We start from the raw sequence: 57,671 nt of genomic DNA on the forward strand, positions 1-57,671 counted from the left end.
AAGCTGCAGGCATTACCGCAGAGGATTCCGTTGCATTAGTTGCCGGGCGTGACGTTAATCTGACCACGGCAGAAAGCCGGGAATATCAGGAAACCTACGGTAAGCGCAAGAAAGAAATTAATGAATCTGTACGTCAGCAGGGGACGGAAATTGTTGCCGGAAAACAGGTTCAGGTTATTGCCGGACAGGACATTCATGCTCAGGCGGCATCGGTAACGGCAAAAGAGGATATTTATGCCCGGGCCGGTCGGGATATCAACATCACGACGGCAACAGAAAGTGATTATCGCTTCTTTGAGGAAACCAAAAAGAAATCCGGTTTTATGTCGAAAACCGTTACCCATAAAGTGGAACAGGATTACGCGACCAGTGAAAAAGGTTCGCTGTTTAGCGGTGATAATGTGACGTTATTGGCCGGTAATGACCTGAATATTTCCGGCTCATCGGTTATTGGTGATGGCGATTTGAAGCTAACCGCCGGAAATAACATCAATATTCTGGCAGCGGTTGAAGAGCAGTCCACTTACCAGTTGAATGAAAAGAAAAAGAGCGGTGTCTTCAGCGGTGGTGGTCTTGGCTTTACCATCGGTACTACCCATTCGCGCCATCAGATTGATGATGCCAGTACCACTCAAAGCCAGAGTGCCAGCATGATAGGCTCCACCGGTGGCAGCGTGAGTGTTGTTGCCGGTGGGCAGGCACATATTGGTGGTTCAGATGTTATCGCGTCAAAAGACATCAATATTATTGCGGATAACGTGCTGATAGATCCGGGGCATGACCTGCGTCAGCGTGATGAACGCTATGAGCAGAAAACGCAGGGGCTTAATCTGGCGCTTTCTGGTGTGGTGGGTGGAGCGATTAATTCAGGTTTTACTGCGGCTCAACAGGCCAGAGATGAAAGCGACGATCGTCTGGCGGCGCTCAATGGCGTGAAGTCAGCGCTGTATGGGGTTCAGGCGGTACAGGGAGCCGTGCTGGATAGCGTAAAAGATGTGAAAGATAAATCTGACAATCTGATTGGTATCAGTGCCTCGGTGGGTTCTCAGAAATCCTCTTCGCAGCAGCATCTGGATCAGAATACGATTAAAGGCTCGGCGCTGAATGCGGGTAATAACCTGAGCATTATTGCTTATGGTAACGGTGATAGCGTGGCCAGCGGCAATATTGCGATTGGAGGAAGCCAGCTTAAAGCCGGTGGAAACACGACGCTGAGTGCAGAGCAGGATGTGCTGTTACTGGGGGCTGCCAATACCCAGGAAACCACAGGAAAGAACAGCAGTAGCGGCGGGGCTATTGGCGTTAGTGCGGGTATGGGCACTGAAGGTAATATGGGCGTGAGTATCTTCGCTAATGCCAATAAGAGTCGTGGTCATGACAAAGGGAATGGCACTCAGTGGGCTGAAACGACTATTGATACCGGTAATCAACTGACCATCAATAGCCAGCGTGATACGACGCTGATGGGGGCGCTGGTCAGCGGTGAACAGGTAACCCTGAATGTCGGGCGCGATCTGCATCTACAAAGCCAGCAGGACAGCGACAATTACGATGCGAAGCAGCAGAGCGTCAGCGGTGGGATGAGTATCCCGATTTCGGGTTCTAACGCAGGCGGTAATTTCAGCTATAGCCGCGACAGGATGCACAGCACTTATGATAGCGTTCAGGAACAGACCGGGATTTATGCGGGTTCGGGTGGCTTTGATATTAGGGTAGGTGAGCACACTCAGCTTGACGGTGCGGTTATCAGTAGTACCGCCGGTGCGGATAAAAACCGGCTTGATACCGGTACGCTGGGCTTCAGTAATATTGAGAATAAGGCCGAGTTTAAAACCGAGCATCAGGGGGTATCGATTAGTGCCGGTGGGGACGGTGGCGGTAAGTTTATCGGCAACGTGGCAGGCGGTATGATTGCCGTTGGCGGCAATGACGGCAGTGCTTCGGGTATAACACGGGCGGCCATCTCCGAAGGGGAAATTATTATTCGGGATAAGGCAAATCAGCAGCAGGATATTGCTGATTTAAGCCGTGATGTTGAGCATGCCAATGGCAGTATCAGTCCTATTTTTGATAAAGAGAAAGAGCAGAATCGGTTAAAAGAGATCCAACTGATAGGAGAGATAGGCGGTCAGATGATCGATATCGTTGCCACTCAGGGTGCGATTTACGGTGAAAAAGCGAAGAAAGATCCGGCGGCATCAGCACAGGCAGAAGCGGATTTAGTTGCAGAAGGACTGGCAGCCACGCTGACTCAGAAAGCGATAGAAGATCGGGCCTATGAAAACGGGTTACGCACCTTTGGTACCGGTGGTGATGTTCAGCGAGCCACACAGGCGGTGGTAGCAGCGTTACAGGGGCTTGCCGGGGGCGATATGTCACAGGCGCTGGCGGGGGCTTCGGCACCTTATGTAGCGAATGTGATTAAGGACCTGACCAAAGGCCATGATGAAGCAAATATCATGGCGCATGCGGTATTGGGTGCGGTGGTGGCCCATGTCAATGGTAACTCGGCCTTAGCCGGTGCCGCAGGTGCCGCCACGGGAGAGTATATTGCTAAACAGCTGTATCCGGATACCGATCGTGGTATGTTGACAGAAGAGCAGCGGCAGACCATCAGTTTATTAAGTACGCTGGCAGCAGGGCTGGCCGGGGGTATCACAGGGGATAGTACCGCGAATGCGTTTGCGGGGGCGCAGGCGGGGAAGAATGCGGCGGTTAATAACTATCTGAGCAAAGGTGAACCGCAATTACTGGCTGATATGATGAAATCCTGTCTGTCAGGTGGCGGTAGTCAGGCATCTTGTCAGCAACAAGTTCAGAAAGAGGCCATTCGGCGATCTAATGCCAACCTTGAAGAACAAGGTGAGGCAATGGCTTCAAATGATACCGCGAAAGCTCAGGCATTGCTGGATGGAAGAGCCAGCACGGAAGAATATACTTATCTGAGAATGGTGGGTCTGGATCCCGATTTTGTTAATTCACTGGATGGAACCAGTGCTGTTGCAGCAGAATGGATCGGTACCTGTATGGGTATGAGCTGGGGTGAGTGTGCGAATGCTAAAGGTTATGAAAAGATTGGTTATGGTCTGGATTTTCTGGCGTTGGGTGGTGCCGGGAAGATAGCGGTTAAACCGGGTGAGGCGACGACTCAAGCTGGAACATCATCGACAAAAGGAACAACAGAACCTTCTTATAATTGGAAAGCCGGTGAAGGTGAATTTAGTATAAAAGCAAATGGGAAAGTTACTGATGTTGAGTCTCATATTAGTAAATATGATGCTAATTCGTTCCTTTATGATAAACCATTACCTAAAATAGATTATGTTGATATTCTCTCTTCGGAAACCAAAATGCATACGCTTTATGGCGATAAGCCAGGTAGTGGTGGGCATTTATTTCCAGGACAACCAGGAAAGACCTTTTTCCCTAATAACTGGCCCCCTGAAAGAGTTGTTAGTAATGTAGGTGATATAGTTACTTCCCCTAGCACCCAATGGTTTGCTCAATCGGGAGCAGGAGGTATATATACTAACGCTGGTAAAGCAGCAAGATGGGTTGCTTGGGAGGTTAGGGATGGGGTACGTGTTCGAGTGGTATATGAGCCAGCGAATGGTAAAATCGTAACGGCATTCCCAGATGATAAACCAATTCCACCTGCGTTAAAGCCAATTAAGTAAAGAGAAAAAATATCATGGATATAAGTAAGCAAATTAATTTATTAGGTAACGGATTAAAAAATCGACTGGATCCTACGCTTATTGACTTTGCGCTTGAATATATCGAATTCTCAGAAGTTGTATTAGCATTTGAGACGTTATGTGACCATATCGCTGATTATGATGTTGTGATTAGTAAAGATGAATATAGCCAGATAATTAAAATAGCAAATGAACTTGGCTTAGAAATAGATGATAGGTATACGTATATCAATCCCGAAAAATGAAATATATATAATCATTCTATAAAAGCCACTATTGTGTGGCTTTTATATTTTTTATTGATAGTGACATAATGGATTAGTAGCTTAATCTTTTGTTTTCTTCATGGTGAAAATTTATCCTGCCTGTTGATGGTTCTTCTTATATTAATTAAATGCCTGCCTGAACAATCCATATAATATTAAATTGTTATTTATTGGTTAATAAAATGAACATATATTGTTGTATATATTCATTGAATAATTCACAGGTCGTTAACCCTTGGTATCACTGAACTGCTCTGTTTTCTCTTGTATCGTTTAATTTCCCTTTTATATATCGTTCGCACCCAAACTATTAGTTAAAAATTATATCTGCATCAAAAAATAGATGGATCAAACCATATATAGTCGAATAACCATATGGGAGTATAACAGGGGAATTTAATAATTAGATTTTGATATAATTATTAACTTTATAATTTCATATGTTTTGGCAAGGCGCTCATCGTTTGGGATTAGCCTTAATAATGTGATGAAAATCACTGACAAATTAAAAATAACAAAACAATTAAATTTCAGATAACAGATTCACTTTTTTTGATTATTAATTGGTATGTTCGGGGGTATACATGGATTTTGCTATACAACTTATTATCATCTTGATCTGTCTGTTCTATGGGGCACGTAAAGGTGGTATTGCGCTCGGTTTACTGGGCGGTGTGGGTTTAGTTATTCTGGTATTTGTGTTCCATCTTCAGCCGGGTAAACCGCCTGTTGATGTAATGCTGGTAATCATTGCGGTGGTGGCTGCCTCAGCGACATTACAGGCCTCCGGCGGCTTAGATGTAATGCTGCAGATAGCGGAAAAGCTGCTGCGTAAAAATCCAAAGTATGTCTCTATTGTGGCGCCTTTTGTTACCTGTACCTTGACGATTCTCTGCGGTACCGGCCACGTGGTGTACACCATTCTCCCCATTATTTATGACGTTGCGATTAAGAATAATATTCGTCCTGAGCGCCCAATGGCTGCCAGCTCCATCGGTGCCCAAATGGGTATCATTGCCAGCCCGGTATCCGTAGCGGTAGTTTCTCTGGTAGCGATGTTAGGGAATTTTACTTTTAACGGTAAGCATCTGGAATTTTTAGATCTGCTGTCGATTACTATTCCATCAACTCTGATTGGTATTCTGGCGATTGGTATTTTTAGCTGGTTCCGTGGTAAAGATTTGGATAAAGATGAAGACTTCCAGAAATTTATCTCCGTTCCGGAAAACAAACATTATGTTTATGGTGATACTGCAACGCTGTTAGACAAAAAACTGCCAACCAGTAACTGGATTGCAATGTGGATTTTCCTGGCTTCCATCGCCGTTGTTGCGTTGCTGGGTGCTTTCTCTAACCTGCGTCCTTCCTTTGATGGTAAAGCACTGTCGATGGTACTGGTTATTCAGATGTTTATGCTACTGTCCGGGGCATTGATCATCATCATTACCAAAACCAATCCGGCACTAATTTCGAAGAATGAGGTGTTCCGTTCGGGGATGATTGCTATCGTGGCGGTATATGGTATCGCCTGGATGGCAGAAACCATGTTTGGTGCACATATGTCCGAAATCAAATCCGTTCTGGGGGATTTGGTCACCAAGTATCCGTGGGCCTATGCCATTGTATTACTGCTGGTATCGAAGTTTGTTAACTCTCAGGCTGCCGCGCTGGCGGCAATTGTTCCTGTAGCTCTGGCTATTGGCGTTGACCCTGCATACATCGTTGCTTCTGCTCCTGCCTGTTATGGTTACTACATTCTGCCAACTTACCCAAGTGACCTGGCAGCTATCCAGTTTGACCGCTCTGGTACTACCCGTATCGGTCGCTTTGTTATTAACCATAGTTTTATTCTGCCGGGCTTAATCGGTGTGGGTGTCTCTTGCGTATTTGGCTGGATATTTGCCGCTGCGTATGGGTTCCTGTGATGTAATTAGCGTGTGCTATACCTGCAAAAGCAGTGGTAAAAGGGTATAGCGCACCGCTTTCAGATATGTCTACCGGATATTTTATGCTCCTCTCAGTGCGATTCTGTTCATTAAAATCATAATAAAAATAAATAAAACTCTTATAAAATCAGCATAATAAAAAAGCTTTAAATTTATGAGCCTGATGGGTTCACAAACAGTTGTATAAACAGTCTCCTTACTTTATGGTGTCGGCGTCGCTCAGGCATCAGTCACGGTATATCGTGTTGATTTTTTCAAAAAACTTATAAAAGGCTGGAAGCACATGTCAACGATTGAATTTAAATATCAGGAGTCCTTCCCATTAGGAAAAGACGATACAGAATATTATTTACTGACAAAAGATCACGTTTCGGTATCGGAGTTTGATGGAAATGAGATCCTTAAAGTTGAACCTGAAGCACTGACACTGCTGGCACAGCATGCGTTGCATGACACCTCTTTTCTACTGCGTTCTGCACATCAGGCTCAGGTGGCCCAAATTCTGGAAGATCCGGAAGCCAGTGAAAACGATAAGTATGTTGCGCTGACATTCCTGCGCAATGCTGAAATTGCCGCTAAAGGCATTCTGCCTTTCTGTCAGGATACCGGCACCGCCATCATTATGGGGAAAAAGGGTCAGAACGTCTGGACGGGATGTAATGATGAAGAAGCTTTATCCCGCGGTGTGTTCAATACCTTCGTGGAAGATAACCTGCGTTATTCTCAGAATGCGCCGCTGAATATGTACGATGAGGTGAATACCGGCTGTAACCTGCCTGCACAAATCGACCTTTATAGCACCGAGGGCTCTGAGTATAAATTCCTGTGCATTGTTAAAGGTGGTGGTTCTGCGAACAAAACCATGCTGTATCAGGAAACAAAAGCGCTGCTGACGCCAGAAAAACTGGAAAAATACCTGATCGAAAAAATGAAGAGCCTGGGTACGGCGGCTTGTCCTCCTTACCATGTGGCTTTTGTTATTGGCGGTACCTCTGCTGAAACCAACCTGAAAGTGGTGAAGCTGGCTTCAGCTAAATATTATGATGAACTGCCAACCACGGGTAATGAAGGTGGTCAGGCATTCCGTGATTTAGATATGGAAGCAAAACTGCTGAAAGCGGCGCAGAATCTGGGTATTGGCGCGCAGTTTGGTGGTAAATATTTTGCCCATGATATTCGTGTTATCCGCTTACCTCGCCACGGCGCTTCTTGCCCAATTGGCATGGGAGTTTCCTGCTCTGCGGACCGTAATATTAAAGCGAAAATTAACAAAGAAGGTATCTGGATTGAGAAGCTGGAAGACAATCCGGGTAAATATATTCCACAGTCATACCGGGAAGCCGGTGAAGGGGAGGCGGTTCATATTAATCTTAATCGTCCTATGCCTGAGATCCTTGCTGAGCTGTCAAAGTATCCGGTTTCAACCCGCGTTTCTCTGACGGGGACTATCATCGTTGGTCGTGACATCGCTCACGCACGTCTGCAGGCGCTGTTGGATAAAGGTGAAGATCTGCCACAGTACATTAAAGACCACCCAATCTATTATGCAGGTCCGGCGAAGAAGCCAGAGGGTTATGCCTCCGGTTCACTGGGCCCAACGACGGCGGGTCGTATGGACTCCTATGTGGATGCCTTCCAGTTTCGCGGTGGTAGCCTGATTATGCTATCTAAGGGCAACCGTAGCCAACAGGTGACCGATGCCTGTAAGAAACATGGTGGCTTCTATCTGGGTAGTATTGGTGGACCAGCGGCTATCCTGGCGCAAAACAGTATTAAGAGCCTGGAGTGCGTGGCTTATCCTGAACTGGACATGGAAGCTATCTGGAAAATCGAAGTAGAAAACTTCCCGGCATTTATTCTGGTGGATGATAAAGGTAACGATTTCTTCCAGAAGTTTAAATAGGCGCTAAGTCAATAATTAGTTAGCACCAGAGCCCTGAGTATCACTCAGGGCTTTTTTGTATACAGAAAACCCCCAGCCTGGGGTTCTGAATGGAAAGTTGCCGTTCAGGATAGCTATCAGCGGGTGATGAATATCAGTTCATCCGGTTCGGTCATGTCATATCGCGACAGTTATCTGGATCTGGATCCCAACTATACTGATAGTAATGATCAACCGCTGCTACGTATGACTTTTAACTGGCATGACAATGAGATCAAGATGGCACAGTTTACTACTAACAAAGCCGGGGAAATTGCCAAAGCAATGAATCCTGAATCTTATAAAGTGAATGCCAAAAAATTGGGTGCCCGGTATGACACCCGACCTTACCAGACGACCCATAATACCGGGGGCGCCATTATGGGCAGCGATCCTAAAACCAGCGTGGTAAACCGTCATTTGCAAAGCTGGGGTGTACCGAACGTCTTTGTTATGCAGGCTTGTGTATTTCCACAAAACTTTGGTTATAACCCAACCGGGTTGGTGGGTGCATTGGCGTACTGGTCAGCTAATGCAATACGTGAGCAATATCTGAAAAAACCTGGCCCACTGGTGCAGGCATAACAGGAGACGGAAAAATGAAAAAACTGCTTCTTGCCGCCAGTTTAACCATAGGCTTAGTAACCTCAGCCAGGGCTGCGGACAATATCGACTATACCGATGCCAAACTGATTAAGCAGGGTGAATACCTTGCCCGTGCTGGTGACTGTGTGGCATGCCATACGGTATCGGGTGGTCAGCCGTTTGCCGGAGGATTACCGATTGAATCCCCAATCGGAACTATTTTTTCTACCAATATAACGCCGGACAAACAGACCGGTATCGGTGAGTACAGCTTTACCGATTTTGATAATGCAGTACGTCACGGCATTGGTAAGGACCATACACTGTATCCTGCCATGCCTTATCCCTCTTATGCGCGCGTAACTGATGAGGATATGCAAGCGCTGTATGCTTATTTTATGCACGGTGTACAGCCGGTTAATCAGGTAAATAAAGGTACGGATATCACCTGGCCGCTCTCTATGCGTTGGCCACTCTCTGTCTGGCGCTGGACGTTTGCACCGGAAGTTAAAGCGTTTAAAGCGACAGATCATCAGGATCCTGTAGTGGCGCGCGGTGCTTATCTGGTTGAAGGATTGGGGCACTGTGGTGCATGTCATAGCCCTCGTGGTTTTGGTATGCAGGAAAAAGCATTAACCAGTGAAGAGGGGGATCTCTATCTGTCCGGAGGTGAACCGATGGATGGCTGGGTTCCTAAAAATCTACGTGGCGATCGGCTTGATGGCTTAGGCAGTTGGACTGAAGAACAACTGGTTCAATTCCTTAGCACCGGGCGCACCGCTTATACGGCAGTCTTTGGTGGCATGAGCGATGTGGTTGTTCAAAGTATGCAATACATGAGCGATGAGGATTTAACTGCTATTGCTCGCTATTTAAAAACGTTACCACCGAAATCTGCCAATCAGCAGCCGTTTAAGTACGATGAAACGGTATCTAAAGCGCTCTTTAACGGCGATGACAGTATGGTTGGTGGCAGTGTTTATGTTGATAACTGTGCGGCTTGTCACCGAACTGATGGTAAAGGATACGCAGAAGTATTCCCGGCGCTGGCAGGTAATCCGGTACTGGCGAGCAGCGATACAACTTCGCTGATTCATATTGTTCTGAAAGGTGGCGTAGTACCTGCAACAATAAAAGCACCAACCTCTTATGATATGCCAGCTTTTGATACTCGACTGACGGATAAACAAATCGCTGATGTGGTTAATTTTATTCGTAACAGCTGGGGCAATAAGGCTTCTGCCGTTACTGAAAGTGATGTAGCGAAAGTCAGGGAAGGAGTAAAGGCCAAAAAGCATGGCACAGTGGCTAAACCGGAAAACAGCCAGAAATAACCGATGAGAACAGCGTACTCATTATCTGTTTGTATTTAGCTAAAAAGAAAACCCCCGAAGATAATTGCTTTGGGGGTTTTCTTTTTAGATGTTTGGTTGTGCCGGGCGGGTTACTGCAATTGCAAAACCAGCATTGGCCAACGCAGTTCAAATTCTTCTGTCGGGCGATAACGGAATTCTGAGCGAACAAAGCGCGACATCATTCCTTCACAAAAGGCGAGTAACTGGCTGGCAATCAGCCCTTCATCATAGCTAAACGACTGGCCTTCACGCAGCTTTCTCTCGCGTAAAACCTGGCGTAGCTGGGTCTCTATTCGTTCGAATAGCTGGTTAATCCGCCCCTGAAGTCTGTCTTGCTCAAACATTAACGCATGCCCGGTCATTATGCGGGTTAACCCTGGATTTTTTTCTGCAAAACCGAGCACTAACAATATGATTAAGCGAATGCGATTATAGGTATCCTTCTCATCCTGTAAGATTAGGTTAATACGGCTATTGAGGCTATCTTCGATAAACTCAATCAAACTATCGAACATGCGCATTTTGCTGGGGAAATGGCGATACAAAGCCGCCTCTGAAACACCAACAGTGGCAGCAAGTTTTGCCGTAGTAATTCGCTGACTACCGTCACTTGACTCCAGCATTTGAGCCAGCGCTTGCAGTATGTCTTCCTTGCGATTTTTCTTTGTTACTTTTTCGACCATGTCCAGTGACATCCTAATAAGAAGTGGGGGTCAACCCACTTCCAAACAACTAACGATAGTGTTGAGTTACACTATTTTATTATGGCATTCAGAACGGAAATAATTACTGGCGACCGGAGTGGCCAAAACCACCTTCACCACGTTCACTGCTTTCAAAGTCTTCAACAATATTGAATTCGGCCTGTACCACAGGTACGAAAACCATTTGGGCAATACGTTCACCGGGTTCAACAATAAAGGGGATTTGACCACGGTTCCAGACGGAAACCATAAGTTGCCCCTGATAGTCGGAGTCAATTAAGCCAACCAGATTGCCCAGTACCACGCCATGTTTATGGCCAAGACCCGAACGAGGTAAGATCACCGCAGCCAGTGAAGGATCGGCAATATGAATCGCCAGGCCGGTTGGTAATAACTGGGTTTCTCCCGGATTTAATGTCACTGCAGCATCCAGACAGGCGCGCAGGTCTAAGCCGGCAGAGCCAACGGTTGCATAGGTTGGCAGTGGAAAGGTACTGCCAATGCGGGGATCCAGAATTTTTACGTCAATTTTTTTCATCATAACGTTTGACTATCTCGTCCATCAGTTTTTGACCAAGCGAAGATTTGTCGCTCAAAGGCAGACTCATCTCGCCGTTTGACCAGTACAGGTGTAATGCATTGGTATCGCTATTAAAACCTTGACCAGATAGCGATACATTATTCGCACAAATAAGATCAAGATTCTTGCGGGCCAGCTTAAGCCGCGCATATTCTTCCACATTCTGGGTTTCAGCCGCAAACCCTACAACAAAGGGGCGGTTAGTGGTCATTGCCGCTACCCCGGCGACAATGTCGGGGTTTTTTACCATTTTTAATACTAAATCGTCGCCCTGTTTTTTAATTTTCTCATCGGCGATATGCTCTGCACGGTAGTCGGCAACGGCGGCACAGGCAATAAAAATGTTTTGTGATCCCGCTAACTGCATAACGGTATCACGCATTTCCAACGCGCTGGTGACATTAATGCGAGTTACGTTCACAGGAGTGGGTAATTGAACCGGGCCGCTGACCAGCGTAACGGAGGCGCCCCGTTCAGCAGCAGCTTTAGCGATAGCATAACCCATTTTTCCCGAGCTGTGGTTGCTGATAAAACGAACCGGATCCAGAGCCTCCCGGGTCGGGCCCGCCGTAAGCATGATATTGATACCCGCCAGGTCCTGAACGGGGTTAAAAAATTCGACGCAGTGCTTAACAATGCAAAGCGAGTCCAGCATTCTTCCCGGGCCTATATCACCACAGGCTTGAGAACCACTGTCAGGCCCCCATAAAAGGAGATTGCGTGAGGCTAAAACCTGCAAATTATGTTGGGTTGCCTGAGCGCGATACATTTGCTGATTCATGGCGGGAGCCACTGCGACAGGCGCACTGGTAGCCAGACAAATGGTTGTGAGCAGGTCATTTGCCATTCCGGCGGCAATGCGGGCCAGTATATCTGCGGTGGCTGGCGCAATAACCACCAGATCGGCCCATTTGCCCAACTCTATATGGCCCATCGAGGCTTCTGCCGCGGGATCGAGTAAATCATCAGAAACCGGATAGCCAGAAACAGCCTGCAGAGTGAGTGGGGTAATAAACGCTTTTGCTGCCGCTGTCATGACAACGCGGACATCAGCCCCCTGATCTTTCAGGCGACGTACAATTTCCGGGCATTTATAGGCAGCAATGCCACCACTGATGCCCAGTACAATTTTTTTACCATTCAACATTGCCATGATAGCTGCCCTGTAGATTGTCAGGGTCATTACCCTGATGATTAAAAGCGTGTTGTGGATTTTATCATAACCCCGTCGAAGGAGAGTTATCTGTCTGAAGTAACTTTGTTGTCGTTACCGTACAGATTACAGGCTACGTGTTTCTGCTGTATTAATGCCTTATATATTAAGGTCGACGAGATGAACATAAAATAAACATTTTTACTGATTATATATACAGTAATTGTAAGATGCTATAGCAAAAATCATAACCGCTTTTTTGGTCCTGGGTGTCAATCATTGCCCTTTTAATATCGTATTCATTAAGGATTTGTGCGATAGCGCCAGGGTAAAGGGTAACAAAATGCACTCCTCTATTTCATTTTTGGAGGTTTCTTCCAGAAATCACTTTTCAGGTTCGCTTCTCTTTTTCGCCATCATCAGAATGTTGTTAGCGGGAGGATAAGATGGCAAATACAACGATGATGGTCTGGAGCGCTCAGGGGGCGCCCAGAGAGAAACTACTACAAAATGGAGCGGCCTCACTGTCTGATGATGAGCTGTTAGCTATTTTTTTACGTACAGGGGTACCCGGAATTCATGTACTGGATTTTGCCCGACAGTTATTAAAAGAATTTGGTTCTTTATATGGGTTAATGTCTGCAGATTATGTCCGATTTTGCGATGTCAGGGGGTTGGGGCTGGCTAAATATTCTCAGTTGCAGGCATCGGTTGAACTATCCCGACGTTTTTTAGGCCATCAACTGGCAAAGGAGTGTTCAATTAATAATCCGCAGATTACCCGACGTTATTTGCAAAGTTTGCTGACCCAGCGGGATCGTGAAATCTTTATTGTGATGTTTTTGAATAACCAAAACAGGGTGCTTTATCATAAGGAGATGTTCACCGGTACGTTAAACAGCGTTGAGGTACATCCCAGAGAAATTGTGCGTGAGGCGTTAAAATCAAATGCAGCGGCAGTCATATTAGCGCATAATCACCCCTCCGGAATGGCAGAACCCAGTCAGGCGGATCGTTACGTTACTGAAAAAGTGCGCGAAGCCTGTTCGTTACTGGATATCCAAGTGCTTGATCACATTGTTATTGGGCGCGGAGAGTACGTTTCTTTCGCTGAAAGAGGGTGGATTTAAAGTATTTTTTGCGATCTTATGGGATCTTTGTCCGTTCAGGACTTGAGCCCTGCCAGCTAAGGGCGTATACTACGCCACCTTTGAGGATCACGGATGTGGTATGCGAGCCTATCTCAGCAGGTTCCGACCTGACTTAACGTCTCATCTTGGCTGAATTTGCTGAGATTGGCTCTAAAGCCTGACGAGGCAGCCAACATCCTAACGAAGCTCGAGCTGATTTGATTTTTGGAGAATTTTGACATGTCACGAGTCTGCCAAGTTACCGGCAAGCGCCCAATGAGTGGTAATAACCGCTCTCACGCACTGAATGCGACCAAGCGTCGTTTTCTGCCTAACCTGCACTCACATCGTTTTTGGATTGAGAGTGAAAAGCGCTTTTTAACTTTGCGTGTATCTGCTAAAGGTATGCGTGTAATTGATAAGAAGGGTATCGATGCGGTGTTAGCCGATCTTCGTGCCCGCGGTGAGAAGTTTTAAGGAACTGAACCATGGCTAAAGGTATTCGCGAGAAGATCAAGCTGGTTTCTTCAGCTGGTACAGGTCACTACTATACCACCACGAAGAACAAGCGTACTAAGCCGGAAAAATTGGAATTGAAGAAATTCGATCCAGTTGTCCGTCAACACGTTCTGTACAAAGAAGCTAAAATTAAGTAATTTTATTTTCGTTGTATAACGTATATCAAAACCCGACTTCGGTCGGGTTTTTTATTGCCTGAAGATTATCTGCCAATGAAGTCTTGGGTAACTTTATGCCATACCCGCTTATGTGTATGATCGATGCTTTGTGGCATAAAAGTAAAAACAAGAAGGTGGTCAATGCCAGAATTACCGGAAATAGAAACCAGTCGTCGCGGAATAGAACCTTATATGGTTGGACATCATATTGTTAAAGCGGTTGTTCGCCAGCCTAAGCTACGTTGGCCTGTTTCCGGACAAATTATGGCATTAGAAAATACGCCAGTCTTAAGCGTTCAACGACGAGCTAAATACTTGCTGATTGAACTGCCAGGCGGTTGGATTATTGGTCATCTTGGCATGTCGGGTAGCGTCAGAATTCTGCCGGAATTTATTGAGCCGGGTAAGCACGACCATGTGGATTTTATTCTGTCTACGGGACAGGTACTGCGTTATACCGACCCAAGACGCTTTGGTGCCTGGCTATGGGAGGAAGATCTGACGAGCAGTAATGTGCTTAAACATCTGGGGCCGGAACCGCTTAGTGATGAGTTTAGTGGAGAATATCTGTTTACTCGTTCACGGGCCAAAAAGACGCTGACCAAACCGTGGTTAATGGATAATAAACTGGTGGTTGGCGTTGGTAATATCTATGCCAGTGAATCACTGTTTGAAGCGAAAATATTACCGCAGCGTCCGGCGGGCTCATTAACAGAGTCTGAAGCACAGCGGCTGGCTTTAACTATCAAGAAAGTTTTGCAGCGTTCCATTGAACAAGGGGGGACTACCCTGAAAGATTTTTTACAGGCGGATGGTAAACCCGGTTATTTTGCACAGGAACTACAAGTTTATGGTCGAGCCGGAGAACCCTGTAAAACTTGTGGCACATTGATTGAAAGTGAAAAACATGGGCAGCGAACGACTTTTTTCTGTCGTCACTGCCAGCATTAATTAACCCAGTTTTTTCAGCAAGGCCTCTGCAACAACGGGAGGCAAAAATGAGCTTACATCGCCACCGTGACGCGCCACTTCTTTTACCAGAGAAGATGAGACGAATGACCATTTTTCTGAAGGCATCAAAAAAATGCTTTCTAAATCAGCCATAAGGTGGCGGTTCATACTGGCAAGCTGGAGTTCATACTCAAAATCAGATATTGCCCGCAATCCGCGAATCAAGACATTGGCTTTTTGTTTTTGGGCAAAATGGGCCATTAACTCACCAAATCCAATCACTTCAACGCTGGGAAGGTGAGCAGTAACGGCTTTGGCTAATTCAACGCGCTCTTCCAGAGAGAAAAGTGTGTTTTTACCGGGACTGCGGGCAATGGCAAGTACCAAATGGTCAAACATGTTCACACTGCGGGTGATGATATCCAAATGACCGTTGGTCATAGGATCAAAAGTACCCGGATAAATTGCTTTAGTGAATTCAGCTCTGCGTAATGTCATTTGCTGATGTTCTCCTGTTGGTGGATTGCCCAGAGTGCCGCGTATTTATTAAATGTATATTGGGCATTGATACAAGCAAGAAGGAAACCGTGTTTTCCATCCATCAAGCCACGTCGTAACAACCAGGTTTTAAAAAATGCTCCGGAGGCATGAGTGACCGCAGAGAACATCGATGCTCTTTTTCCACGTTGATAACTTTGTTTAGCCCAGCCTTCCGCATAGTTAAACTGCTTTCGCTGAAAGACAAAATAATCCCGACAGGTCAGGTGCAGCAAGTCGCCACTCAAAGGAATAACCTGAGCGTTACCATAATCGACTGATTCATGAACCAGATTATCGTTATAGCGATAAAGGCTATTTTGATAAAGTCGAATAACCCGATCGGGATACCAACCGCTATGGCGCATAAACCGACCTAAAAAGTAGTTACGGCGTGCGCAGCTATAAACTTGTTCAGGACGGGCTTCACTATGAATGATTTGCTCAAGGGATGTCCGAAGTTCTGGCGTTATGCGTTCATCAGCATCGATCATAAAGATGTAATCACCGCTGGCATGGCTTTGAGCTATCTGACGCTGTTTGCCATAGCCCTGCCACTCGGTATGAGAGAAGATTTTGGCGCCATACTGTTGTGCAATTTGCAGGGTGTTGTCTGTGCTACCGCTATCCAGCAAAATAATTTCATCGGCCCATTGGACGGATTGCAGGCAATCAGCCAATAATCCGGCTTCATTTTTTGCAATGATCACCACAGAAAGACGTTTTTTATCCACGAGTTAATGGCTCCGGGCTGGTAAATAGGGTTCTAAAAGCGTCAGAAGTTTTTCTAACGCCCCCTGATTTTGCAGCAGTACATTAACGGCTCTTTGTCCGCGATAGCTGCGGTATTCTTCATCTATCAGTAGTGGTTCAATAGCATCGGCTAAAGAGTCCGCATCTTTAATCGTTACCAAACCTTCAGCTTGTTCCAGCTTGTTACAGATATCTTTAAAGTTGAAGATATGGGGCCCCATTAATACCGGTATGGCATGAGCTGCTGGTTCCAGCGGATTGTGACCACCACGATCTACCAGACTACCACCCACAAAAGCCAGATCGGCAATACCATATAACAGCATAAGTTCTCCCATGGTATCGCCTATTACGACCTGGGTTTCTGCTGTCGGCACATCACCACTGCTGCGGGTAATAAATTTCATTCCGGCCTGGGAAGTCAGCTGTTGAGCAACAGGGAAACGCTCCGGATGGCGTGGAACCAGAATCAGCAGCAGGTCAGGAGAACGTTTGAGAAGGGTGGCATGCGCTGCCAGTAAAATATCCTCTTCTCCATCATGTGTACTGGCCGCTATCCAGACCGGACGGTGAGGAGCCCACTGACGCCTTAAACTTAACGCTCTGGCAGAAAGTTCTGGCGTAACCGAAATATCAAACTTAAGACTACCTGTGATGGCTAAATGTGAACGCTTCAGACCCAATTGAATGAATCTTTCACCATCTTCCTGATTCTGTGCGGCAATCAGTGTGATTTTTTGTAGCATGGTTCGTACTGTATTACCCAGTTTACTGTAACCATTAGCAGAGCGTTCTGACAGCCGGGCATTGGCGATGACCAGAGGAATATGACGTTTATTCAATTGATGGATTAAATTTGGCCAAAGTTCAGTTTCCATAATGATAACTAATTTGGGCCTGACCTGATTCAGGAAACGGTTCACTGAACCCGGTAAATCATAGGGCAGGTAAACATGGTGGACATCATCACCAAATGCCGATAATACGCGCTCTGAGCCGGTTGGGGTCATTGTCGTGACGGTAATCGGTAATGTCGGATAACGGTAGCGTAATGCCCTGACCAGAGGAATTGCCGTTAATGTTTCGCCCACGGAAACAGAATGCAGCATGATGCCATCAGGTTTGACTTTGCCTTTGCAAAATCCATATCGTTCCGCCCAGCGCTTTCGGTAGGCTGGTGCTTTACGTCCACGCAAAAACAGGCGAAGCCATATCAGAGGTTGTAGTAAGTACAGCAGAAATGAGTAAATCAACCGCAACATAATATATCCACAATCACCGGACGCCAGATAGCATCCGGTGATATCTTAAACTAATTAATTGTTCGCGAGAGCGAGGTACTTTGAACTGGTTGGAATAATACCATAGTCCAGAAGCGGTTTTTCTTCTATTGTTGGTGGCTGATGTGTAACCGAAACGATCTTTTTTGCTAAATCATCTTCATTCAATTCAGACAGACCAACGGCTAAATTACCGGTAAGTATACTGGATGGCCCTCCCGGGCAGTTGGTACTGACTACAGGAGTACCGCAGATTAAGGCTTCAACCAACACATTACCAAATCCTTCACTATCTGAACTTAGAATCAGTGTGTTAGCGTGTTTGATATAAGGATAAGGGTTAGGGCAGAAACCCATGAATTTCACTCTGTCTTCAATATTGAGCGTTTTCGCCAGATTTTTTAGTTCATCAGTATAGGCTTTACTGCCTTTGCCAATGAGTACTAAGGGGTACGGAAGCTGAGTTTTAGCATAGGCTTTTAGCAGACGGTCATGGCGTTTATTAGGATGTAAACGGCCCACATGAATTAAATAGTCGGTTCCGGCTAATTCACAAGGCTCTGACGCAAGGGAATGGATAGCATCAATATCAAATGGGTTAGCAATATGCGCTGTTTTCCCCGGAGTGATATCAAATTGTTGAATCAGATCGTCGAGAGCTGCCTGAGAAACACCAACAATATTTTTATGTTGGTAAACACGGCTGATTTTTTGTTTTTTCAGCCAATGGCTGAAACCCTGTTTATTTCCCAGATAGGAAGCAGAAAAAACACCATGAATGCAGAACCAGACCTTTGACCAGTTAAGACTCTGACACTGGCTGACAATACGATCTGTTTTATGCAAATTAGAAAATATCAGATCGAATTGCCCATTGCTGTTCTGACGACTGACGATTTCCCGGTCGAGCAACCTGGCGCGACGTTTAATTTCGGTCAGTTTCCGCCAGAAAACTCGGGTATCATCAGACAGCACAGTATATTCAATGCCTGTCGGGATTGAGTAGTCACAGACGTCACGCAGAGAGATGAGTGAAACCTGGTGCCCTAAATTTTTCATTCCTTCAGCCAGCGTCAGTACCACTTTTTCGGCTCCGCCGCCGGGAAGTCCATCAATAATAAATAGAATTCTCATTTAGTTACTCATCAAGCGTTGATACAGATTCACTAATTGCTGTGAAAGCAGGCTGGCATTTTGATGCAGTACCCTCTCTCTGGCAGCCAGACCCATTGAAGAACCTAACGCATGTTGTGGTAATTCGTTAATAGCTGTTGTTAACGCATTAATATCTAATGCATCACAAACAAAACCGTTAGCTCCCGGCTCAATAAATTCTGAACCACCACAAGTATTGCTTGTGATTACCGGTAGTCCACAGGCCATTGCTTCTAAAATAACGTTAGGAAATGGATCGTATAGTGATGGTAGCAATAAGCCATCAGCTATCTGGTAGTAGGGTAAGACGTTATTTTGTACACCAACAAAATGTACACGATTTTGGCAACCTAAACTGATCGCCAGATGCTTATAACGTTTTTCTTCTTTGTCTTTACCTACAACCATCAAATGGCGTTGGGTGGGCGCAATCGCCCCGATCGCCGCTTCTAATCCTTTACGTTCAAACCCGGAGCCCACATAAATCAGACAAGATACGTTAGCGTCGATATTCAACTGTGTACGGAGTTGATGTCTTTGCTGTTCATCGGCAGGAATAAAACGCTGACTATCAATGGCATTATAGATAACGTTAATTTTATCTTCAGGTACGCCAAAGTCTTCCATGATCTCTTGCTTAATCATATTTGCGTTACAGATAACGGCACGCAGTTCCGGGGCAGAGTACATTTCCTTCTCTGCATTCATAACGTAACGATGATAGCGATCGTTAAACAGGAATTTTTGACGCCAGGCGGGCAGTATTCGTGCTCGCTGTTGCAGCCAGCGTTGATGAACACCGTCACCGGCACGGTAAATATCGCAGCCAGGGATGCGCTCGTGGCTTTGAACTAAATCAAAGTGCTCCCGCTGCCAAATTTGTCTTGCAGCTTGTGCAAATCCTCTTTCTCTGCTGATCCTTCCCCATTTGGTTGGATTACAGTGAAAAATATGCCAGTCAGGATTCTGCTCGCCCTGCCATTCTCGTGTGATGACATTCAGTGAAAGGTTATGATCTTTTAACGCTTCCAGAGCTCGGGAAATAAAGCGTTCAGCACCGCCATCCGGACGGTATTTTTGCCGGACAATAGCAAGACGGATTGGATTCATACCGGTATTCCTTGCGAAAAAGAGGACTTATGGCCATCAATCGCGTCAGTATAACATCACTTTAGCGATCAATCGTGCTAGTCAATATGAGTAAAATTGAGTTACTGAGCAGACTTCATTTGCACCCGCTGAGCAGAGTGAGTAGCATTGGTTTATCTATGGCATAGAAGAGAAGATGTTTGTTATATGGTACAGAAACCTGCTTTCCTGATTTCTATCGATACTGAAGGTGATAATCTTTGGATTAATACCAAAAACATCTCTACCCACAATGCTAACTATTTAGGTCGATTCCAACAGCTGTGTGAGCAATATGGTTTTAAACCCACTTACCTGACAAACTACGAAATGGCGGTTTCGCCTGATTATGTGGCCTTTGCCAAAGAAGTTATTGCTGGTAAGCAAGGGGAAATTGGTATGCATTTGCATGCCTGGAATAGCCCGCCATCGTTCACGTTGACCAATGATGATGATCGTTATAAACCCTATCTGATTGAATATCCTGCTGAGGTTATGCGAGAGAAAGTGATCGCCATGACTCATCTATTGGAAGATGCCTTCAGTATTAAGATGGTAAGCCATCGCGCTGGTCGTTGGGCGTTTAATGAGCAATATGCTCAGTTATTGCATGAGTTTGGCTATCAGGTTGATTGTTCTGTCACTCCTTATGTTGACTGGAGCGGTGTAAAAGGTAATCCGAATGGGGAGGGCGGCACCAATTACAGCCGGTTTCCTGATGGTGCCTATTTCATGGACCTGAATGATATTTCTAAACCAGGAACATCAGGTTTGCTACAAGTTCCGATGAGTACTCGTTTGAAATATGGGTCTTTACAGAATTCCTTTAAGCAATTTTATGATGGTTTACGTGGTAAAAAACGGCCACCGTCGACGCGTTGGCTTCGTCCTAAAGGTAATAATGTTGAAGAGATGAAGCATGTAGCTCAACAATGCCTGAACGAAGGTAAAAATTACGTAGAATTTATGCTTCATTCATCGGAGTTTATGCCAGGGGGGAGCCCTACGTTTAAAGATGAAGCCTCGATAGAGCAGCTGTATCGCGATCTTGAAGAGTTATTTGAATGGTTGAGTGAACGGACGCAGGGAATGACAATGGCGGAGTTTTATCAATCTGAAGTGAAAATTAAAGGTTAGTACTTTCATCAGATCATCATAAGATAGTGTGTAGTATGGCTATTTTTTCGATTTGTACTGTTTATATCTTAACCGGGAAAGTAATTTGTCTACGTGAAGAAATCTCATCCGCAAATAAGTGCGAAGACTAATGTGCCTTCTGTCACAATATGACAGAAATTCTTTGATTTCCTCGATAGTTGTATCGTTATAGTTATAGTAACCGTATATCTTTTTGTACATTTTACGAACTTCCTGCACAAAATTAACGATCATATAGGTGGTTAATTCTTTCAACTGTTCGTCATTTTCCTGATGATTATCTTTGATATAACGAATCATCTTTTTTACAGAAAGAGAGATATCTTGTATATCTCCTGCTCTGATATTGCGTGTGATGCTATTAGGGTTATCTCTGTACAAATAGAGTGAATGATCCAGATGTAATATCTTTTTAGCCTTCAGGTACAGATAAGGTGTATACAACATATCTTCGTAACGTTTCCCTACTTCAAAATATTCTGACGTCGCCAACTCTCTTTTGATTACGCGGGTCCAAACGTGCCAGGCCGATGTTTTAAACGTTTGTGCCAGGTTATATTCAGACGTACTTTGATATGAGTTAGGGTGAGATAAAATTTTAATCTCATTGTTATTTTGATAGAAACGATCGTATTTAAAGTCAATCAGGTCGTATTGCTCAGAAAGAATCAGAGGTTCAATTACCGACCAATAGTTGTTTCTTAGCAGGTCATCGGAATCGATAAAAGTAATATAGTTACCTTCAGCAAGATCCAGTCCGGCATTTCTGGCGGCAGAAACCCCGGCGTTGTTTCGGTATTGATATAAAATATTTTGATTGCTATATGAGGCAAGAAAATCGTTAATAGCGCGATCGGACTGGTCACTGGAACCATCATTAATAATAATTATCTGAACTTTATTAGCAGGAACTTGTTCCGTTATCGATAACAGACACTGTGCAATAAATTCCTCACTGTTATAGCAAGGAATTATAACGCTAAGTATAAAATTATTCTTTTTCATGATTAACGACATTATTTTTAGAATTATCGATCAATATGCTAATGACAAGGCATAAGATAAATGTAGTGGTGAATTCCTTGCTGAAAAATAGAACGTCACTGATTCCATAGACAATAGTGCTTAATATTATGCTTAACGTCATAATATTTAAATTCGAACGAATCGATTTATATAATATTGTAAAATAAACAAATAATAGAAATATAATTCCTAATATTCCTTTAAGAGAAAAGTTATCAATAATTTCATTATGCAAATGAATATTTACATACTGGTTAGCGCCAAACAAGGTTTGATCTGCGGTGACTATCTGTAGAACACTCGCCGCTCTGCTTTCTGCTGATTGTCCTAATGGCGAATCAATTCCAGATTTCAGACCAACATTTGCCATTGCAAATCTGGCTCCAACAGAAGTATCACTATTATTTTTTTGGTATTGAGACCAGTCGTTAGTCATATCATGATAACGGCTGGTTAACTTATCTTTAAAGATAAATCCGGAGGCAACAATAATAATGATAAAAACCCCAATAGATTTTATGACGGCGGCTTTAGATATATTTTTATTAATTACTATGCTTAATAATGAAACTAATGGGAAAAATAGAATAGCAGCCCTAGTCTGAGTTAAGATGATAGCAGAAAAGCCCATCAAAAAGAGGAAAAAAGACATATAAAACTTTAGCTTATGTTTTGTTTCCAGAACAGCAGATAGCCCTAATGAACTAATTATACTGATAATATAAGCAGCAATAGTTGCTTTTTCTGTACCTAACTCAGCTCTGGCATAAACCAGCTTAAAGTGTTGATAATAGACGCAGGCATCCATTACAAGTGAAATTATGACAATGGCACTAATGAGAATTCCGCTCTTTTGTTTACTATTTGAGATAAATAAAAACAAAAATGCAGATAAGATCAGTATCTTACCAATATTCATAAAGATGACATATATTGGGCTATAATTTTCTGCTGGTTTAAAAATCACTACCCACAATATATTTACCAATCCAAATAAGAAAAAGCTTAATGCAACCAGCATATCCTGTTTCTTAAAGGATTGTTTAATATAGAGCCATTTAACAAGTACACCAATGACAGACAGGTAACCACAAGCATAGAAAATTTTGCGGCCAACAGGAATATCCAGCGGGATCATCAATAACGACAATATACAGCCAATAGCAATAATGAATGTAGTAATATCGTTTAACTTACTAATTTTTATGTTAATTTCTTTCATTTTTCGCTATAGACAACAGGGAATTATCTAATTCCTCTCTAAATTTATCATACTGAAATTTATCGTTAACGTACTGAAATGCGTTATTTCTGTATGTTTGATAGTGGTTTTTTACTATGTCTTCGACGGCATCTGCGCATTCAATATGCGATAAAACCACTGCATCAGATAAGCAATCATTTATCGGGTCATAGATTTGATGAGGAAAATTAACATTAATATTAGTCTGATCATAATGTACCTGTGGTGTAATGCAAGGAATTAACCCGGTACCACAATAGCCATGTTTTATCACTTCCGGCTGACCATCAATCATAGGGAATATAACAGGAACACCGTAGTATAAAGCTTCCATACAGGATAAGCCGAACGGTTCAGTTACCGGTGTACTCATATAAACGTGGATATTATTAAAGAAGTCTGAAAGATCCTGTTTGAAGCCCAGAAATTCAATGTGGTTGTCCAGCCCTAGTTGGGATACTAAATTTCTCAGGTTTTGCTCTTCAGGGCCTTTTCCGGCAATATGAAATTTTACATTCATACCACGTTTAACAAGTTCCGCCATCATCAGGATTGAAACACTTACCCCTTTAAGACCAACTAATCGTGAAGCAGTACCAATATGAATACATTCACCGATTGTTTTTGGCATATGGTCGATATTTGAAGGCGTCAAAATTCGGTCGACAACAACATCTATCGGGCAAGGCAAGTTGAATCTGAGCTGCAAAACACGTTTAGAGGCGTGGGAAGCTGATATGCATCCACTTAGCATAGAAAAAAAACGGAGAGTTTTTTCATTATGCTTATATCGCCATGAACAGCCGTGATCGTAATAAATCATCTTACCTTTTGAAGGCTTACCTGGCAGGCTGGGAACCAGATCCCAGACAATAACCAGATCGGCATTGGCCTGTTCAATTTTTCTTTTCAGAATGTATTTTCTGATAAATGAAGGGTATTTCAGTTTTGAACCGGAAAAGCCCGAAGCGATCCGATTGGCAAAATTAATATTTCTATTTTTTAACTGACTAAAGATCTCTTCACCAATATGGTCACCGATGCAGAGAATCTCATCATCTTTTGCATTGTCGCTGTTGATATACTCAATAAAAAGTCGCTCGACACCACCCATTTTACCTAAATTGATAACATGCAGTGTTTTCATCCCATAAACCTTTTTAGTTTTTCTTGTACTGAAGATGCCGTTAGCGATAACAAATTTTTATCAGAGGCGCATATTTCACTCTGATTTTTTCCATACCCCCCAATCAACCCGGGATCTGTTGGTCCATACAGGGTGATATTGGGGCGATCCAGTGCAGCAGTAAGATGGCTCAGCCCGGTATCCACTGAAACAACGGCTTTGGCTCCGGCCAACACATTTGCAATTTCTTCCAAGGGTAGTTTAGGTAAAACTTCAACATGTTGAAAGCCTTTCGCTAAACGTTTTGCTCTTTCGTACTCATGAGGTGCGCCCCAGGGAAATTTAATTTTTAATCCAGAGTCTGCGGTAAGGGCAATTAACTCGCGCCAATGTTGTTCGGGCCAGTGTTTGTTGTCCCGGGTTGTGGCATGAAGAAAAACTAAATAGGTATTTGCATCTGCGGGAGGAGTGGTCAGAAAACGCTGAGCAATACCATAATCCCCTTTTTGAGCAGGTACAGAATAGCCAAGACTGAGAGCAAATAGTTGCCGGGTACGTTCAACCGCGTGTTGATTTTTAGGGATCGGGTGCTTTATATCATAGAACCAACTGGCCAGCGGCTCTCTGGCGCTGTGGCGATCCTGCCCGTGTTTTATCCCCCTGGCCTTTCGGGTAATCAGAAAGGCGCTTTTTATTAATCCTTGCGCGTCAATCACTGCGTCATAGTGATATTTCTGCAGTTGGGCAATAAATGCGGCTCTCTCTTTGCGAGTATCTGCACGAAACCATGATTTTCTCCAACGGCGTATAGCGACAGGAATAACCTGCTCAACTGCGCTATGCCAGCCAGGGATCTGTGCAAATCCTTCTTCGACCACCCAGTCAAACCGAATGCCTGGAATTGCATTTTGTGCATCGGTGAGTGCCGGCAAAGTATGCAAAACATCTCCCATTGAGGAGGTTTTAACTATCAGTACCCTCATTACCGAATCTCCTTACCAGATAACAGTAATTGGAGCTCAGTTAAAACTTGTTCAGGCTGAATATCAATTAAGCTTTGGTGATAACCCTGTTGAGAGTCACCTTTGCGTACTTTATGGTAACCGGTAATCAGGCGGATCACTCTGGCATCACGACTGAGTGGTGGTGTGAAATCCGGGCTGCTTGGGCCATAGAGGGCAACTAAAGGTCTGTTGAGCGCCGCAGCAATATGCATTAATCCAGAGTCATTACTGACCACAGCATTACAGGCGGCTATCAGAATGACAGCTTGCTCCAGCTTAGTGCTGCCTGCCAGATTATGACAGTGGAGCTGTAACCCGATGGGAAGTGCGTGAACAATCTCTTCTCCTGCCTCTCTGTCTTTTTCTGAACCGAACAGTACAATTTGGTACCCCTGCTGGATCAGGCTGTTAGCCAGAGCAGCATAATGGTAATGAGGCCAGCGTTTTGCCGGACCGAATTCAGCGCCGGGGCAAAAACCAATAACAGGCCGACTATTACTCAAATTGAATTCGGCGGTGGTGGTTTCAATCTCGGTTTGGCTAACGTGGAGCTGAGGCCAGAGAATGGGCTGAGGGATATCCTCTGCACGGGAAATACGCTGTTTGTTATAGGCTAAAGCTACATAGCGCTGAAGCATTAATGGAAATGCAGCTTTATTCAATATGCGAAGGTCGTTTAACAGACCATATCTCATCTCTCCACGCCATCCGGTACGAACTGGAATTTGGGCAAAAAACGGAACCAACGCCGATTTAAACGAGTTTGGTAGAACAATGGCTTGTTGATACCGCTCCTTGCGTAGTTGTATACCCAACTGACAACGCTCTCCAATAGCCAGTGCACCATGACCTAAAGGCATGGGTAACGCTTTATTGACTTCGGGCATTCGGGCTAATAACGGACGACACCAGGCCGGAGCCATTACGTCGATTTCCACTGCCGGGTTCTCTGCCTTTAAAGTACGGTAAAGGCTTTGTGACATCATCATATCACCGACCCAGGATGGCCCAATAATCAGCGTTTTCATGCTTAATTCTGCTCCAGTTGTAAAGCGACACGGCTATTGCATAGTTAAAATAAAAGCCCGGGGTCATTAACACAGGGCTTTTATTGAGTGACTGTGCTACTCCAACTTTATAATTTATCCCGATTCAGCCAGGCCATATATTCTGTCACGCCTTCAGCCACCGTTTTGAAAGGTAGATCATAACCCGTTGCCTTCAGCTTAGTAAGGTCGGCTTGTGTATAGGACTGATAACGGCCTTTTAAATGCTCAGGGAAAGGAATGTATTCAACATGCCCTTTTTTATGAAAAGCTAATACGGCATCCGCAACAGCCTGGAAGGATTCGGAACGACCGGTTCCACAGTTAAAGATCCCTGACGCTCCATTTTTCCAGAACCAGAGATTCATATTGGCAACGTCACCCACATAGATAAAGTCGCGCTTAAATTGTTCACTGCCGGAAAATAGCTTTGGATTTTCACCTTTATTAATTTGATTATTCAGATGAAAAGCGACGCTGGCCATACTGCCTTTATGATTTTCTCGCGGACCATACACGTTAAAATAACGGAATCCACAAATCTGAGATTCGGCCTGAGGCAAAATTTGGCGAACATATTGATCAAACAGAAATTTTGAGTAGCCATATACGTTAAGAGGCTGCTCAAATTGGCGATCTTCAACGAAATTGTCGCTGCGTCCACCGTAGGTAGCCGCTGATGATGCATAGAGGAATGGAATATGGCGATCCAGACAGAAGTGAAGCAGATCTTTGGAATATTGATAGTTATTATCCATCATATACTTACCATCCCACTCGGTAGTTGATGAACAGGCTCCCTGGTGGAAAACCGCATCAATATCACCTAAGTCGTCACCGGCAAGAATATGGGCAAGAAAATCTTCTTTATCGATATAATCCGCAATTTCTAAATCGACCAGATTGGCAAATTTGGTGCCATCTTTCAGATTATCGACCACCAGAATATCCTGATATCCGGTATTGTTTAATGCTTTGATAATATTGCTGCCGATAAATCCAGCACCGCCGGTTACGATAATCATGGTTTCACCATTTGTTCCAAGATAAATTTATTGGGATGCTGTCTGTGTTAAACAGCATCCAGCGTTATTTTATGCCGAATGTATCAATATGGCTATCTGGCTGGTAGACACTGAATCTTATCCCCAGTTCCGTTTCGGATAATTAATGCTTCTTATCATCATGTTGGTACCAGGCTTTCAGGTATTTCATAAAGCTGTAAGCGACAGCATATGTACCGGTAACAACACCTACCTTGCCATCTTTCCAACCATTTTTGAAAATGTACCATTTCCAGAAAGAACCAAAAGCGCTAAACACCCCTCTGGCTAAAGAAGGTTTAACCCGCTTATATTTAACCAGGCGGGTGGTATACCCATTGAGTTTATTAAACACTTCATGGATAGAGAAAAAGGTATCATGCTTAACAAAACCCGCGATCACAGCGGTATTTTTGTAACCTTCAGCGGCATCATCAACCGGACGGCTATTAAAGCCAACACATTCACGGTTAAACAATCTGACCGGGTAGTCTGGTGAAGTGACGGGGTAAATATTGTGAACTTCTTTACCTAAAACGAACCAGTGGCGAGAAATACGAAACGCCATATCGGGTGCTGGCATAGTACCGTTTTTAATCTTCTTTATCTCTTCAACGGTCTTTTGGTCGATGATTTCATCACTGTCCATGCAGAGCACCCATTGGTTACTTACCAATGAGATGGCATAGTTCATTTGCTCACCATGAGTGGTATAGGCTCGGTAAACCGGCATCACACCAAACTGCTGGCAGATATCCAGAGTTTCATCACTGCTTCCTGAATCTACAATAATTAACTCATCAGCGATTTCTTTCAGGGGCAAAAGCACATCTTTTAGTAATCGTGCGGAATTAAACGTTAGTACGCACACTGATAAAGGAAACATAACCTGACCGCCATTGGACTTAAATGATAAATGGTAACGTAGCCGCTATTTTTGTTCAATTAAGGATATTCATATGCTTAGGAGCCGTTCTCTTTGGGGCCTTTGGTAATAAGGAAGCGGCAATTTGTGGAGCGACGCTGCAATAGGTCAGATAAGAGTAGATTGACCATATTGCGGGCGATGTTCCGAAAACATTCTTGATAGTACTATAAGTGGCTTGTGGATTGATTTTTTCAATTGACTCAGGTGCCGGGCAGCGGTGAGTCAGATCGACAGGGATCGCTACGGGTTTCTCTGGCGTTTCCACGCCTGCCGGTTTAGGGTCATGAGTTGGGTAGGTCCGGTGTGGTGCAGATGGCAATAAGTGACTGACAGGTACTAATACCACATCCGCTGGTAACTGCGGGAGCATTTGTTGCAACACGCTAATGGTAGAAGGATGAGGATGGCCAATAGCAATCGCTGAGCCATTTTTTTGTGCCATCTTTACCGCCAGATTAAATTGCTTTTTCACAACCGCTTCACTTTGATCATCATCCAGAAACACTTTTCTTTTGACCACCTGAACGGAAGTGCCTTCCGCAGCCTGTGTTGATTTGGTACTGCCAATGGTTACACTATCGAGAAAGTAGAGCTGATAATGGCTTAGGGTCTTCATTACCAGTTGCATGGCGGCTAAGTCAGACGTCATTGCACTACCCATATGATTATTCATTCCTTTGGCATGGGGAACATTGCGTATTGCCTGAGCAATAATGCGCCGAATCTCTTCCACATTCATACTCGGGCGTAGTGTATCCCGCTCCAGAGGCTGCTTACTTATTGGCGCCATAGGCATATGGATAAGGATTTCATGCCCGGATTGATAGGCCTTTTGCGCCATTTCCTGAGATAACGGTGCATTGGGTAATATGGCAACGGAAATGGCCGCTGGCATTTTCAGGATCTGCTCTTCATTATGTTTACGATAACCAAAGTCATCGATAACAATCGCCAGTCGGGCGGGGGCGGCAGAAAGTGTAAAACTCAGGCAGAGTAATGCTAACAGAGGGTGGATAAGATGTTTTAATGAAGTCACTACTATTTTCCAAGCCATGGTTGTGGGTTAACTGCCTGTCCCTGACGACGAATTTCAAAGTACAACGAAGGTTCTCCCTGACCGCCACTGGTGCCAACCAGCGCAATCGGTTGACCCGCTTTGACCTGACTACCAACACTAACCAGCGCACTCTGGTTATAGCCATACAGGCTCATGTCACTTTTACCATGTTCGATAACCACCACCAGACCATAGCCTTGCAGCCAATCGGCCAGTAGAACCCGACCATCAGCAATGGCCCGAACTTCACTACCTTCAGGAGCGCTGATAACCATACCTTTCCAGCGGAGCTCGCCTTGCAGTGCTTCACCAAATCGATGGCTTATTTGTCCTCTTACTGGCCACAGAGCCTGAGCTGTCGGGCGACCAAGCCCGCCGGTACGAGCCATCAGAGAACGCTCTTCTTCCGTTGGTTTATACACTGAGCCAGATTTTTGAGCTTGCTGTTGGCGGGCCCTTAGTTTTTCAGCTTCCCGCTGTTCACGAGCGGCACGGGCTTTGGCTTCCCGTTCCGCTTTGGCTATTTGGTCTCTCAGACGAGATTCGTTTTTCTTTAGTTCAGCCAGTTTTTGCTGGTCGGCCTGAATGGAGACATCCAGTTCACTTAAGGTTTTCTTGCGGGCCTCACGAGCGGATTCCAGCTTTGTCTGTTCATCTTTTTGTTGACCAAGCAGGGTTTTCTGTTCGGTCTGCTTGGTCTGTAGCTTGGTTTTTTCCTGCTTCAGATCGGTCTGTGTCTCTTTGAGCCCATCAATGGTTTTTTGGCGGGCCTGATTCAGATAGCCGTAATAGGCGAGAATTCTTTCGCTGCGTTGGCTCTCTTCACTTTCCAGAATGAGCTGAAGCTCGGAGCTTTTTCCCAGGCGAAAAGCAGCATCCAGTTGTTTAGCCAGATACTCTTGCTGGGCATTTTGCTGTTTTTGCAGTCGTTTTATATTGCTGTTAAGAGTACCAATTTCGCTGCCTAAGGTATTCAGCGCTCCCTGGGTTTTTCGCAATATCAGACTGGATTGAGCAATGGATTTCTCCTGCTCTTTAAGCTGCACATTAAGGTCTTCTCGCTGTTTTTGCTGTAGTTTGACGTTTTTTTCTTTTTCAGCAATGTCCTGCAAAACGGAATTGAGTTGTTGCTTATTATCTTCGTTAGCATAGACGGGAGAAGAACAGAGAAGTGCGCCAGCACAAAACAGGCTGGCGCAAATAGCACTCAAGCTAAAACGGTGGGTCGATACAACGGGTGCAGAGTCCTGTTTTGGTATCTGCACAATCGACCCCCTGATAGCTTGTGAATAGTGAAAAAAAATCGCTTCCTTCATGGAAGGCGATTATTTCACGATGAACAGCGGCTTACCAGTCATCTCTTGTGGAATTTCCATTCCCATCAGGCTGAGCATGGTTGGCGCCAGGTCAGACAGTTTGCCACCTTCAATCACCTGTGCTGATTTTCCTATATAAATCAATGGTACCGGCAGGCTGGTATGTGCAGTGTGGGCCTGACCCGTTGCAGGATCGCGCATTTGTTCCGCATTGCCATGATCGGCAGTAACCAGTAGTTGACCACCCACTTTTTCAACGGCGGCAACAACTTGACCTACACAGGCATCCAGTGTTTCCACCGCTTTAATCGCAGCCTCATATACACCAGTATGACCCACCATATCACCGTTAGGATAGTTACAGATAATGGCGTCATATTTACCGCTTTCGATAGCCGCTACCAGCTTCTCGGTGAGCTCGGCAGAACTCATTTCTGGCTGTAAATCATAGGTAGCAACTTTCGGTGAATTTACCAGAATGCGTTCTTCACCGGTGAAGGGCTCTTCCACGCCACCATTATAGAAAAAGGTTACGTGAGCATATTTTTCAGTTTCAGAGATACGTAATTGAGTCTTATCGTGCTTCATCAGCCACTCACCAAAGGTATTGTTGAGTGAATCTGGTGGGTAGGCACAAGCTGCTTTAATGTCAGCGGCGTATTCAGTCAGCATCACAAACTCGCTGAACTTCACTACTTTATTACGTTTAAAACCGTCAAAATCAGGATTGATAAAAGTACGAGTGATTTGGCGGGCACGGTCAGCGCGGAAATTCATAAAGATCAACGCATCACCATCCTGCATCGCGGCAGATGGTTCACCTGATTTTTGGATAACCGTTGGTTTAACAAATTCATCGTTTTCATCACGATTGTATGCAGCCTGTAGCCCAGAAACCGCATCTTCTGTGGTGAACTCGCCTTTGGCGTCAGTCATCAGGTCATAGGCAAGCTGTACACGATCCCAGCGGTTATCACGATCCATTGCATAGTAGCGGCCTACAATGGAGGCAATACGACCACAGCCCAATTTTTCAAACTCTTGGGTGAATCGTTTCAGTGTTGATTGCGCACTACGGGGTGGGGTGTCGCGACCATCCAGGAAAGCGTGCAGATAGACGGCTTTTGCCCCACGCTTTGCGGCTAACTCAATCATTGCCAGAATATGGTCTTCATGGCTGTGAACGCCACCCGGGGACATCAATCCCATAATGTGAACGGCTTTATTAGCGGCAACTGCTTTATCAACGGCAGAGGTCAATACTGCATTGGTAAAGAAATCACCGTCTTTAATCTCTTTGTCCAGACGAGTGAGATCCTGATAAACGATGCGTCCGGCCCCCAGATTCACGTGACCAACTTCGGAGTTACCCATTTGACCATCAGGTAAACCGACATCCAGACCGGAAGCGGCAATCAGCGTATGGGGGTAGTTCTTCCACAGATTGTCCATCACCGGTTTTTTAGCATTAATGATGGCATTATCCTGTTGCTCTTCCCGATAGCCATAACCATCAAGAATCACCAGAACCATGGGTTTTTTTGTGCTCGACATTCAAATAACCTCGTAAATAACATTGAAATTTGCAGTATTCATTTCATACCAATGTGCTTTTTATACCACATTGAGAACTTAGAGGTAACGATAGGTACAACCGGCATCGTCATTTGGTGGAGAATTTTACTACAGTCAGAAAAAATAAGCGGAAAAATCAGACTTTGATACCTGTTTTTACTCTTTTTCAATATGTTTCGCTGCAGACTCTTGATAAAATTTTTAGAGATATGCCGTATTTTCTGCATTGCTAACCGTATTTTGGCTGTATTTGATGCAGTGCAAAGGTATACTCCATAACCTTGATTATTTAATCCCAAACAGCGGGAGTTGTTATCCTCCATGGAACAAGTTATGCAATTTGTTAGTAACCATCCGGTATTGAGCATTGCCTGGGTTGGCTTACTGGTCGCTGTCATTTTTATGACGCTAAAAACAGCAACATCTAAAGTTAAAGATATCAGCAATTCGGATTTGACCCGGCTGATCAATTCAGAAGATGCGGTTGTTGTTGATACCCGTACTATTGATGAGTTCCGTAAAGGGCACATTGTTGGTGCTATTAACTTAACGCCAACAGACATTAAAAATGGCACCCTTGCCGTTTTGGACAAACACAAAGAGCGTCCGGTGATTGTACTTTGTGCTAATGGCACCAGTTCAAAAGAACCGGCAGAAGCGTTGGTTAAAGAGGGCTTCACACAGGTATTCACTCTGAAAAACGGATTGTCTGGCTGGAGTGGTGAAAACCTGCCATTGGTTCGCGGTAAGTAATAGTCGGTAAAAAGGGATGAGCCCCACTTTACTGTTTATCTCAAAAATCCCGATTATTGCTTTATTTCAGCATGAGAAGGACATTTAACTTAAAGGTAATTTTTTATGTCAGAGCAAAGCAACCCAGAAATGGCGTTTCAGATTCAACGCATTTATACCAAAGACGTCTCTTTTGAAGCACCTGCGGCACCGCTGATTTTTCAACAGGAGTGGGATCCTCAGGTTAAACTGGATTTAGATACGGCTTCCAGCCAACTGGGTGATGGTGTATTTGAAGTTGTTTTACGCGTTACAGCAACTGCTATGCTGGGTGAAGATACTGCATTCTTATGTGAAGTTCAGCAGGCGGGTATCTTTAGCATCACTGGTCTGGATGATTCTCAGATGGCTCACTGTTTGGGTGCGTACTGCCCAAATATTCTGTTCCCTTATGCTCGTGAATGTGTTTCTGCACTGGTTTCCCGCGGTAGTTTCCCGCAACTGAATTTGGCGCCAGTAAACTTTGATGCGCTGTTTATGAACTATCTGCAGCAGCAAGCTGAAGCTGAACAAGGCGCAGCGCCACATCAGGACGCGTAATGAATCAGGTCGATATGACTGTTATCGGTGCCGGATCGTACGGCACCGCTTTAGCTATTACGCTGGCGCGTAATGGTCACTCGGTGGTGCTGTGGGGCCACGACCCTCAACATATTGCACAACTGCAACAGGATAGAAAAAATCAGGCGTTTCTTCCGGATGTTCCATTTCCGGATACGTTACAGTTGCAGGCCGATCTCCAGCAGGCTATCAGCATTAGCCGGGATATTCTGGTGGTTGTACCCAGTCATGTTTTTGGCGATGTTCTTCGCCAGATAAAACCGTATTTACAGCCAAATGCTCGTATTGTTTGGGCAACCAAAGGGTTAGAGGCTGAAACCGGACGTTTGCTGGCTGACGTTGCCAGAGAAGCGTTAGGCGAGGATATTCCACTGGCGGTTATCTCCGGGCCGACATTTGCTAAAGAACTTGCTGCGGGTTTACCAACGGCCATTGCGGTGGCTTCATCGGACCCTCAGTTTACTGACGATTTGCAAAAGTTACTGCACTGCGGAAAAAGTTTTAGGGTCTACAGTAACCCGGATTTTATAGGCGTTCAGTTAGGCGGCGCAGTTAAAAACGTTATTGCTATTGGTGCAGGTATGTCCGACGGTATTGGTTTTGGCGCCAATGCCAGAACGGCATTAATAACCCGCGGGCTGGCAGAAATGAGCCGTCTGGGGGCCGCTTTAGGCGCAGATCCTGCCACCTTTATGGGTATGGCTGGATTAGGAGATTTGGTATTGAGCTGTACGGACAACCAATCCCGTAACCGTCGCTTTGGCATTATGCTGGGCGAGGGGAAAAATGTTGAAGAAGCCCAAAACCTGATTGGTCAGGTGGTTGAAGGTTATCGCAATACTAAAGAAGTTTGGGTACTGGCCCAGCGCCATGGCGTGGAGATGCCAATTACTGAACAGATTTACCAGGTACTTTATGCCGGTAAAGATGCCCGGGAAGCGGCTATCACGCTACTTAGCCGAACCAGCAAAGATGAGAAAATAAAAATCTAATTACCATCAGTATCCACGGTTTTTTATTGGTACCAGAGGTGTAAGCAGGAGCCGGAAAATGTCATCAGAGTCAATGCAGGTCTGGAATGAGATAAAAGTAGAAGCGCGAAAACTGGTTGATTGTGAGCCTATCCTTGCCAGTTTCTTTCATTCGACCCTGTTGAACCATGAGTTTCTGGGAAATGCCCTGAGCTATATTTTGGCCAATAAACTGGCCAGCGCTACTATGCCAGCCATTTCCGTAAGGGAAATTATCGAAGCGGCAATTCAGTCTGACAACTCTATTGTTGAATCAGCCGCCCGTGATATTTTGGCGGTACGTCAGCGTGACCCGGCGGTTGATAAGTATTCAACTCCACTGCTTTACCTTAAAGGTTTTCATGCGCTACAGGCCTATCGCGTAGGCCATTGGCTATGGCAGCAGAATCGTAAAGCGCTGGCGATTTATCTGCAAAATCAGGTCTCTGTGGTATTTGGGGTTGATATTCATCCGGCGGCTCGTATTGGTCACGGTATTATGTTGGACCATGCTACAGGTATTGTGATTGGCGAAACCGCCGTTGTAGATAATGATGTCTCTATTCTTCAATCTGTTACGCTGGGCGGTACCGGCAAAGAAGGCGGAGATCGTCATCCTAAGATCCGTGAAGGCGTGATGATTGGTGCGGGTGCTAAAATCCTCGGCAATATTGAAGTGGGAAGAGGTGCCAAAATTGGTGCCGGTTCCGTGGTGCTACAGGCGGTGCCACCTTATACCACTGTAGCGGGTGTTCCGGCCCGTATTGTTGGGCGTTCCGGTTGCGATAAACCTTCCATGGAAATGGATCAAAGTTTTAATGGCCTGAAGGGTGACATTGACCTCTCAGTGGATGATTAATCTTTGTTTATCAGAATAGTTTATTTGGGCTGACCGGGCTTTCCGGTCAGTTTCTACTCCCGATGCAGTGCTCCCTGATAGCCTAATTGTCTCCAAGCCTCATACACTACCACCGATACGGCATTTGACAGGTTCATACTGCGGCTGTCTGGCTGCATAGGAATGCGAATTTTTTGCTCTTTTGGCAGACTATCCAGAACTTCCGTGGGTAGGCCACGGGTTTCCGGGCCAAAGAGTAAGTAATCACCAGGCTGGTAGGAAACCGCGCTGTGGGCCAGCGTTCCTTTGGTCGTCAGGGCAAATAGCCGGACAGGGTTTTCGTTAGCAACAAACGCCTGATAGTTCTTATGGCGTTTGATAGCGGTAAATTCATGGTAATCCAGACCGGCGCGGCGCAGGCGTTTATCATCCCAGGTAAAACCCAGTGGTTCTATCAGATGTAACTGGAATCCGGTATTTGCACACAGACGGATAATGTTGCCGGTGTTTGGTGGTATTTCTGGTTCGAATAAAACAATATTTAACATGCGCCCCCCAATTCAGAGAGGCGCAGAATAGCAGATATTGAATCTCGCTAGAACTAGCGAACGTAAAGAGGTAGCCAAATTATCAGGCGTAGTCCGCCTAATGGGCTTTTCTCTGCTTTAGCCCAGCCGCCATGTTGACTAATGGCTGACTCCACAATAGCCAGACCAAGGCCGGAACCACCAGAGTTTCGATCCCGGGCTTCATCAGTACGATAAAACGGTCGAAAAATTTGTTCACGATCTTCTTCTGCTACGCCGGGGCCATCGTCGTCAACATGAATTTCAACGCCCTGTTCATTACAATTGAAGGTCACAACGATATGATTGTTGGAGTAACGGAAAGCGTTACGAATCACGTTTTCTAATGCGCTGTCCAGTGCGGCGCGGTTACCAAAAATTGGCCAGGGACCCGGAGGAACGGCAATTTCCAGCTTTTTATCCGTATGTTCAGCTTCAAATTTGGCATTATCAAGAACATCAGCCCAAAGTTCATTTGCCAACAGGCGTTCTCTGGCGATTTCGCTTTTATATTGATTGCGTGACAGGTCCAGCAGATGGTTAATCATATGGTCCAGTCGCTGTGCTTCCGTCTCTATTCGAACTAATTCTCTGGATTCGCCATGACGGCGTCTCATTAATGCCGTTGCTAATTGCAGGCGAGTCAGCGGCGTTCTCAATTCATGGGAGATATCGGAAATTAATCTTTGCTGCGCTTTTACCATGCGATCAAGCCCGCTTACCATTTGGTTAAAGCTGGCACCTGCTGCACGGAACTCCAGTGGACCAAACTCAAGCTCGGGGGATTCTTTCAGGTTACCCCGCGCGACTTCATCGGCGGCTCGTTTTAACTTACGGGCCGGTTTAGCCAGACTCCAGGCCAGCCAGAGCAACAGCGGTATACTGATAACCATAGTCACGGCGAGTAATAGCAGCGGACGGTCAAACAACAGGTTGATAAAGTCTGATTGTGGGCTGGTTGCCGGGCGCATTAAATACAGTTGATAGTGCTCTTCTCTATCGCGAACTGAAAATGGGCCAACCATTTCCAGCAGACCATATTTTTTCTTCATCGGGTAGTCAGCATTATCAGCCTGTCCGATAAAGTTACGCACCATCTGCATTTCATTACGTTTCAGGATGCCAACAATTCGCCCTTCACTGGTGACCAGCAACATACGTTGACCAGGAGGGGACCACTTTTCAATAGCCTGCAATAACCTACGCCACCACATCAGATCGCTGTTAGGTGTACTGGCCAGCTCAGCTTCAACGTGCTGTTCCAGCATAGTTCCCTGGCGCCGTTCACTATCCAGCAGCGCGGCCAGCTGACGGGAGTCAAGTTTAGGAACCATCAGTACCACCATGACGACTAACGTCAGAGTTAGCCAGAATATGGCGAAAATGCGGGTTGTCAGGCTATTGAAAGTAATCATGTAGCGGTAACCATCAGGTAGCCACGGCCACGCAGGGTCTTGAACCAGGGCAAACCATCATGACGTTCCGGTAATTTACGTCTGAGGTTAGAGATATGCATATCGATAGCACGATCGAATGGTGTTAAGCGCTTCCCCAATACTTCCTGACTTAAATATTCACGGGAAACAACCTGGCCTAAACGCTGGGCTAATAAATAAAGCAGAGTGAACTCAGTACCGGTCAGATCGAGGGTTTGCCCGTCGAAACTGGCTTCCTGACGACCAGGGTTTAAGCGTAGCTTATCCACCTGTAGCGTATTGGAATTCACTTCAGGTTCTTGCTGTTGTTCGCTCCAGTTGGAACGTCTTAAAATAGCGCGAATACGGGCTATCAGCTCGCGATCGTTAAACGGTTTAGGCAGATAGTCATCTGCACCTAATTCCAGTCCTAAAACTCTATCCAGCTCGCTACCACGGGCGGTGAGCATAATCACCGGTGTTTGATAATTCTGACGTAGCTCTTTTAATGTATCGATACCATTTTTCTTTGGCATCATGATGTCCAGCAGAAGCAGGTCAATAGTGTCATCCATCATGTTTATTGCTTGTTCGCCATCATAAGCAATAACAACGTCAAACCCTTCCAACTCCAGTAACTCTTCCAGCAATGACGTGATTTCACGATCGTCATCAACAAGCAATATTTTACTCATAATGTTTCCTCCGGAAGCAAAATTACTCGAATAGGTGGCGCTAATCCATGACTTTACACACATTTACAAGCACTGACGCTAGTTTTCATCCGCTTGGGTAGACTTCTCTACATCGGTTCAATACGGTGGAGTTTGCGGAGAAGGTGATGCATAAAGCTAATTTATTAATTATGGCATCAATGTTAGCACTGAGTACATCAACAGTGTTGGCCGCAGACACAAAAAATGCTGAATCTCCAATTGAACCAGTAAATTGTACCGAGACAGAAGCTTGTTTTAGTTCAGTTGTTCCCGCGAATAGCGGTGAAGTGATGAAATCTGAGGTTATGCGCCAGCACGGTTTGTTTGAAGGGTTGAAGTTAACCGCCAAACAGCGCCAGCAGATGCGGGACCTGATCAGACAAAATTACCATGATGTTATGCCACAGATGTACCGGGATAACATGGAAGCAATGCATAAGTTAATCATTGCTGACATATTTGATGAAGATGTAGCGCGTGCACAGGCTGAAGTTATCGCTAAAGCGCAGGTTGAGAGACAGGTTGCTTTAGCCAGAGTTAACCACCAGTTTTATAGCTTGTTAACGCCGGAGCAGCAAAAGATTTTCAATCATAACCATTCTGAAAGGATGGAGATGATGCAGCATCACTTAGACCTGATGCGCAAATATGATGAGCCGGATCCCCAGTAGTAAGAGTATGTAGTTGTAAGTAGTTGTATGTAGTTGTATGTAGTAAATCCTATGATGTATGTTTTTCCTTGCCTTAGACACCATCCATGTCTTCCCCGCCATAGACGGCGGGGTTTTTTTTGCCCAAAAATCGTTATACTAACCGCTTTGACTGACAATATTCAGGAGCAATAGAAGGTGAGCGATCAGTACGGACGACTAGTTAAAACAGCAGCGATCTGCGCAGCAAGTATGGCAACAGTATTATTGTTGGTAAAAATTGCTGCCTGGTGGCTTACCGGTTCCGTTAGTTTGCTGGCTGCGCTGGTTGATTCTATGGTGGATATTGCCGCTTCGGTTACTAATCTGTTGGTTGTGCGTTATGCTTTACAGCCCGCTGACCATCAACACACATTTGGTCATGGTAAAGCAGAATCTCTGGCGGCATTAGCGCAGAGTATGTTTATTAGTGGCTCGGCTATTTTCCTGTTTTTAACCGGTTTCCAACATCTGGCGAATCCTCAACCCATTAAATCTGCTGGTATTGGTATTATTGTTACCGTTATTTCGTTAATCAGCACCATTGGTTTGGTGACTTTTCAGCGTTGGGTAGTCAGAAAAACGCAAAGTCAGGCTATTCGTGCAGATATGCTGCATTATCAGTCAGATATCTTTATGAATGGTGCTATTTTGGCAGCATTAGGCCTGAGCCTTTATGGTTTTCTGCATGCGGACGCCATTTTCGCTTTAGGCATTGGTTGCTACATTTTATATAGCGCATTAACGATGGCCTATGATGCGGTGCAAACCCTGCTGGACAGAGCATTACCGGATGAAGAGCGACAGGAGATTATGGATATTGCACTGTCGAAGCCGGGCATTATGGGAGCGCACGATCTCCGTACCCGTCAATCAGGTCCCACACGTTTTATTCAGCTACATGTGGAAATGACCGACGAGCTGCCGCTGATTGAAGCGCATAAAATTGCTGATGAGGTAGAGCAGGATATATTAAAACGTTTTCCCAACTCAGAGGTTATCATTCATCAGGACCCTTGTTCCGTGGTGGTATCCTGAAGACAATATCTGCTTGTGAATGAGTCAGATTACCTATTAGCAGAAACTTATTTCGGGACGATAAAAAAATAATTCTTTTATCTATATTAATTATTACTGTTTTTAACTTAAACTGAATCAATTCAGCAAATAATGTTTGCTATACTGAAACATTAAAGTCAGCAGACATTAGTCTGGAATGTAGTCAACAGGATTAAAAGCCCGGGGATTACCCTACATAATGTGCCCGGTGCATTTAACTGATAACCGCGAGCCTGGTGGCTCACTATGTTTCATCAGCCATGCTGTGCATGGCATTTCGTGGAACGATATCTAAAATAACATCTGTCAGTTTAGAGGTGGTCATGATCAAAAGAATCGGCGTTTTAACGAGTGGTGGTGATGCACCGGGAATGAATGCGGCAATTCGTGGTGTTGTGCGCGCTGCACTTTCTCAAGGATTGGACGTTTTTGGTATTTATGATGGCTATCAGGGTCTGTGTGAAGACCGCATGGAACAGTTAGATCGCTATAGCGTATCTGATGTTATTAACCGTGGCGGTACTTTTTTGGGCTCTGTTCGTTATCCGGAATTCAGAGATCCTGCGGTTCGTGAAATAGCGATAGAGAACCTGAGACGCAGAAATATTGATGCACTGGTGGTTATCGGCGGTGATGGTTCTTACATGGGAGCAAAATTGCTGACAGAACGTGGTTTCCCATGCATTGGTTTACCGGGAACTATCGATAATGATGTAGCCGGTACCGATTATACTATTGGTTTTTTTACCGCTCTGGGTACTGTGGTTGAAGCAATTGACCGTTTGCGTGATACCTCTTCATCTCACCAACGTATCTCTATTGTGGAGGTCATGGGGCGCTATTGTGGTGACTTGACTCTGGCTGCTGCCATTGCTGGCGGTTGTGAATTTATCGTTCTGCCAGAGATCGAGTTCGATCGCGATGAGCTGGTAAAAGAGATCATGGCGGGTATTGATAAAGGTAAGAAACATGCGATTGTGGCCATCACTGAACACATTTGTGATATCGATGAGCTGGCCAGATATATTCAGGAAAAAACCCACCGGGATACGCGTGCAACTGTGTTAGGCCACATTCAACGGGGTGGCTCGCCGGTGCCTTACGATCGTATTTTAGCTTCCCGTATGGGCGCTTATGCCATTGATTTGCTGTTAGAGGGCCACGGCGGTCGCTGCGTGGGTATTCAGAATGAGAAGATGGTTCATCACGATATCATCGATGCTATCGAGAATATGAAGCGTCCGTTTAAGAGCGACTGGTTAAAAACGGCAAAAGAGCTGTTCTGATCCCGTTTAAGCATATTTATTGAGATAAAAAAACCCGGAGATATTTTCCGGGTTTTTATTGGTCATAAAAAACGATTACGCTTTTTTAGCTTCTGCTGCTGCTTTAACAATAACGGCAAAAGCATCTGCTTTTAATGATGCGCCACCAACCAGTGCACCATCGATATCTGGTTGAGAGAATAATTCTGCTGCGTTGCCAGCATTCACGGAGCCGCCGTACTGGATAATCACCTGAGCAGCGACTTTGGCATCATGTTTAGCAATATGATCACGGATAAATTTGTGAACTGCCTGAGCCTGAGCTGGTGTTGCTGATTTGCCGGTACCAATAGCCCAAACGGGTTCATAAGCGATTACGCTATTTTCAAATGCCGGAGCACCCATGGTTTTTAATACGGCATCCAGTTGTCTTGCACAAACGGCTTCGGTCTGACCCGCTTCGTTTTCTGCTTCAGTTTCACCAATGCACAGCACAGGAATTAAGCCCGCTTCTTTCAGAATGGCAAATTTCTCTGCAATCAGCTCATCACTCTCTTTATGGTAAGTACGACGCTCTGAATGGCCGATGATGACGTATTTCATACCAATATCTTTTAACATATTGGCTGAAGTTTCACCGGTGAATGCACCTGAAAGATTGATATCAACGTTTTGAGCACCCAGCATAATACGGCTACCAGAAGCCTGATGCTTGGCCTGATCCAGATAAATAAATGGTGGGGCAATTGCAATATCACAACCATCTACACTGCTGACTTCTTTACGCAGGCCATCGATCAGTTCGTTGACCATATGTCTGCTGCCGTTGAGTTTCCAGTTTCCCATAACTAATGGATGACGCATGTTTTTTCTCCAATCAGATTATACGGTAATAACTTTCATTACAGTGAGTTAGTGACTTAAAGCATTTGATGGCGGCTTAGTGCCTGTATCAATTTGTTCCCTAGTATAGAACGACTTAATGCTCAGGGTTTAGCTTTTATTGATTGTTAGCGGGCGTATCTGATTTTTATCATTTACTTGTCAGATAGCGACAGCTTAATCGGTTCAATAGCGAATGTTATACCTTTTTCACGATGATCGGCTATAACAAAACGCAATGTCCCTTCAGTTTGTTGATAGAAAGGCGTTCCTTTGCCTTTTTCCAGTAATTCGATAGATTTCTTTTGGCACTTCTCTGTTGACAATGTGGGTTCAAACAGATTGATAAATGCACTCATATAATTGATTAACACAGCTTTGTTTGCTTTTTCCGCTTTGGCGATTTCTTCCGGTTTTTCGGTTTTTTCTTCTGATGGAGTAGGGGGCAGATAAGTAAGCTGTAAGCTTTTGATTGTGCGCTGGCTTTTATCAATAGCTACCGAAGAGTATAGGGTACTGTTAATTCGGCTGGCGGCACGAAGCAGTGGAGATTTAACCTCCAGCGTTTTGATGGTCTTATATTCCCTTAATGGCAGAGCAGGGTTGGCAGCCAGGAATTTTTCCCTGAACTGAGCGATAGTCAGACTAAATGATGGCGCATCTTCTCTCAGATAAGGCGCAATAGCGGGTTCACTGGTGGTCGATGGAGAAGGGTTATTTTCCTGAGCTGCAAATGACACAGAACCCAACATCAGCGCTAAAAAGAGCGTGCTGGAAATCCCTGATTTTATCAATGTTGTGTGTTCTGATTGAGTGTCATTCATATATATCACTAATCTATAAGAGATAATGTCTGATTAAAACCTGTTGTGTCTGGCTTGTCAAAAGCATGTCTCAAAATTTATTGCGTTGCCTGTGATTTATCAGACAACGCGATCTGGCTGATATTCGGTCTTTTACTGATTTTACCAATATTGTTCACTGGTGATATGCCCCGGCTTTCTGCGTAAGTGTTTGACCATATTGCGTTGTTGTTTGAGCAGTTGCTGGGTGTCTTTCGTCATCTCCGGATTACCGCAAAGCATGACGTGGCTTTGTTCTGCACTGATTGCCAGCCCAACAGCGGATTCCAGTTCACCACTCTCAATTAATGCCGGAATGCGGCCAAACAGAGAATCACCGCTTTTTTCCCGGCTGACAACGGTTTGAATGCGTAGTTTTCCCTGATAGCGTTTTTCCAGTTCACGCATTAAAGGCAGATAGCTAAGGTCCTGACTGTAGCGAGCGGCATGAACCAAAACGATATGGTTAAAGCGCTCCAGATCTTTCCCCGCCTGAAGAATTGAGAGAAATGGCCCAATAGCGGTACCGGTTGATAGCATCCAGAGGGTATCAACGGCAGGAACTTCTTCCAGGACAAAAAAGCCTGCGGCATCCAGAGTGACCATAACTGAATCGCCCGCTTTTAACTGATGAAGATGGGGGCTGAGTTTACCTTCCGGTACGGTCACCAGATAAAATTCAAGTTCCGGATTATTGGGGGCATTGACATAAGAGTAAGCACGCTGAACCCGCTCTCCTCCAATGTCCAGAGCCAGTTTTGCAAACTGTCCGGCAGTAAATGGTCGTATGGGGGCATGAATACGCAGGCTGAATAAGCTGTCTGTCCAATTATCTACCTGTGTTACCTTGCCTGAAACCCAATCAGCCATGAGTTTTCCCCTCAGTATGTTGTATGTTATATAACCAGAAAGGTGTCTGGAACCAGAAGTCTGGAGAGTTAATTAGAATATCACTTCTTGTTAACAATTATGAGTAAATTAACCGAAGAAAAACACGCTTATCTGTTTGATGTGGGGGATTTATCCCCGGTTTGCTGCATTTATCTCCGGTCAGTTACGGGATGGCGGAAAGCAGTTGACCTTAGATTGTGGCGGCAGTAACATGCGCCTCAATTCGACGGCGAGTAGCGCAGCTTGGTAGCGCAACTGGTTTGGGACCAGTGGGTCGGAGGTTCGAATCCTCTCTCGCCGACCAAATTAAAACCCCCTGATGGTGAAAGCCATCAGGGGGTTTTGCGTTTTCTCCGGGTTGAATCTGCGGCTTACTGAGGATAAGGCACCCAGTCGGCGTTATTCAACCTGATATAGGTCTTATCCTGATACTTCATTACCACTGTACCTGATGTTTCTGAGATTGCCGGTGTTTGCGGTAGATTTTCCGTTAGTTTCTGCCAGTCAATACTGTCCTGAGTGAACAGCTTACCGTCCAGCGTGCGACTAACCAGCTCGGAAATGGCCAGATAGCTGCTTGGGGAATCAATATGCAGCGCCTGTTGCTGCGCTGGCGCTTTTGCGCCAATAATCCGAATACCTACAGGAACATGAGTGATACTTGGGCTGGGAATATCACGCAGACCAGAAACCTGCATTTTATCACCAACCAGAGCGGCACCGTGTTCCGGCACTACCATCACCATCACTTTCCGTCCTGATTTATCCAGCTCATCAAGGAAACTGTCCAGATCGTCAAACAAATCCTGCAGGCGCTTTTTGTATTCCACCGGTTTGTTAGTTGCCAGACTACGGTTACCATCATGCAGCTCAATGGTATTGTAGAATGTGACGGCTCGAGGTGAATCGTCCTTTTGTCTGGCCGCCAGCCATTCGGTTAACATGCTGTGGTCTCGATAGAGCGGTTCACCGTCAAAGGAGATCAATTCTGCTTTGGCATTGCCAAAAGGCAATGGCGTAGCCTGAATACCTGCATATTCACGCAGTTCTTTCAGGTAGTTGCCAAAAGCACCTGAGTGATCCATTACCAGATCGTTTTTAAATCCTAACTGTGCCAAATTGTTGAGCAGATAACAGCGCTGGTCTGCGGTTTTATACAATGCAGTATGAGATGACTGACCGCAGCTAGCGCGGGATATACGAATGGCTGCTGGCCCACTGTATGACGTGGCCGAGTTGAAATTATCAAACACCACATTCATCTTTTTCCAGACAGGATGGTCCGCCAGACCAACAGCCTGCATATCTGACCAGGAAAGCGAGCAGATATTAATGATTAACAGATCAAACAGTTGGGCATCCGCAGGTAATGATGCTGGAAATTCGGTGTGCAGATTTTGCTGAGCCTGAATAAATTTATCGTAATAAGCGGTAAGATTTTGTGAAGTTGGTGGCCCCAGCGCTTCCGATTGAGTATTGTCTGCGCTACCTGACTGAGCGGGCGTAGCATTAGTTGATGGCGTACTGGTAGCCGCTGTTGCGGGCATTAAGTTAAATGATGGCTCACCAATGGTAATAGCGTTTAGCCATATTAAAGCGGCGACCACAAAAGGCGTGATACGCACCCATTGGGAAATAAACAGATAACCTACCAACAGCGCGAATCCTGCACCTACCCAGCTCCAGTTAATAAAGCGCTGTATGAACTCCACAATATAATCAAAACTAAGAGCGGTTGCCTGACCGCGCAAACTGATAATACTTTGAATACCCGGAAGCCAGGTATCATAGTAAAACAGCGCAATACCTACCGGAATAGCGATCCAGTTGCGAATTTTTCTAAACCAGCCCACAGGCAGGGGGAATAATACAAAGGCAGCAAAAACCAGATTCTCCAGAGGATGAAAATTAAGATACCCACCCCATAGCAGCGCAAACTTTACCAGAAAGTAGTAATTCCAACCGCTTAACCCCTGCCAGTTTTTCCACAGGTTGTTATTCGAAGAGGCGGACTGAGAGGATATTTTCTCGTTATTCATAATATCTGTTTATGTTATCCACAATAATGATGTTGGCAGATTTTTTACCTGTTTTCACTGACAGAGATTAATCCAATAATATACGCCGACGAGCATAAATAGGGTTTCAGGCGGATGGATTAGTCGCATGAAATAACATCCTGTTGTTTTTATCACTATGAATAAAACAGAAATTCCATTTTTTTGTGCCCACGACTCTGTTATTATTTTAACCGAATTCTGTGGGAAAACCTGTTTATTTATTTTTTAATTTAACACAGAAAAATTCATGTTGCGTATTCATAGAAAAACTATCAGGTTATGCCAAGTTTTTTAGCCTCTGGTGCCAGCACAATGATTTTTATCAGCTAAAATTAACTACATAGCCTGCATTACTGAGTTATTAAAATGAACGATGATGTCACAGGAATCCAATGGAACCTGAGGCAAGGACGCAAAGCAGAAATAGAAAATCAGCTACCCGGACAGGCGGTGGCAAAAGAGTATCAGAATGATATTGCTGCGGTGATGACGGCTTATCATCTCACTTCGCTGGAATATCAGGACCTTTCCCATCAAGGTGTGCTGCGGGAAGCATTTTTGCGTTGGCCATTGCTGACAGAAATGTCATCTGAATCAAACTCAGATAAGGTTGGTTTGTGACGATTCTGGCAATACAGGGGATCCGTGGTGGCTGTGGTGCTACATCAGTTTGTGCTGCGCTGGCCTGGGATCTTGCCCAAGCCGGGCAATCAGTGCTGGTCGTTGATTTCAGTATCAATAATTTATTGCGCCTTCATTTTAACCATGACTGGAAAAGTAAAGAGGGCTGGGTCTCAACGCTTAAACAGCAACAATCATCGCCATCCATTATTTCTTATTCACCGGGAATTGATTATCTGCCCTTTGGTTATTCTGGAAAAGAAATATATTCCCTAATTAATGACGGGTTATTTTATCAAAAAGAACATCAACCAGATAAATTACCCGGTTTTTTAGAGTTTCTTTCATTTGATGATTATCAATGGGTAATTATTGATTGTTCTTCTACGCTTTCATCTTTAAATGATTTATCCAATTCGTTGGCAGATATTAATCTTATTTTATTAAATCCGGATGTGGGTAGCCACGTTTTACTGGAGCAAAATTCATTTCCAGTGAATAGTTATTTTCTGATTAATGGTTTTTCACCAACAAGTTTAATACAGCAAGATATCAGCCATATCTGGCAACAGAACTTATTCGGTCTGATTCCTGTCATATTGCATCGCGATGAGGCCATGGCAGAGTCGCTGGCGGTCAAGAAAACGCTGGGTGAATACCAGCCCGGTAGTTTGATTGCTCAGGATATTCACCAACTGGCATTGTGGTGCCAGAATGTTGATAAGCAGGGTTCCTGACCATGCATCTATTCAGGTCTCTGTTTAGCGTATTTATACCCACGGCGCCGATGAGTCGTTTGGTCGCCCGGTATAATGGCTATCGCCAGCAGAAGAGTTCCGCGATTACGGCATTTTTGTACTGTGTTGGTTATGCCGCTTTATGGGCGGTATTCTGCCTGGAATCACCAGTCTGGCAACGGGTCAGAGAGCAGCATAGTCGGCTATTTCCTCAGGTTTCTGAGGCGCGTCCTCGTTTGGCAGATATTTTGCGCTATTCAGTGCAGAGCTTGTGGTTGATTGTTATTCGTCAGGAGACCTCACCTTCGTTTTTATTTCTACGTTGGGGATGGCGGAGGTTCAGACAATGGTTGAGAGTCAGACACCAGCAGGTAAACAACTGGCTGCATAGCTTACCGGAATATATCAGAGCGAATCAGCTGGAACATCGTTCAGAGCAACGTTTAAAAAATTTGAGTCCGGTATTGAGACTTACGGTATTTATCATTTGCAGCCTGCTGGCAGGCATACTGGCGATTATTTGTATCTCTCAGCCGTTTGATTTGTTTGCTCAATTTATCTTTGTTCTGTTGCTGTGGGGCATTGCCATGGTGATGCGCCGTATTCCGGGCCGTTTCGCCTCTCTGATGATGATTGTGTTGTCGTTGACTATCTCATCTCGCTATATCTGGTGGCGATATACCTCGACCCTTAACTGGGATGATCCGGTGAGTCTGGTTTGTGGGCTGTTGTTACTGGTGGCAGAAACCTATGCCTGGGTTGTGCTGGTACTTGGCTTCTTTCAGGCGGTATGGCCATTGCATCGTAAACCGGTACCGTTGCCGGAAGATCTCTCCTCCTGGCCCAGCGTCGATATTATGGTTCCTACTTATAACGAAGGGCTAAACGTGGTGAAACCCACGATTTATGCCGCGCTGGGAATTGACTGGCCGGAAGATAAGCGAACCATCTACATTCTGGACGACGGTAACCGACCAGAATTTCGTGCATTTGCCGAAGAGATTGGGGTTAAATATATCGCTCGCCCAACCCATGAACATGCTAAAGCCGGTAATATTAACCATGCACTGAAGCAGGCTACCAGCGAGTTTGTTGCCATTTTTGACTGTGATCATGTGCCAACCCGCTCTTTTCTACAGCTGACAATGGGCTGGTTTTTTAAAGACAAAAAACTGGGAATGATACAAACCCCCCACCACTTTTTCTCACCGGACCCTTTTGAACGTAATCTGGGCTCTTTTCGTAAAATGCCAAATGAAGGCACGCTGTTTTATGGTTTGCTTCAGGATGGTAATGACACCTGGGATGCGACCTTCTTCTGTGGTTCCTGTGCCATTATGCGCAGAACTGCGCTGGATGAAGTGGGTGGTATCGCGGTAGAAACGGTGACGGAAGATGCCCACACTTCGCTGCGCTTGCATCGTGCTGGCTATACCTCTGCCTATATTCGTATTCCTCTGGCGGCCGGGCTGGCAACGGAAACGCTGTCCGCCCACATCAGCCAGCGTATTCGCTGGGCGCGGGGAATGGTACAAATTTTCAGGCTGGATAACCCACTGTTGGGTAAAGGGCTGAAACTGGCACAGCGCCTGTGTTATGCCAATGCGATGCTGCATTTCCTGTCGGGTATACCACGGCTGATATTTTTAACGGCACCGTTGGCATTCCTCTATTTCCACGCCTATATCATTTATGCTCCGGCGTTAGCGATAACGTTGTATGTTTTACCCCATATGATTCATGCCAGCCTGACTAATTCCCGCATTCAGGGACGGTTTCGTCACTCATTCTGGAGTGAAATTTATGAGACAGTGCTGGCCTGGTATATCGCCCGTCCAACGACGGTAGCGTTACTGAACCCCCATAAAGGTAAATTTAACGTCACTGCCAAAGGGGGGCTGGTAGAAGAGAACCATTTGGACTGGGTTATCTCTCGCCCCTATTTCTTACTGGTGATACTCAACGTAGTAGGGCTGCTGGCCGCCGGATGGCGCATGTATTACGGGCCAACCAATGAGATCCCAACGGTATTAGTCAGTTCAATATGGGTTATCTATAACCTGATCATTTTAGGTGGCGCTATTGCAGTTTCTATTGAAGCCAGGCAAATCAGGAATTCACCCCGCATTCAAATTGCCATGCCGGCAGCAATTGCCCGTGAAGACGGGCATCTGTTTCCTTGTACGCTGAGGGATTATTCCGATGCCGGGGTCGGTATTGAAACGAATGTGCCGGAGCTGGTCGCGAAGGGCGACAAACTTACCCTGATCTTAACCCGGGGAGATCGCGAGTATGCCTTCCCTTGTCAGGTAATGCGCTCAATCAAAGAGACCGTTGGTGTTCAGCTTCAGTTAACCACCACACAGCAACATATTGATTTTATGCAATGTACTTTTGCCCGGGCAGATACCTGGGCGTTATGGCAAGAAAGCGTACCGGAAGATAAACCGATGAGCAGTATGCGTGATGTACTGATGCTGGGCTTACACGGTTATCAACGGATGCTGGAATATTTACCTCCATTTTTATATTCCATTTTGGGGCGTATGGCGTCGGTTATTGTTTGGTTAATTTCGTTTTTACCCCGGCGGGTTAATCAGCCCAAAACAGAAGTGGCAACAATATGAAGAAAATGAAATCTGAAGTGATGTTTACCGGTGTAGCGAAACGTCGCTGGCTGGGAATTGTTCTGCTGAGTCTGGCGGGGGCTGCCTATGCGCAGACCACGGATACACCACCAGCCGTTGGTGCTGATGTACAAAACAGTGCGGTACCCGCAGTCCCAGCGGTGGAGCCAATGCCGATTGTACCGGGTGCACCGGTACGCAATGACTCGCTCTCTTTTAAAACGCTGGCACCGGAAGGTAGTCTGGTTTTAAGAGGCGTGCAGAGCGTAGCGCAGATGACGTTCACCGTGCGCAGTGATGAAGTGGTATCTCAGGCCGCGCTGAATCTGGACTATACCGTTTCACCTGCGTTGTTACCGCTGCTTTCCCACATTAAAGTCTATCTGAATGATGAGCTGATGGGCATTGTGCCGGTAAATCAGGACTCACCGGGGAAAAAGGGAACCATCAATCTGCCGCTGGATGCACGCTATATCAGTGACTTTAACCGCATTCGCCTTGAGTTGGTGGGGCACTATAAAGATGTTTGTGAAGACCCAACCCACAGCAGTATCTGGATTGACGTCAGTAAAAGCAGTTCGGTGGCGCTGACCTATCAGGGGCTGGAGGTGAATAACGATCTTTCTCGTTTTCCTGAGCCTTTCTATGACAGTCGCGATTTCCGACCGCTAAATTTACCCGTGATTTTTAATTCAGCCCCGGACAGTGAACAGCAAAAAGCAGCCGCGATTCTGGCCTCTTGGTTTGGGGTAAAAGCACAATGGCGGGGGCAGAATTTCCCGGTACTGTATAACCAACTGCCAGAGAGTAATGGTGTGGTTTTCGCCACTAACGACTGGCGTCCGGATTTTCTGAAGGATTACCCAAAAGTTGATGCTCCAACGGTTGAGATCATATCGCATCCGACCAACCCGTATATCAAACTGTTACTGGTGCTGGGGCGTGATAACAAAGATTTGCTGACCGCAGTACAGGGTATTGCTCAGGGGGAACCGCTATTCCGTGGTCAGAGCGTGACCATCGATAGTGTGAAACAGCTTGTGCCTCGCCAACCTTATGATGCGCCTAATTGGGTAAGAACCGATCGTCCGGTACGATTAGCTGAACTGACCACCTACCCGGAACAGCTTAGTGTTTCCGGCGGGCGTTTACCGCCCATCGATCTGGATATGAAGTTACCGCCAGACCTGTTCTTACTGCGCAGCCAGGGTATAGCACTAAACCTGAAATATAGTTATACACCACCTCCTTATGTTGATGATTCTCGCCTAAACGTTAGTCTGAACAATCGCTTTTTACAGGCGTTTCCATTAAGGCCTTATGAGTCGAATAAACTGCAAGAGCTGCATATTCCGTTGATTCAGGGATTGAGCAGTACCGATGAAGAAGTGATGATTCCGGCTTTCCAACTGGACGGAAATAACAAACTGCGTTTCGATTTTGATTTTGTCTCTAATATCGGTGCCAGTACCACAGACGTATGCCGCACCATGACGCCGGTAAAACATGAGGCGGTAGTGGGTGGTGATTCAACCATCGATTTCTCTGGCTATCGTCATTATTTAGCGATGCCAGCATTGAAAACTTTTGCTCAGTCAGGCTTCCCGTTCAGCCGTATGGCTGACCTATCGGAAACGCTGGTGGTGATGCCAGAAAAACCAACGGCAGAACAATTAACGCTGCTGTTTAACGTGCTGGGCCAGATGGGTGCCAATATTGGCTACCCGGCGTTAGGAGTTGAACTGAGCAATAAACCCGATGCAAAACATTATGCAGATAAAGATCTACTGGTGTTAAACAATATTCCGGAAGATTTGGATATCAGAAATAAGCCAGAAATATTGATTGAGCAGGCAAAGAGTCAGCTTAATCGTCCGGAAAAAAATAATCTGGAGTTACGAACCGTTGATTTCGATAAGCCGAGTACAGAACCAACGCCACAGACTAGTGCCGTAGTCTCATCGGATGGGCCCATTGGTGCCATCACCGGCTTCCAGTCCCCTTATAACCAGCAGCGCAGCGTTGTTGCCCTAATGGCCAGCGGTGATAGTGGTTATCAGTTATTGGATGAAGCCTGGCGCGACAGCGGCAAGCGGGCGGCAATGGCTGGTTCGGTTTCTATTGTGCGTAATTCCGGAGTGAATAGCATTCGGGTTGGGGATACCTACTATGTTGGTTACCTGCCATGGTGGGATAAGCTTTGGTTTAAGCTATCTGAACATCCGGTATGGCTGGCAATATTTGCCGTTTTCAGCGTGATTCTGGTGGCGTTAATGCTCTGGCGTGGGCTGCGTGCGGTAAGTCGTCGTCGTTTAAATCCGGATGAAGATAAATGATATGAAGCGTTTGATGATGATGTTCTGCTGCTGCCTTATTGCCGGTCAGGCTTGGGCTGATACCTGTCACTGGCCGGAGTGGCAGCGCTTTTCTCAGCAATATATCAGCCGCGAGGGGCGGGTTATCGACCCCTCGGATGGCAAGAATATCACCACATCAGAAGGGCAGAGCTACGGGCTATTTTTTGCATTAGTGGCCAACGATCGCAATCGATTCGATCAACTGCTGAACTGGACGGAAAATAATCTGGCCGCTGGCGATCTGACAGCCCGTTTGCCCGGCTGGCTATGGGGTAAAAAAACGGATGATAGTTGGGGAATTCTGGATACAAACTCTGCGTCCGATTCCGATCTGTGGATCGCCTACACCCTGCTGGAAGCGGGGCGGCTCTGGCGCTCCCGTGGCTATCAGGTCATGGGTACTTTGTTATTACAGCGTATTGCCAGAGAAGAAGTGGTGAAGATTCCAGGATTAGGAACCATGCTGATGCCCGGAAAAATTGGTTTTAGCGAATCTGATAGCTGGCGGTTGAACCCCAGCTATCAGCCGCCACAGTTGCTCTCTCGTTTCGGCCAAACCGAAAAGGTTTGGAGTGAAGTCGCACAGAGCAATCGTAAACTGTTGCTTGAAGCGGCACCGGCCGGGGTTGCTGCCGATTGGGTGGTCTGGCAAAAAGAGAAAGGCTGGCAAACGGACGATAAAACCGGGCCTACGGGTGATTATGATGCCATTCGGGTCTATTTATGGCTCGGAATGTTGGCAGAAGATGCGCCGGGGAAAGCCGAACTGATAGCCCACTACCAGCCAATGGCTAAACTGACGCAGGATGCAGGCCTGCCGCCAGAAACGGTAGATACTCAAACCGGGAAAGCCACCGGTACCGGGCCGGTTGGTTTTTCTGCCGCACTCTTGCCATTTTTGGCCGGATCTCCTGCTCAGTCAGCCCAGCGTGAACGGGTCGTGAATAATCTTCCCGGCAGCGATGCTTACTACAATAGTGTGTTAACCCTTTTCGGTCTCGGTTGGGATCGGCAATATTACAGTTTTAATCAACAGGGAGAGTTGCAGGTCTCTTGGGAGAAAGATACATGCAAAAATACCCATTGATTTCAAATTACAGTATGAAACTTTATCATCGGCTTTTTCCCAGGGTGGCTGCTGCACATCATTTTGCGCCGGTACTCTCCTTTACCCTGCTGTCTTTTACTTTTTCTCCTGCCGGTGCATTAGCCGCGGATAGCATCTCTCCGGAAGCATGGCTACAGGAACAGATCCGTATTGGCGAATCAACCCATCGGGATGATTTGGTTAAAGAATCGCTTTACCGACTGGAGAAGATTAGCCCCAATGCGCCTGAAACATTAGCTGCCCAAATTCGCTATGCGTTACGTCAGGGGGATATGGCTACCGCGACTCGCCAGTTAGAACAATTAAGAAAGTTGCAGCCAGATTCGGATGCCTATTTAAGCACTAAACTGGAAATTGCGCTGGCGCAACCGGAAGGAAAAAACAAGCTACAGCAGGCCAGGTTGCTGGCAACCGGCGGTCAACTACCCCAGGCTAAAACGGCTTATGATGAATTGTTTGAGGGCAAACCGCCCACGCTGGATCTGGCTCTTGAATACTGGAATGTGGTGTTAAAAATTCCCGGTCAGCGGGACTATGCATTACAGCAAATGCAGGCGCTGCAAAAGCGCTTTCCTGCTTCAGATGCATTAAGTATGTCCATTGTACCGCTTCTGTTTGATGAAGGGAAAGATCAGCAGGCCTATCAGGTTCTGGAAAAGCTGGCAGCCAGCCCCGGAGGTATCGGTAGTGCCGCTGAACTGTGGTACAGCAAATTAAAAGGTATGCCGGTTTCCGATCGGAGTGTTGCTCAGTTACAGCACTTTGTTACTACCTTTGAAGGGCAGCCGGAGGCCGCTGAGGCTAAACAAGAGCTGGTTCGCCAGCAGACATTGTTACAGGACCCACGTTATCGCGCCCGAGCCCGCGGTCTTGAACAAGTGGACAGCGGCGGTGGTCGCAATGCTATTCCTGCACTGAAACAGGCGCTAAGTGCTTCACCAAATGATGCTGAACTGCTCACCGCGTTAGGACAAGCCTATGCCCGGGCCGGAAATCGCCAGCAGGCTTTGGCCCAGTTTGAGAAAGCTAAAGCAAGCGATACGGCAGGCAGTTACGCTGCCAAACTGGATAGTTTGATCAAAACTAATCGTTACTGGTTAGCCATCGATCGGGCAGATAATGTTCTGAAAAATAAACAGTTAGATCAGGCAGAAACCCTGTATCGTCAGGCCAGCGCCATTGATAGCACCGATGCACAAGGGCTGATTGGATTAGGGGATATTGAGATGGCCCGCAATAATGCGGCGGTGGCAGAGTCTTATTATAAACAGGCACTGCGTCGGGAACCGGACAGCCGTAGCGCCGTTAGTTCACTGATTTCATTATATAAAAAGCAGTCGCCGGAAAAAGCACTGAGCTATATTCAGAGTCTGCCGGGCTATATGAAAAACCGTATGCGTAGCTCACTTAATGAGTTAACTGCGGGTAGCCTGAAGCAACAGGCCGAAGATCTTGCCGCAGCCGGTAAACTCGCTGAAGCGGAGGCGAAATATCTTCAGGCACAGAAAATTACCCCTGATGACGTTTGGCTAACTTATCGTCTGGCCGGCGTGATGCGGACACAGGGCAAAAATGCTCAAGCCGATACGTTGTTCAGTCGGGCTATGCAGCCTCATCAACAGGAGGCTGACTGGATATATGCTCATTCCCTCTATTTGTCCGGCAGTGGTCGTGAAACACAGGCATTAGCCCAGTTACAAACATTGAATCAGGCGAAGTGGGACGACAACATCCGTGAGCTTGATACCCGCCTGAAAATTTCGCAAATCCTGCAACAGGCACAGCAAATTCGCGAAACAGAAGGGGAACCCGCAGCCATTGCTTGGCTAAAGCAGCAGCCAGCTAGCACCCGTATCGATCTTACACTGGCTGGCTGGGCGGTAGAGCGGGAAGATGGTCAACAGGCTCAGGAGCAATATCAAAAAATTCTGGCAAGGGAACCGGGTAATCAGGATGCTCTGCTGGGTGTCATTGAAGCGCAAATTACCGGAGGCGACTTAAATGCCGCTAAAGCTTCCCTTAGTGCGTTATCTATTCAACCTCAGGCCAGTGATATTAGCACCGGGCGTCGTTTAGCCAATGCCTGGTCATTAGTGGGGGATGATGAACGTGCCGGAGCTATACTGGCCCAGTTAAAACCAACCGCACTGCAATCTTCTGTTGAACCATCAATGGATAATGCGCGTCTGTTACGGGATGCTGCCGCGTTTGAAGAAAGAACCGGACATCCTGATGAAGCATTAAATGATTACCGCCATGCAATGGCAGCCTATGGTATTACCCCTTCAGCAGAGATGGATGATGAGGCTTTCACTAAAGCCATGCGTAATAGCCAACAGGATGACTGGTTAAAACGGGGTATCAAATCAGATGCTGAATCGCTGTATAAGCAGCAGTCAACCACGGTGACGCTGGATCATGATTATTGGGGGTCCAGCGGTACCAAAGGGATCTCCGATTTAACCGCCCATACCACCATGTTGCATATTGCCTTTCCTCTACAGCGGGGAACGGCGTTTTTACGTGGTGATTCGGTAATGATGAATGCCGGACGCTTTAGCACCGACAGCAGTGGCGTATATAACGAAACATTTGGCACCTGCCGGGAAGTGGGTTGTAGCAACGATCGTAGTCAAAAGAGCAATGGTGTTAGCGTTGCGACTGGCTGGCAGGATGATAACTGGCAGGTTGATATCGGTACTACGCCGATGGGATTTGAAGTTGTTGACTGGGTAGGCGGCGTTGGCTACAGCAATGACTGGAATCATCTGGGATGGACGGTTACCGCTTCCCGTCGGCCAATGTCCAGTTCATTGTTATCCTTTGGCGGCGCCGTGGATCCTTATACCGGAACTAAATGGGGTGGTGTACGTAAAAATGGTGCTCAACTGGACTTAAGTTACGACCGTGGCGGACCACACGGCGTGTGGGGCAATGTTGCTTATCATCAACTGACTGGTAAAAATGTTGCAGATAACCAACGGATGCAGGCTATGGCTGGTTACTACTATAAAGTGATCAATGAAAACGATCGTCAGGTTAGAGTAGGTTTAAATACCATGTGGTGGCACTACCAGAAAGATTTAAGCGACTACAGCCTGGGGCAGGGAGGATATTACAGCCCTCAACAATATTTATCTTTCTCCTTACCGTTGTTATATCGTGAACGCACAGAAAACTGGTCATGGGAATTGGGTGGTTCAGTATCCCTTTCTCATTCTTCAACCGATAGCAGTAAGCGCTACCCATTACAGGGGCTGATTCCGGATAGTTTACCCGATAAATATGCCACAACGGACAGCAGCAGTAGCAGTGGCACCGGTTATACCGTGCGGGCATTAGTGGAGCGTCGAATAACTTCCCACTGGAGTGTGGGGGCCGGTATCGATATTCAGCAAGCCAAGGACTATACCCCAAGCCATGCGTTGATTTATGTTCGTTATGCCCTTGAACTCTGGTTGGGAAATATGGATTTACCGCCTCAACCGCTAACACCGTATGCAGATTTTAAATGATAAAGGACCCGATTCCCGAGCATTGGAGAATACTTTTGCCATAATGTGAGGAGTGGACGTTATAATATTTTACTTATTGTCAGGCATGTAAATATATTATTCAGTCACATGGCTATTTGGAGATAGAAATTTGCAGGTAAAGCGTTCGCTAACAATCAAGCAGATGTCGCTAGTAACGGTAGTTGCTCTGGCGACAATTTGTATTTTCATTGTAATACAAATGTTTGATTTTATTCAGCAACGCAAAGAGGTTTACCACATTCAACTCGATAATATTGGCTATTCTGTTTCTCAGCCTCTGGAGAGGGCGTTGTGGGATAGAAACATGCACGAGATCCAACGGGCGTTGGATAATTTGATGGAGCTGGATTTTTTAACCAAAGCCAATTTAATTGTGAATGCTGAACTGATTTCGGTTCATAGTCAGCGCGGGCCCAATGGTAAAGTTCCCCGGCTGGCAGAAAAGCTGTTGTCTCTGCCGATTGTTTCGCTGATTCCTCTCTACTCCCCGGATTACAATGCCATCGACCCTCAGCCAATGGGTTACCTGATACTGGAAGCGGATTCCTACAAGCTTTATCAATATACCCTGAAGCGATTTTCTACTCTGCTGGTAGCCTATTTGCTGCTGGCTTTTATGCTCTCTATTGCTATTAGCTGGTGTCTTAATCGTTTGCTGGTTTATCCACTGCGCGCGATTGCTGACGATCTACGCACCCTACCGGTAGAGAGTATTCAGTATCATCAACTAACCCTTCCCCGGCACCATCAGGATGATG

49 protein-coding genes, 1 tRNA gene and 1 pseudogene (1 of these 51 running past the window's edge) are annotated in these 57,671 nt (G+C 45.7%); 26 read left to right on the forward strand and 25 right to left on the reverse strand.

The genetic code is table 11. The features are described 5' to 3' along the window. The 6 genes and pseudogenes from LPW36_RS10330 to LPW36_RS10355 form a co-directional block, all read left to right on the forward strand. Positions 1-3,677, forward strand: a 3,677-nt coding sequence (locus LPW36_RS10330; RefSeq protein WP_230609584.1) for a hemagglutinin repeat-containing protein, incomplete at its 5' end; no start/stop codon positions are given. 14 nt (positions 3,678-3,691) lie between these two features. Next, positions 3,692-3,943, forward strand: coding sequence for a MafI family immunity protein (locus tag LPW36_RS10335; RefSeq protein ID WP_108899891.1), 252 nt, complete (start codon positions 3,692-3,694; stop codon positions 3,941-3,943). Positions 3,944-4,548: 605 nt separating this feature from the next. Then, positions 4,549-5,889, forward strand: a complete 1,341-nt coding sequence (locus LPW36_RS10340; protein WP_230609585.1) for an anaerobic C4-dicarboxylate transporter — start codon at positions 4,549-4,551, stop codon at positions 5,887-5,889. A gap of 304 nt (positions 5,890-6,193) precedes the next feature. Next, on the forward strand, positions 6,194-7,813 hold the full coding sequence (locus LPW36_RS10345; RefSeq protein ID WP_230609586.1) for a fumarate hydratase: 1,620 nt from the start codon (positions 6,194-6,196) through the stop codon (positions 7,811-7,813). A gap of 72 nt (positions 7,814-7,885) precedes the next feature. Further along, positions 7,886-8,416: pseudogene (locus tag LPW36_RS10350) on the forward strand (GMC oxidoreductase); the annotation flags it as partial. Between the two features lie 14 nt (positions 8,417-8,430). Further along, positions 8,431-9,750: a cytochrome c gene (locus LPW36_RS10355; protein ID WP_230609587.1), complete on the forward strand. Its 1,320-nt coding sequence runs from the start codon at positions 8,431-8,433 to the stop codon at positions 9,748-9,750. Between the two features lie 110 nt (positions 9,751-9,860). Here the strand turns inward: LPW36_RS10355 and slmA are convergent, their stop codons facing one another. From slmA to coaBC, 3 genes are all read right to left on the reverse strand, one after another. Beyond that, positions 9,861-10,454, reverse strand: a complete 594-nt coding sequence (slmA, locus tag LPW36_RS10360) for a nucleoid occlusion factor SlmA (RefSeq protein ID WP_130593311.1) — start codon at positions 10,452-10,454, stop codon at positions 9,861-9,863. Positions 10,455-10,557: 103 nt separating this feature from the next. Further along, a complete protein-coding gene (gene dut / locus LPW36_RS10365) occupies positions 10,558-11,016 on the reverse strand; it encodes a dUTP diphosphatase (protein ID WP_230609588.1) in 459 nt (152 codons plus the stop codon). Continuing rightward, entirely contained in the window at positions 11,000-12,208 is a 1,209-nt protein-coding gene (gene coaBC, locus LPW36_RS10370; protein ID WP_230609589.1) for a bifunctional phosphopantothenoylcysteine decarboxylase/phosphopantothenate--cysteine ligase CoaBC, read from the reverse strand. The genes dut and coaBC overlap by 17 nt, the downstream gene beginning before the upstream one ends. 461 nt (positions 12,209-12,669) lie before the next feature. On the opposite strand from coaBC, the gene radC reads away from it, so the two are divergent. The 4 genes from radC (at position 12,670) to mutM (ending at position 14,966) form a co-directional block, all read left to right on the forward strand. After that, positions 12,670-13,338, forward strand: a complete 669-nt coding sequence (gene radC / locus LPW36_RS10375; protein ID WP_420844766.1) for a RadC family protein — start codon at positions 12,670-12,672, stop codon at positions 13,336-13,338. A gap of 240 nt (positions 13,339-13,578) precedes the next feature. Then, positions 13,579-13,815 carry a 50S ribosomal protein L28 gene (rpmB, locus tag LPW36_RS10380; RefSeq protein WP_230609591.1) on the forward strand — a complete coding sequence of 79 codons (237 nt, stop codon included), beginning with the start codon at positions 13,579-13,581 and terminating at the stop codon, positions 13,813-13,815. An 11-nt stretch (positions 13,816-13,826) separates the two neighbouring features. Further along, entirely contained in the window at positions 13,827-13,994 is a 168-nt protein-coding gene (gene rpmG / locus LPW36_RS10385) for a 50S ribosomal protein L33 (protein ID WP_029093261.1), read from the forward strand. Between the two features lie 162 nt (positions 13,995-14,156). After that, a complete protein-coding gene (gene mutM, locus LPW36_RS10390; RefSeq protein ID WP_230609592.1) occupies positions 14,157-14,966 on the forward strand; it encodes a bifunctional DNA-formamidopyrimidine glycosylase/DNA-(apurinic or apyrimidinic site) lyase in 810 nt (269 codons plus the stop codon). Here mutM and coaD read toward each other — a convergent pair whose 3' ends face one another. From coaD to LPW36_RS10415, 5 genes are read right to left on the reverse strand one after another with little or no spacing between them, the layout of a single operon-like run. After that, positions 14,967-15,464 (reverse strand): pantetheine-phosphate adenylyltransferase, encoded by a 498-nt coding sequence (gene coaD, locus LPW36_RS10395; protein ID WP_108900749.1) that lies wholly within the window; start codon positions 15,462-15,464, stop codon positions 14,967-14,969. Further along, positions 15,461-16,237, reverse strand: coding sequence for a glycosyltransferase family 2 protein (locus LPW36_RS10400; RefSeq protein WP_230609593.1), 777 nt, complete (start codon positions 16,235-16,237; stop codon positions 15,461-15,463). Before LPW36_RS10400 ends, coaD begins: the two co-directional genes overlap by 4 nt. 3 nt (positions 16,238-16,240) lie before the next feature. Next, entirely contained in the window at positions 16,241-17,518 is a 1,278-nt protein-coding gene (gene waaA, locus LPW36_RS10405; RefSeq protein WP_420844764.1) for a lipid IV(A) 3-deoxy-D-manno-octulosonic acid transferase, read from the reverse strand. Positions 17,519-17,572: 54 nt separating this feature from the next. Then, positions 17,573-18,670: a glycosyltransferase gene (locus LPW36_RS10410; RefSeq protein WP_230609594.1), complete on the reverse strand. Its 1,098-nt coding sequence runs from the start codon at positions 18,668-18,670 to the stop codon at positions 17,573-17,575. Continuing rightward, the gene (locus LPW36_RS10415; protein WP_230609595.1) at positions 18,671-19,801 is read right to left on the reverse strand and encodes a glycosyltransferase family 4 protein; all 1,131 of its coding nucleotides are present in this window, start codon (positions 19,799-19,801) and stop codon (positions 18,671-18,673) included. A gap of 186 nt (positions 19,802-19,987) precedes the next feature. Between LPW36_RS10415 and LPW36_RS10420 the strand changes: the two genes are divergently transcribed. Continuing rightward, on the forward strand, positions 19,988-20,956 hold the full coding sequence (locus LPW36_RS10420) for a polysaccharide deacetylase family protein (protein WP_230609596.1): 969 nt from the start codon (positions 19,988-19,990) through the stop codon (positions 20,954-20,956). Positions 20,957-20,995: 39 nt separating this feature from the next. Here the strand turns inward: LPW36_RS10420 and LPW36_RS10425 are convergent, their stop codons facing one another. The 10 genes from LPW36_RS10425 to gpmM form a co-directional block, all read right to left on the reverse strand. After that, positions 20,996-21,982 (reverse strand): glycosyltransferase, encoded by a 987-nt coding sequence (locus tag LPW36_RS10425; RefSeq protein ID WP_230609597.1) that lies wholly within the window; start codon positions 21,980-21,982, stop codon positions 20,996-20,998. After that, complete coding sequence (locus LPW36_RS10430) at positions 21,969-23,225, reverse strand: O-antigen ligase family protein (RefSeq protein WP_230609598.1); 1,257 nt, start codon at positions 23,223-23,225, stop codon at positions 21,969-21,971. The genes LPW36_RS10425 and LPW36_RS10430 overlap by 14 nt, the downstream gene beginning before the upstream one ends. Then, positions 23,212-24,393 carry a glycosyltransferase gene (locus LPW36_RS10435; RefSeq protein ID WP_230609599.1) on the reverse strand — a complete coding sequence of 394 codons (1,182 nt, stop codon included), beginning with the start codon at positions 24,391-24,393 and terminating at the stop codon, positions 23,212-23,214. Before LPW36_RS10435 ends, LPW36_RS10430 begins: the two co-directional genes overlap by 14 nt. Next, the gene (rfaC, locus tag LPW36_RS10440; RefSeq protein WP_230609600.1) at positions 24,390-25,355 is read right to left on the reverse strand and encodes a lipopolysaccharide heptosyltransferase RfaC; all 966 of its coding nucleotides are present in this window, start codon (positions 25,353-25,355) and stop codon (positions 24,390-24,392) included. Before rfaC ends, LPW36_RS10435 begins: the two co-directional genes overlap by 4 nt. Next, on the reverse strand, positions 25,355-26,404 hold the full coding sequence (rfaF, locus tag LPW36_RS10445; RefSeq protein WP_230609601.1) for an ADP-heptose--LPS heptosyltransferase RfaF: 1,050 nt from the start codon (positions 26,402-26,404) through the stop codon (positions 25,355-25,357). Before rfaF ends, rfaC begins: the two co-directional genes overlap by 1 nt. A gap of 107 nt (positions 26,405-26,511) precedes the next feature. Further along, the gene (gene rfaD, locus LPW36_RS10450; RefSeq protein ID WP_230609602.1) at positions 26,512-27,447 is read right to left on the reverse strand and encodes an ADP-glyceromanno-heptose 6-epimerase; all 936 of its coding nucleotides are present in this window, start codon (positions 27,445-27,447) and stop codon (positions 26,512-26,514) included. A gap of 142 nt (positions 27,448-27,589) precedes the next feature. Beyond that, positions 27,590-28,351 (reverse strand): glycosyltransferase family 2 protein, encoded by a 762-nt coding sequence (locus tag LPW36_RS10455; RefSeq protein ID WP_230609603.1) that lies wholly within the window; start codon positions 28,349-28,351, stop codon positions 27,590-27,592. Positions 28,352-28,406: 55 nt separating this feature from the next. Then, a complete protein-coding gene (locus LPW36_RS10460) occupies positions 28,407-29,447 on the reverse strand; it encodes a divergent polysaccharide deacetylase family protein (RefSeq protein WP_230609604.1) in 1,041 nt (346 codons plus the stop codon). Further along, a complete protein-coding gene (envC, locus tag LPW36_RS10465; protein ID WP_230609605.1) occupies positions 29,432-30,766 on the reverse strand; it encodes a murein hydrolase activator EnvC in 1,335 nt (444 codons plus the stop codon). The genes LPW36_RS10460 and envC overlap by 16 nt, the downstream gene beginning before the upstream one ends. 9 nt (positions 30,767-30,775) lie before the next feature. After that, the gene (gene gpmM, locus LPW36_RS10470; RefSeq protein ID WP_230609606.1) at positions 30,776-32,320 is read right to left on the reverse strand and encodes a 2,3-bisphosphoglycerate-independent phosphoglycerate mutase; all 1,545 of its coding nucleotides are present in this window, start codon (positions 32,318-32,320) and stop codon (positions 30,776-30,778) included. 342 nt (positions 32,321-32,662) lie between these two features. On the opposite strand from gpmM, the gene LPW36_RS10475 reads away from it, so the two are divergent. From LPW36_RS10475 to cysE, 4 genes are all read left to right on the forward strand, one after another. Next, a complete protein-coding gene (locus LPW36_RS10475; RefSeq protein ID WP_140918976.1) occupies positions 32,663-33,094 on the forward strand; it encodes a rhodanese-like domain-containing protein in 432 nt (143 codons plus the stop codon). A gap of 105 nt (positions 33,095-33,199) precedes the next feature. Further along, a complete protein-coding gene (gene secB, locus LPW36_RS10480; protein WP_130593289.1) occupies positions 33,200-33,673 on the forward strand; it encodes a protein-export chaperone SecB in 474 nt (157 codons plus the stop codon). Further along, positions 33,673-34,686, forward strand: a complete 1,014-nt coding sequence (gene gpsA, locus LPW36_RS10485; protein ID WP_230609607.1) for an NAD(P)H-dependent glycerol-3-phosphate dehydrogenase — start codon at positions 33,673-33,675, stop codon at positions 34,684-34,686. Before secB ends, gpsA begins: the two co-directional genes overlap by 1 nt. A 58-nt stretch (positions 34,687-34,744) precedes the next feature. Further along, on the forward strand, positions 34,745-35,563 hold the full coding sequence (gene cysE, locus LPW36_RS10490; protein WP_108900730.1) for a serine O-acetyltransferase: 819 nt from the start codon (positions 34,745-34,747) through the stop codon (positions 35,561-35,563). Positions 35,564-35,616: 53 nt separating this feature from the next. Here cysE and trmL read toward each other — a convergent pair whose 3' ends face one another. The 3 genes from trmL to cpxR are packed head-to-tail and all read right to left on the reverse strand — an operon-like array spanning position 35,617 to position 38,218. Continuing rightward, a complete protein-coding gene (gene trmL, locus LPW36_RS10495) occupies positions 35,617-36,090 on the reverse strand; it encodes a tRNA (uridine(34)/cytosine(34)/5-carboxymethylaminomethyluridine(34)-2'-O)-methyltransferase TrmL (protein WP_230609608.1) in 474 nt (157 codons plus the stop codon). Positions 36,091-36,143: 53 nt separating this feature from the next. Continuing rightward, positions 36,144-37,523, reverse strand: a complete 1,380-nt coding sequence (cpxA, locus tag LPW36_RS10500) for an envelope stress sensor histidine kinase CpxA (protein WP_230609609.1) — start codon at positions 37,521-37,523, stop codon at positions 36,144-36,146. Next, complete coding sequence (gene cpxR, locus LPW36_RS10505) at positions 37,520-38,218, reverse strand: envelope stress response regulator transcription factor CpxR (protein WP_230609610.1); 699 nt, start codon at positions 38,216-38,218, stop codon at positions 37,520-37,522. Before cpxR ends, cpxA begins: the two co-directional genes overlap by 4 nt. Positions 38,219-38,364: 146 nt before the next feature. Between cpxR and cpxP the strand changes: the two genes are divergently transcribed. The 3 genes from cpxP to pfkA all read left to right on the forward strand — a co-directional run bounded on the left by cpxP (position 38,365) and on the right by pfkA (position 41,273). Then, positions 38,365-38,910 carry a cell-envelope stress modulator CpxP gene (gene cpxP, locus LPW36_RS10510; protein ID WP_230609611.1) on the forward strand — a complete coding sequence of 182 codons (546 nt, stop codon included), beginning with the start codon at positions 38,365-38,367 and terminating at the stop codon, positions 38,908-38,910. Between the two features lie 177 nt (positions 38,911-39,087). Beyond that, positions 39,088-39,966, forward strand: coding sequence for a CDF family cation-efflux transporter FieF (fieF, locus tag LPW36_RS10515; RefSeq protein WP_230609612.1), 879 nt, complete (start codon positions 39,088-39,090; stop codon positions 39,964-39,966). 344 nt (positions 39,967-40,310) lie between these two features. Then, positions 40,311-41,273: a 6-phosphofructokinase gene (gene pfkA, locus LPW36_RS10520; RefSeq protein WP_230609613.1), complete on the forward strand. Its 963-nt coding sequence runs from the start codon at positions 40,311-40,313 to the stop codon at positions 41,271-41,273. A gap of 75 nt (positions 41,274-41,348) precedes the next feature. Here the strand turns inward: pfkA and tpiA are convergent, their stop codons facing one another. The 3 genes from tpiA to fpr all read right to left on the reverse strand — a co-directional run bounded on the left by tpiA (position 41,349) and on the right by fpr (position 43,846). Then, positions 41,349-42,116 (reverse strand): triose-phosphate isomerase, encoded by a 768-nt coding sequence (tpiA, locus tag LPW36_RS10525; protein WP_230609614.1) that lies wholly within the window; start codon positions 42,114-42,116, stop codon positions 41,349-41,351. A gap of 173 nt (positions 42,117-42,289) precedes the next feature. Continuing rightward, on the reverse strand, positions 42,290-42,958 hold the full coding sequence (locus tag LPW36_RS10530) for a DUF1454 family protein (RefSeq protein WP_230609615.1): 669 nt from the start codon (positions 42,956-42,958) through the stop codon (positions 42,290-42,292). A gap of 141 nt (positions 42,959-43,099) precedes the next feature. Next, positions 43,100-43,846, reverse strand: coding sequence for a ferredoxin--NADP(+) reductase (gene fpr / locus LPW36_RS10535; protein WP_230609616.1), 747 nt, complete (start codon positions 43,844-43,846; stop codon positions 43,100-43,102). Between the two features lie 248 nt (positions 43,847-44,094). Here fpr and LPW36_RS10540 point away from each other — a divergent pair. Beyond that, positions 44,095-44,171: transfer RNA gene (locus LPW36_RS10540), tRNA-Pro, on the forward strand. A 67-nt stretch (positions 44,172-44,238) separates the two neighbouring features. On the opposite strand, the gene bcsG is transcribed toward LPW36_RS10540, so the two are convergent. After that, positions 44,239-45,906, reverse strand: a complete 1,668-nt coding sequence (bcsG, locus tag LPW36_RS10545) for a cellulose biosynthesis protein BcsG (protein WP_230609617.1) — start codon at positions 45,904-45,906, stop codon at positions 44,239-44,241. A 387-nt stretch (positions 45,907-46,293) separates the two neighbouring features. Here bcsG and bcsR point away from each other — a divergent pair, with 387 nt between their 5' ends. The 7 genes from bcsR to hmsP form a co-directional block, all read left to right on the forward strand. Beyond that, positions 46,294-46,548: a cellulose biosynthesis protein BcsR gene (bcsR, locus tag LPW36_RS10550; protein ID WP_230609618.1), complete on the forward strand. Its 255-nt coding sequence runs from the start codon at positions 46,294-46,296 to the stop codon at positions 46,546-46,548. After that, entirely contained in the window at positions 46,545-47,285 is a 741-nt protein-coding gene (gene bcsQ / locus LPW36_RS10555) for a cellulose biosynthesis protein BcsQ (protein WP_230609619.1), read from the forward strand. The genes bcsR and bcsQ overlap by 4 nt, the downstream gene beginning before the upstream one ends. A 2-nt stretch (positions 47,286-47,287) precedes the next feature. Then, a complete protein-coding gene (bcsA, locus tag LPW36_RS10560) occupies positions 47,288-49,912 on the forward strand; it encodes a UDP-forming cellulose synthase catalytic subunit (protein ID WP_268991638.1) in 2,625 nt (874 codons plus the stop codon). Continuing rightward, positions 49,909-52,248, forward strand: coding sequence for a cellulose biosynthesis cyclic di-GMP-binding regulatory protein BcsB (gene bcsB, locus LPW36_RS10565; RefSeq protein WP_230609620.1), 2,340 nt, complete (start codon positions 49,909-49,911; stop codon positions 52,246-52,248). Before bcsA ends, bcsB begins: the two co-directional genes overlap by 4 nt. A 10-nt stretch (positions 52,249-52,258) precedes the next feature. Then, the gene (gene bcsZ, locus LPW36_RS10570) at positions 52,259-53,356 is read left to right on the forward strand and encodes a cellulose synthase complex periplasmic endoglucanase BcsZ (protein ID WP_420844767.1); all 1,098 of its coding nucleotides are present in this window, start codon (positions 52,259-52,261) and stop codon (positions 53,354-53,356) included. Positions 53,357-53,400: 44 nt separating this feature from the next. Further along, positions 53,401-56,892, forward strand: a complete 3,492-nt coding sequence (bcsC, locus tag LPW36_RS10575; RefSeq protein ID WP_230609621.1) for a cellulose synthase complex outer membrane protein BcsC — start codon at positions 53,401-53,403, stop codon at positions 56,890-56,892. A 130-nt stretch (positions 56,893-57,022) separates the two neighbouring features. Then, on the forward strand, positions 57,023-57,671 hold the start of the coding sequence (gene hmsP / locus LPW36_RS10580; RefSeq protein WP_268991639.1) for a biofilm formation regulator HmsP. 1,352 nt of this gene lie beyond the right edge of the window; 649 of the gene's 2,001 nt are visible here — the first part of the coding sequence; the start codon lies at positions 57,023-57,025; its stop codon lies off the right edge, out of view.

Origin of the sequence: Limnobaculum eriocheiris (assembly GCF_021010575.1) — a bacterium.
Classification (GTDB): Bacteria; Pseudomonadota; Gammaproteobacteria; order Enterobacterales; family Enterobacteriaceae; genus Limnobaculum; species Limnobaculum eriocheiris.

Coding starts and splice junctions, on each gene's coding strand:
- LPW36_RS10335 (WP_108899891.1), top strand. CDS start 3,692: ATGGATATAAGTAAGCAAATTAATTTATTAGGTAACGGATTAAAAAAT.
- LPW36_RS10340 (WP_230609585.1), top strand. CDS start 4,549: ATGGATTTTGCTATACAACTTATTATCATCTTGATCTGTCTGTTCTAT.
- LPW36_RS10345 (WP_230609586.1), top strand. CDS start 6,194: ATGTCAACGATTGAATTTAAATATCAGGAGTCCTTCCCATTAGGAAAA.
- LPW36_RS10355 (WP_230609587.1), top strand. CDS start 8,431: ATGAAAAAACTGCTTCTTGCCGCCAGTTTAACCATAGGCTTAGTAACC.
- slmA (WP_130593311.1), bottom strand. CDS start 10,454: ATGGTCGAAAAAGTAACAAAGAAAAATCGCAAGGAAGACATACTGCAA.
- dut (WP_230609588.1), bottom strand. CDS start 11,016: ATGATGAAAAAAATTGACGTAAAAATTCTGGATCCCCGCATTGGCAGT.
- coaBC (WP_230609589.1), bottom strand. CDS start 12,208: ATGGCAATGTTGAATGGTAAAAAAATTGTACTGGGCATCAGTGGTGGC.
- radC (WP_420844766.1), top strand. CDS start 12,670: ATGATGGTCTGGAGCGCTCAGGGGGCGCCCAGAGAGAAACTACTACAA.
- rpmB (WP_230609591.1), top strand. CDS start 13,579: ATGTCACGAGTCTGCCAAGTTACCGGCAAGCGCCCAATGAGTGGTAAT.
- rpmG (WP_029093261.1), top strand. CDS start 13,827: ATGGCTAAAGGTATTCGCGAGAAGATCAAGCTGGTTTCTTCAGCTGGT.
- mutM (WP_230609592.1), top strand. CDS start 14,157: ATGCCAGAATTACCGGAAATAGAAACCAGTCGTCGCGGAATAGAACCT.
- coaD (WP_108900749.1), bottom strand. CDS start 15,464: ATGACATTACGCAGAGCTGAATTCACTAAAGCAATTTATCCGGGTACT.
- waaA (WP_420844764.1), bottom strand. CDS start 17,518: ATGTTGCGGTTGATTTACTCATTTCTGCTGTACTTACTACAACCTCTG.
- LPW36_RS10410 (WP_230609594.1), bottom strand. CDS start 18,670: ATGAGAATTCTATTTATTATTGATGGACTTCCCGGCGGCGGAGCCGAA.
- LPW36_RS10415 (WP_230609595.1), bottom strand. CDS start 19,801: ATGAATCCAATCCGTCTTGCTATTGTCCGGCAAAAATACCGTCCGGAT.
- LPW36_RS10420 (WP_230609596.1), top strand. CDS start 19,988: ATGGTACAGAAACCTGCTTTCCTGATTTCTATCGATACTGAAGGTGAT.
- LPW36_RS10425 (WP_230609597.1), bottom strand. CDS start 21,982: ATGAAAAAGAATAATTTTATACTTAGCGTTATAATTCCTTGCTATAAC.
- LPW36_RS10430 (WP_230609598.1), bottom strand. CDS start 23,225: ATGAAAGAAATTAACATAAAAATTAGTAAGTTAAACGATATTACTACA.
- LPW36_RS10435 (WP_230609599.1), bottom strand. CDS start 24,393: ATGAAAACACTGCATGTTATCAATTTAGGTAAAATGGGTGGTGTCGAG.
- rfaC (WP_230609600.1), bottom strand. CDS start 25,355: ATGAGGGTACTGATAGTTAAAACCTCCTCAATGGGAGATGTTTTGCAT.
- rfaF (WP_230609601.1), bottom strand. CDS start 26,404: ATGAAAACGCTGATTATTGGGCCATCCTGGGTCGGTGATATGATGATG.
- rfaD (WP_230609602.1), bottom strand. CDS start 27,447: ATGATTATCGTAACCGGCGGTGCTGGATTTATCGGCAGCAATATTATC.
- LPW36_RS10455 (WP_230609603.1), bottom strand. CDS start 28,351: ATGTTTCCTTTATCAGTGTGCGTACTAACGTTTAATTCCGCACGATTA.
- LPW36_RS10460 (WP_230609604.1), bottom strand. CDS start 29,447: ATGGCTTGGAAAATAGTAGTGACTTCATTAAAACATCTTATCCACCCT.
- envC (WP_230609605.1), bottom strand. CDS start 30,766: ATGAAGGAAGCGATTTTTTTTCACTATTCACAAGCTATCAGGGGGTCG.
- gpmM (WP_230609606.1), bottom strand. CDS start 32,320: ATGTCGAGCACAAAAAAACCCATGGTTCTGGTGATTCTTGATGGTTAT.
- LPW36_RS10475 (WP_140918976.1), top strand. CDS start 32,663: ATGGAACAAGTTATGCAATTTGTTAGTAACCATCCGGTATTGAGCATT.
- secB (WP_130593289.1), top strand. CDS start 33,200: ATGTCAGAGCAAAGCAACCCAGAAATGGCGTTTCAGATTCAACGCATT.
- gpsA (WP_230609607.1), top strand. CDS start 33,673: ATGAATCAGGTCGATATGACTGTTATCGGTGCCGGATCGTACGGCACC.
- cysE (WP_108900730.1), top strand. CDS start 34,745: ATGTCATCAGAGTCAATGCAGGTCTGGAATGAGATAAAAGTAGAAGCG.
- trmL (WP_230609608.1), bottom strand. CDS start 36,090: ATGTTAAATATTGTTTTATTCGAACCAGAAATACCACCAAACACCGGC.
- cpxA (WP_230609609.1), bottom strand. CDS start 37,523: ATGATTACTTTCAATAGCCTGACAACCCGCATTTTCGCCATATTCTGG.
- cpxR (WP_230609610.1), bottom strand. CDS start 38,218: ATGAGTAAAATATTGCTTGTTGATGACGATCGTGAAATCACGTCATTG.
- cpxP (WP_230609611.1), top strand. CDS start 38,365: ATGCATAAAGCTAATTTATTAATTATGGCATCAATGTTAGCACTGAGT.
- pfkA (WP_230609613.1), top strand. CDS start 40,311: ATGATCAAAAGAATCGGCGTTTTAACGAGTGGTGGTGATGCACCGGGA.
- tpiA (WP_230609614.1), bottom strand. CDS start 42,116: ATGCGTCATCCATTAGTTATGGGAAACTGGAAACTCAACGGCAGCAGA.
- LPW36_RS10530 (WP_230609615.1), bottom strand. CDS start 42,958: ATGAATGACACTCAATCAGAACACACAACATTGATAAAATCAGGGATT.
- fpr (WP_230609616.1), bottom strand. CDS start 43,846: ATGGCTGATTGGGTTTCAGGCAAGGTAACACAGGTAGATAATTGGACA.
- bcsG (WP_230609617.1), bottom strand. CDS start 45,906: ATGAATAACGAGAAAATATCCTCTCAGTCCGCCTCTTCGAATAACAAC.
- bcsR (WP_230609618.1), top strand. CDS start 46,294: ATGAACGATGATGTCACAGGAATCCAATGGAACCTGAGGCAAGGACGC.
- bcsA (WP_268991638.1), top strand. CDS start 47,288: ATGCATCTATTCAGGTCTCTGTTTAGCGTATTTATACCCACGGCGCCG.
- bcsB (WP_230609620.1), top strand. CDS start 49,909: ATGAAGAAAATGAAATCTGAAGTGATGTTTACCGGTGTAGCGAAACGT.